At 46.3% G+C, this 57,671-nt stretch carries 53 protein-coding genes (1 of these 53 running past the window's edge); 30 read left to right on the top strand and 23 right to left on the bottom strand.

Going from position 1 to position 57,671, the window contains the following annotated elements:
* From QUA07_RS23310 to efp, 3 genes are all read right to left on the bottom strand, one after another.
* On the bottom strand, positions 1-255 hold the 5' portion of the coding sequence (locus QUA07_RS23310) for an ArsR/SmtB family transcription factor (protein ID WP_006631662.1). Its footprint begins 138 nt before the window's first position; only the first 255 of its 393 coding nucleotides appear in the window; the start codon lies at positions 253-255; its stop codon lies beyond the left edge, outside the window.
* 30 nt (positions 256-285) lie between these two features.
* Complete coding sequence (gene accB, locus QUA07_RS23305) at positions 286-843, bottom strand: acetyl-CoA carboxylase biotin carboxyl carrier protein (RefSeq protein WP_333329797.1); 558 nt, start codon at positions 841-843, stop codon at positions 286-288.
* Between the two features lie 199 nt (positions 844-1,042).
* On the bottom strand, positions 1,043-1,600 hold the full coding sequence (gene efp / locus QUA07_RS23300) for an elongation factor P (RefSeq protein ID WP_041622404.1): 558 nt from the start codon (positions 1,598-1,600) through the stop codon (positions 1,043-1,045).
* Between the two features lie 430 nt (positions 1,601-2,030).
* Between efp and QUA07_RS23295 the strand changes: the two genes are divergently transcribed.
* The 4 genes from QUA07_RS23295 (at position 2,031) to QUA07_RS23280 (ending at position 5,414) form a co-directional block, all read left to right on the top strand.
* A complete protein-coding gene (locus QUA07_RS23295) occupies positions 2,031-3,155 on the top strand; it encodes a peptidylprolyl isomerase (protein ID WP_333329794.1) in 1,125 nt (374 codons plus the stop codon).
* Positions 3,156-3,397: 242 nt separating this feature from the next.
* Complete coding sequence (locus tag QUA07_RS23290) at positions 3,398-3,712, top strand: hypothetical protein (protein ID WP_333207430.1); 315 nt, start codon at positions 3,398-3,400, stop codon at positions 3,710-3,712.
* Positions 3,713-3,744: 32 nt separating this feature from the next.
* Positions 3,745-4,740 carry a thiamine-phosphate kinase gene (gene thiL / locus QUA07_RS23285; protein ID WP_333329791.1) on the top strand — a complete coding sequence of 332 codons (996 nt, stop codon included), beginning with the start codon at positions 3,745-3,747 and terminating at the stop codon, positions 4,738-4,740.
* A gap of 350 nt (positions 4,741-5,090) precedes the next feature.
* The gene (locus QUA07_RS23280) at positions 5,091-5,414 is read left to right on the top strand and encodes a hypothetical protein (protein WP_333329788.1); all 324 of its coding nucleotides are present in this window, start codon (positions 5,091-5,093) and stop codon (positions 5,412-5,414) included.
* Between the two features lie 172 nt (positions 5,415-5,586).
* On the opposite strand, the gene QUA07_RS23275 is transcribed toward QUA07_RS23280, so the two are convergent.
* The 3 genes from QUA07_RS23275 to QUA07_RS23265 form a co-directional block, all read right to left on the bottom strand.
* Positions 5,587-6,243, bottom strand: a complete 657-nt coding sequence (locus QUA07_RS23275) for a hypothetical protein (RefSeq protein WP_333329785.1) — start codon at positions 6,241-6,243, stop codon at positions 5,587-5,589.
* Between the two features lie 244 nt (positions 6,244-6,487).
* Positions 6,488-7,678, bottom strand: a complete 1,191-nt coding sequence (locus tag QUA07_RS23270) for a cysteine desulfurase family protein (protein ID WP_333329782.1) — start codon at positions 7,676-7,678, stop codon at positions 6,488-6,490.
* 106 nt (positions 7,679-7,784) lie between these two features.
* Positions 7,785-8,186: a DUF7682 family zinc-binding protein gene (locus QUA07_RS23265; protein WP_333329779.1), complete on the bottom strand. Its 402-nt coding sequence runs from the start codon at positions 8,184-8,186 to the stop codon at positions 7,785-7,787.
* A gap of 191 nt (positions 8,187-8,377) precedes the next feature.
* Here QUA07_RS23265 and QUA07_RS23260 point away from each other — a divergent pair, with 191 nt between their 5' ends.
* Together QUA07_RS23260 and QUA07_RS23255 are read left to right on the top strand one after the other, a co-directional pair.
* The gene (locus QUA07_RS23260) at positions 8,378-10,042 is read left to right on the top strand and encodes a DUF655 domain-containing protein (protein ID WP_333329776.1); all 1,665 of its coding nucleotides are present in this window, start codon (positions 8,378-8,380) and stop codon (positions 10,040-10,042) included.
* A 202-nt stretch (positions 10,043-10,244) separates the two neighbouring features.
* Positions 10,245-10,889: a hypothetical protein gene (locus QUA07_RS23255; protein ID WP_333329774.1), complete on the top strand. Its 645-nt coding sequence runs from the start codon at positions 10,245-10,247 to the stop codon at positions 10,887-10,889.
* 253 nt (positions 10,890-11,142) lie between these two features.
* Here the strand turns inward: QUA07_RS23255 and cax are convergent, their stop codons facing one another.
* The gene (gene cax / locus QUA07_RS23250) at positions 11,143-12,243 is read right to left on the bottom strand and encodes a calcium/proton exchanger (protein ID WP_333083821.1); all 1,101 of its coding nucleotides are present in this window, start codon (positions 12,241-12,243) and stop codon (positions 11,143-11,145) included.
* 194 nt (positions 12,244-12,437) lie between these two features.
* Here cax and QUA07_RS23245 point away from each other — a divergent pair, with 194 nt between their 5' ends.
* Entirely contained in the window at positions 12,438-13,220 is a 783-nt protein-coding gene (locus tag QUA07_RS23245; RefSeq protein ID WP_333329771.1) for a Uma2 family endonuclease, read from the top strand.
* 213 nt (positions 13,221-13,433) lie between these two features.
* Here the strand turns inward: QUA07_RS23245 and QUA07_RS23240 are convergent, their stop codons facing one another.
* The 4 genes from QUA07_RS23240 to QUA07_RS23225 form a co-directional block, all read right to left on the bottom strand.
* Positions 13,434-14,054 carry a DUF6391 domain-containing protein gene (locus tag QUA07_RS23240; RefSeq protein WP_333329768.1) on the bottom strand — a complete coding sequence of 207 codons (621 nt, stop codon included), beginning with the start codon at positions 14,052-14,054 and terminating at the stop codon, positions 13,434-13,436.
* Between the two features lie 177 nt (positions 14,055-14,231).
* On the bottom strand, positions 14,232-14,945 hold the full coding sequence (locus QUA07_RS23235) for an MORN motif-containing protein (protein ID WP_333329766.1): 714 nt from the start codon (positions 14,943-14,945) through the stop codon (positions 14,232-14,234).
* A gap of 105 nt (positions 14,946-15,050) precedes the next feature.
* The gene (locus QUA07_RS23230; protein WP_333329763.1) at positions 15,051-15,803 is read right to left on the bottom strand and encodes an MORN motif-containing protein; all 753 of its coding nucleotides are present in this window, start codon (positions 15,801-15,803) and stop codon (positions 15,051-15,053) included.
* Between the two features lie 183 nt (positions 15,804-15,986).
* Positions 15,987-17,399 (bottom strand): hypothetical protein, encoded by a 1,413-nt coding sequence (locus tag QUA07_RS23225; protein ID WP_333329761.1) that lies wholly within the window; start codon positions 17,397-17,399, stop codon positions 15,987-15,989.
* A gap of 367 nt (positions 17,400-17,766) precedes the next feature.
* Between QUA07_RS23225 and QUA07_RS23220 the strand changes: the two genes are divergently transcribed.
* The 6 genes from QUA07_RS23220 (at position 17,767) to QUA07_RS23195 (ending at position 23,743) form a co-directional block, all read left to right on the top strand.
* Positions 17,767-18,957, top strand: coding sequence for a transposase (locus QUA07_RS23220; protein ID WP_333329758.1), 1,191 nt, complete (start codon positions 17,767-17,769; stop codon positions 18,955-18,957).
* Between the two features lie 171 nt (positions 18,958-19,128).
* A complete protein-coding gene (locus QUA07_RS23215) occupies positions 19,129-19,800 on the top strand; it encodes a retropepsin-like aspartic protease (protein WP_333329755.1) in 672 nt (223 codons plus the stop codon).
* A 429-nt stretch (positions 19,801-20,229) separates the two neighbouring features.
* A complete protein-coding gene (gene gpmI / locus QUA07_RS23210) occupies positions 20,230-21,828 on the top strand; it encodes a 2,3-bisphosphoglycerate-independent phosphoglycerate mutase (RefSeq protein ID WP_333329752.1) in 1,599 nt (532 codons plus the stop codon).
* A 337-nt stretch (positions 21,829-22,165) separates the two neighbouring features.
* Entirely contained in the window at positions 22,166-22,405 is a 240-nt protein-coding gene (gene secG / locus QUA07_RS23205) for a preprotein translocase subunit SecG (RefSeq protein ID WP_333057626.1), read from the top strand.
* Positions 22,406-22,496: 91 nt separating this feature from the next.
* Positions 22,497-23,243: a peptidase gene (locus QUA07_RS23200; protein WP_333329749.1), complete on the top strand. Its 747-nt coding sequence runs from the start codon at positions 22,497-22,499 to the stop codon at positions 23,241-23,243.
* 74 nt (positions 23,244-23,317) lie between these two features.
* Positions 23,318-23,743 carry an NUDIX domain-containing protein gene (locus tag QUA07_RS23195; protein ID WP_333329747.1) on the top strand — a complete coding sequence of 142 codons (426 nt, stop codon included), beginning with the start codon at positions 23,318-23,320 and terminating at the stop codon, positions 23,741-23,743.
* 508 nt (positions 23,744-24,251) lie between these two features.
* Here the strand turns inward: QUA07_RS23195 and QUA07_RS23190 are convergent.
* Complete coding sequence (locus QUA07_RS23190) at positions 24,252-24,764, bottom strand: rhodanese-like domain-containing protein (RefSeq protein ID WP_333329744.1); 513 nt, start codon at positions 24,762-24,764, stop codon at positions 24,252-24,254.
* Between the two features lie 379 nt (positions 24,765-25,143).
* On the opposite strand from QUA07_RS23190, the gene QUA07_RS23185 reads away from it, so the two are divergent.
* Genes QUA07_RS23185 through QUA07_RS23175 form a run of 3 tightly spaced genes read left to right on the top strand, consistent with a single transcriptional unit; the run spans position 25,144 to position 29,237 of the window.
* Positions 25,144-25,872 (top strand): hypothetical protein, encoded by a 729-nt coding sequence (locus QUA07_RS23185; RefSeq protein WP_333253493.1) that lies wholly within the window; start codon positions 25,144-25,146, stop codon positions 25,870-25,872.
* A gap of 48 nt (positions 25,873-25,920) precedes the next feature.
* Positions 25,921-27,780 (top strand): AAA family ATPase, encoded by a 1,860-nt coding sequence (locus tag QUA07_RS23180; RefSeq protein ID WP_333253491.1) that lies wholly within the window; start codon positions 25,921-25,923, stop codon positions 27,778-27,780.
* 8 nt (positions 27,781-27,788) lie between these two features.
* Positions 27,789-29,237 (top strand): DUF1802 family protein, encoded by a 1,449-nt coding sequence (locus tag QUA07_RS23175; protein ID WP_333253489.1) that lies wholly within the window; start codon positions 27,789-27,791, stop codon positions 29,235-29,237.
* Between the two features lie 59 nt (positions 29,238-29,296).
* Here QUA07_RS23175 and QUA07_RS23170 read toward each other — a convergent pair whose 3' ends face one another.
* The 3 genes from QUA07_RS23170 to QUA07_RS23160 form a co-directional block, all read right to left on the bottom strand.
* Positions 29,297-30,013 (bottom strand): Uma2 family endonuclease, encoded by a 717-nt coding sequence (locus QUA07_RS23170; RefSeq protein ID WP_333253486.1) that lies wholly within the window; start codon positions 30,011-30,013, stop codon positions 29,297-29,299.
* Between the two features lie 129 nt (positions 30,014-30,142).
* Positions 30,143-33,154, bottom strand: a complete 3,012-nt coding sequence (locus QUA07_RS23165) for an EAL domain-containing protein (protein ID WP_333329741.1) — start codon at positions 33,152-33,154, stop codon at positions 30,143-30,145.
* Positions 33,155-33,427: 273 nt separating this feature from the next.
* A complete protein-coding gene (locus QUA07_RS23160) occupies positions 33,428-34,261 on the bottom strand; it encodes a prohibitin family protein (protein ID WP_333083791.1) in 834 nt (277 codons plus the stop codon).
* 728 nt (positions 34,262-34,989) lie between these two features.
* Here QUA07_RS23160 and nfi point away from each other — a divergent pair.
* The 12 genes from nfi to QUA07_RS23100 all read left to right on the top strand — a co-directional run bounded on the left by nfi (position 34,990) and on the right by QUA07_RS23100 (position 48,626).
* The gene (gene nfi, locus QUA07_RS23155; RefSeq protein WP_333329737.1) at positions 34,990-35,637 is read left to right on the top strand and encodes a deoxyribonuclease V; all 648 of its coding nucleotides are present in this window, start codon (positions 34,990-34,992) and stop codon (positions 35,635-35,637) included.
* Between the two features lie 458 nt (positions 35,638-36,095).
* On the top strand, positions 36,096-36,326 hold the full coding sequence (locus tag QUA07_RS23150; protein ID WP_333083789.1) for a KGG domain-containing protein: 231 nt from the start codon (positions 36,096-36,098) through the stop codon (positions 36,324-36,326).
* 478 nt (positions 36,327-36,804) lie between these two features.
* On the top strand, positions 36,805-37,332 hold the full coding sequence (locus QUA07_RS23145; RefSeq protein WP_333329734.1) for an FHA domain-containing protein: 528 nt from the start codon (positions 36,805-36,807) through the stop codon (positions 37,330-37,332).
* A 236-nt stretch (positions 37,333-37,568) separates the two neighbouring features.
* Positions 37,569-39,572 carry an FHA domain-containing protein gene (locus QUA07_RS23140; protein ID WP_333329731.1) on the top strand — a complete coding sequence of 668 codons (2,004 nt, stop codon included), beginning with the start codon at positions 37,569-37,571 and terminating at the stop codon, positions 39,570-39,572.
* A 149-nt stretch (positions 39,573-39,721) separates the two neighbouring features.
* On the top strand, positions 39,722-40,150 hold the full coding sequence (locus QUA07_RS23135) for a hypothetical protein (RefSeq protein WP_333329728.1): 429 nt from the start codon (positions 39,722-39,724) through the stop codon (positions 40,148-40,150).
* Between the two features lie 119 nt (positions 40,151-40,269).
* On the top strand, positions 40,270-41,421 hold the full coding sequence (locus QUA07_RS23130; RefSeq protein WP_333329725.1) for a DNA cytosine methyltransferase: 1,152 nt from the start codon (positions 40,270-40,272) through the stop codon (positions 41,419-41,421).
* Between the two features lie 196 nt (positions 41,422-41,617).
* On the top strand, positions 41,618-42,958 hold the full coding sequence (gene miaB, locus QUA07_RS23125; protein WP_333329722.1) for a tRNA (N6-isopentenyl adenosine(37)-C2)-methylthiotransferase MiaB: 1,341 nt from the start codon (positions 41,618-41,620) through the stop codon (positions 42,956-42,958).
* A 197-nt stretch (positions 42,959-43,155) separates the two neighbouring features.
* Entirely contained in the window at positions 43,156-44,226 is a 1,071-nt protein-coding gene (locus QUA07_RS23120) for a D-alanine--D-alanine ligase family protein (protein ID WP_333329720.1), read from the top strand.
* A 257-nt stretch (positions 44,227-44,483) separates the two neighbouring features.
* Entirely contained in the window at positions 44,484-45,566 is a 1,083-nt protein-coding gene (locus tag QUA07_RS23115) for an AI-2E family transporter (RefSeq protein WP_333329717.1), read from the top strand.
* A gap of 271 nt (positions 45,567-45,837) precedes the next feature.
* Positions 45,838-46,038 carry a hypothetical protein gene (locus tag QUA07_RS23110; RefSeq protein ID WP_333329714.1) on the top strand — a complete coding sequence of 67 codons (201 nt, stop codon included), beginning with the start codon at positions 45,838-45,840 and terminating at the stop codon, positions 46,036-46,038.
* A 51-nt stretch (positions 46,039-46,089) separates the two neighbouring features.
* Positions 46,090-47,379 carry an HhoA/HhoB/HtrA family serine endopeptidase gene (locus QUA07_RS23105; RefSeq protein ID WP_333329711.1) on the top strand — a complete coding sequence of 430 codons (1,290 nt, stop codon included), beginning with the start codon at positions 46,090-46,092 and terminating at the stop codon, positions 47,377-47,379.
* Between the two features lie 374 nt (positions 47,380-47,753).
* On the top strand, positions 47,754-48,626 hold the full coding sequence (locus tag QUA07_RS23100; protein ID WP_333329708.1) for an MBL fold metallo-hydrolase: 873 nt from the start codon (positions 47,754-47,756) through the stop codon (positions 48,624-48,626).
* Positions 48,627-48,637: 11 nt separating this feature from the next.
* Here QUA07_RS23100 and QUA07_RS23095 read toward each other — a convergent pair whose 3' ends face one another.
* From QUA07_RS23095 to acsF, 8 genes are all read right to left on the bottom strand, one after another.
* Positions 48,638-49,273 (bottom strand): 4Fe-4S single cluster domain-containing protein, encoded by a 636-nt coding sequence (locus QUA07_RS23095; protein WP_333329705.1) that lies wholly within the window; start codon positions 49,271-49,273, stop codon positions 48,638-48,640.
* Complete coding sequence (locus QUA07_RS23090) at positions 49,270-50,124, bottom strand: radical SAM protein (RefSeq protein ID WP_333329702.1); 855 nt, start codon at positions 50,122-50,124, stop codon at positions 49,270-49,272. Before QUA07_RS23090 ends, QUA07_RS23095 begins: the two co-directional genes overlap by 4 nt.
* Complete coding sequence (locus QUA07_RS23085; protein ID WP_333329699.1) at positions 50,108-50,956, bottom strand: fatty acid desaturase; 849 nt, start codon at positions 50,954-50,956, stop codon at positions 50,108-50,110. Before QUA07_RS23085 ends, QUA07_RS23090 begins: the two co-directional genes overlap by 17 nt.
* 200 nt (positions 50,957-51,156) lie before the next feature.
* On the bottom strand, positions 51,157-51,258 hold the full coding sequence (locus tag QUA07_RS23080) for a helix-turn-helix domain-containing protein (RefSeq protein ID WP_333329696.1): 102 nt from the start codon (positions 51,256-51,258) through the stop codon (positions 51,157-51,159).
* Positions 51,259-51,648: 390 nt separating this feature from the next.
* A complete protein-coding gene (gene hcp / locus QUA07_RS23075) occupies positions 51,649-53,298 on the bottom strand; it encodes a hydroxylamine reductase (RefSeq protein ID WP_333329693.1) in 1,650 nt (549 codons plus the stop codon).
* Between the two features lie 110 nt (positions 53,299-53,408).
* Entirely contained in the window at positions 53,409-54,806 is a 1,398-nt protein-coding gene (gene hemN / locus QUA07_RS23070; RefSeq protein WP_333329690.1) for an oxygen-independent coproporphyrinogen III oxidase, read from the bottom strand.
* 85 nt (positions 54,807-54,891) lie between these two features.
* Positions 54,892-55,638 carry a heme oxygenase (biliverdin-producing) gene (locus QUA07_RS23065; protein ID WP_333329687.1) on the bottom strand — a complete coding sequence of 249 codons (747 nt, stop codon included), beginning with the start codon at positions 55,636-55,638 and terminating at the stop codon, positions 54,892-54,894.
* Positions 55,639-55,649: 11 nt separating this feature from the next.
* Positions 55,650-56,726: a magnesium-protoporphyrin IX monomethyl ester (oxidative) cyclase gene (gene acsF / locus QUA07_RS23060; protein ID WP_333200212.1), complete on the bottom strand. Its 1,077-nt coding sequence runs from the start codon at positions 56,724-56,726 to the stop codon at positions 55,650-55,652.
* Between the two features lie 11 nt (positions 56,727-56,737).
* On the opposite strand from acsF, the gene QUA07_RS23055 reads away from it, so the two are divergent.
* Both QUA07_RS23055 and QUA07_RS23050 read left to right on the top strand, forming a co-directional pair.
* A complete protein-coding gene (locus QUA07_RS23055; RefSeq protein WP_333143296.1) occupies positions 56,738-56,872 on the top strand; it encodes a hypothetical protein in 135 nt (44 codons plus the stop codon).
* 43 nt (positions 56,873-56,915) lie between these two features.
* The gene (locus QUA07_RS23050) at positions 56,916-57,317 is read left to right on the top strand and encodes a helix-turn-helix domain-containing protein (RefSeq protein ID WP_333329684.1); all 402 of its coding nucleotides are present in this window, start codon (positions 56,916-56,918) and stop codon (positions 57,315-57,317) included.
* Positions 57,318-57,671 lie beyond the last annotated feature (354 nt).

Below are 57,671 nucleotides of genomic sequence, written 5' to 3'. Positions count from 1 at the left end.
ACTCCGGCGAGTGAGGATACCAGCTTGGAGCATGAGTTTTAGGTGCTTAGAAACATTGGCTTGACTCGTTTGAGTAGCTTCCACCAATTCTTGCACGCATTTTTCGCCGTCGCGAAGCAAGTTCAAAATTCGTAAACGCATAGGTTCGCTCAAAATACTGAAATACTCAGCAACTTGTTGCACGACCTCTTGCGGGACAGGCTGGGATGACTTCATCAAACTCACCGGAGAGAAGTGATCGGGAAATATTAGCATTTATTCTGTCCATAACAATAAAGTAATCCTTCAATCCGGATTAATTCGCATCAACACTTGACCGTATTCGACAGGTTCGCCATTTTGAACTAAAATTTCCATCACTTGACCGGAGACTTCATCAGCATCGATCTCGTTCATCAGCTTCATCGCTTCGATAATACAGACTGTCTGGCCGACCTTGATGCGATCGCCCACATTGACAAAAGGTGGCTCATCAGGAGCAGCAGCGCGATAAAAGGTTCCTACCATCGGCGAGATAATTGGCACCCATTTCGTATCGACAGAAGCAGGTACGGCAGCAGGTACGGCGACAGGGGCGACGGGTACAGGTGCAGCCAGATCCGCTGCTAAATTTTGGTCAACAGCAGGAGGTGACGCTAAGGTGGGGCTAGCAACAGCGCCCAACAGGCTCGGAGCGACACTCGCCACAGCAGCAGGGAGCGCAGCAGAGGTGCCTGGTGAACTTGCCAGAATGCCTTTGCGTACTGTCAGTTCGATATCCCCACTTTTTAAGGTGAGTTCCGAAATGCCAGTTTTGTCTAATACAGTTAGCAGGTCACAAAGCTGGTTTAAGTCTAGTTGCACAGCAGATTCAAGGGTAATTGAGAATTGAAAATTGAGAATTGAAAATTGAAAATTCAGAATCAGGCGAAGCTAGGAGCATCAACGACTTTGGAGGAAAAAGGGATAGTTTTTAAGCTGTGAGCGATGAGTATTGAATTGGGAATTCTTTAACTCATAACTCAGAACTAAAAACTAAAAACTCCCTTTTATTCCCTCGTTTCTATTCTCGGCCGAGGTACTTGTCTTCACGAGTATCAATCCGAATCCGTTCTCCAATGGAAATAAATAGAGGCACCATAACCTGAGCTCCGGTGGAGACGATCGCGGGTTTGCTGCCACCGGTGGCAGTATCTCCTTTGACTCCGGGATCGGTTTGCAGCACTTCCAAGACAACAGAGTTGGGCAGTTCCACTTCCATGATTTGGTCGTTCCAGCGGAGGATGCTGACTTCCATCCCTTCACTGAGGTACTTGACTCGATCGCCTATTTGCTTAGCATTGAGGCGACTTTCCTCGTAAGTTTCCATATCCATAAAGACGAAATCGTCGCCCTCTTTATAGGTATGCTGCATCACACTCTTTTCCAGGTTGGCTTGAGGCATAGTCTCGCCCGCCCGGAAGGTTTGTTCTACTACGTTTCCGGTTTGGACGTTTTTTAATTTTGTCCGCACGAAAGCCGAGCCTTTTCCTGGCTTGACGTGGAGGAATTCGATAACCCGCCACACGCCGTTATTCCATTCAATTGAAACACCTGGTCGAAAGTCGTTACTGGAGATCATATAAATTTTTGCGGGCAATCCCGTCGCCTTGAGGCACGGGGGAACTAAAGTCAGTCGATTTTAGATTTTAGATTTTAGATTTTAGATTTACTCCACAGATGAATTTGGGAGATTGAACCTTGGTCTAAAATTTTGATCTCTCCACGACAGGAGTCTGGGGATTGTATCCGTTTTTGAGCGGCTCAGGTTAAAGCCGCAGTCTAGCTGACGGCATCAAAAAGCAATTGGCATTTTATTTTACCGTTCAAAGGGAGCAAGTGCTTTACTGAAATGTTAATGGCAGTGGGCAGTGGGCTGTTGTCAGTTGACTGTTGACTGTTGTTAGTGGGCAACTCCTCCCGGGCCAAACCAACAGGCACTTTAGATGGGTAGCAGCTTAGAGGGCGGGCAGCGCTGTGGGAAGATAAGAGAGGCAATAAAAGTTAAAGTTATGTTGCATTGGCCTAATTTCTCGATCGATACGTGCAAGCGCTGGGTCAAAACCGTCGCTTTAGCACTCTTGCTGTTCACTCTCTCCCTGAGTTTCAGTGCAGTCTCCCATGCGAAACGCCCCAGCAGCAGTATGCCTGCAGGGAATGCGATTACGGACGGGCGGGCGCTGCTGCGCTTCGCTTTACCTATTGACAATCAGACTGTACGAGAGTTGCAAATTAGTCTCGAAGACATTGGCAACCACATACGGTCTAAACGTTGGGGACCTATTAGCAGCGATGTCAGCAAGGCTTCCAGGATTCTCAACCTTCGGGAATCTGACCTTTTAGAGAGTATTCCCGACGCCAAAAAGCCGGAAGCGGAGGCGCTAGTTGCAGGAGTCAAGGAGAAAGTTGCTCAACTGGAAAAGGCTGTTGAGGCTAAAGACAGGGACAAAGTGATGGACTTGAAAGCCACAATCCTAGGTTCGGTAGGCGAAATCGAAGAGTTGATGGTGACAAAGTTTCCGTTTGAAGTGCCTGCCAAGTATGCTAATCTGCCTCAACTGAAAGGCCGCGCTACTGTGGCTGTACAAACTGAAAAAGGGGAAATTACTGTTGTGGTTGACGGCTACAGCGCCCCGGTTACGGCTGGTAACTTTGTGGATTTAGTCGATCGAGGTTTTTATGACGGTTTGCCGTTTATTCGATCGGAAGAATCCTACGTTTTGCAAACGGGAGACCCCGAAGGCAAGGAAGAGGGTTTTATTGACCCAGCTACTGGCAAATACCGGAATATACCGCTAGAAGTGCTCGTCAGGGAGGAAAAAGAACCTATCTACGGGATTACTCTAGAAGATGCGGGGCGTTATCGCGACGAACCTGTTTTGCCTTTTTCTGCTTTCGGTACTGTGGCTATGGCCCGTACAGAAACTGACCCAGATAGCGCTTCTTCTCAGTTTTTCTTTTTCTTGTTTGAACCTGAACTCACGCCCGCTGGCCTGAATCTGTTGGACGGCCGCTATGCTGTTTTTGGTTACATGATTGAAGGAAAAGAAGTTTTGGAGCAACTGAAGCAGGGAGACAAGATTGTTTCTGCTAAGGTAGTTAAAGGAATCGAAAATTTGGTGCGACCTCAAGTTTAATTAATGACGGCGATTGAAATCGCTTCTACACCAAAGTGACGGCGATTGAAATCGCTTTTACACAAACAAAGCCCGCCTGCGCGGGCTGAAAAAATCAATAGTGACAGGCATTGAAATTTTTTCTAAATAAAGGTAACGGCGATTGAAATCACTTTTATACAGACAAAGCCCGCCGCAATCAGGCTGGAAGAAGAGATAATTTTTATAGTTTCGTTATTGAAATTAGGAATTCAATCGAAAATATGGCTATTTTACAATTTTTATTGGTAATGGGTTTGGGCGGATTTGCAGGCTTGTTGATTGTAAAAAATGTGAATGAAAACAAGCAAAAGCAGCGGTTAGATGAGGCTTTTTATCAGTTGTTAGAAACTCAAAACAGTCAAATTTCGCTGATTCAACTGGCGGCTAGTGCTAGGGTTGAGGCTGAAGTTGCTCAGCAGTATTTAACTCGGCAAGTTAAGATTTTTTCGGCGATTTTAGAGGTAGATGATGAAGGAGATACTTTTTATAGGTTTCCTAGGTTGCGCTTGCCGCCAAGTTCGGGTAAGGAATGGTGAAGTGAGAAAGTGCGATCGACTAATTCAAAATTATGCAAGTTAAAGATATCGGTGAACAAGGTCTTTTAAGAATATTGCAAAAATTCTGCCCCGCAGAGATAGTGGGTGATGATTGCGCTGTCATGGCTACAAATCCCAACCAATCTCTTGCTATCACTACAGATATGTTGGTGGATGGAGTGCATTTTAGCGATCGCACTACGGGGCCTTATTACGCAGGATGGCGCGCAGCAGCGGCAAATTTGTCGGATCTGGCTGCGATGGGAGCAACGCCTCTGGCGGTGACTGTAGCCCTCGCTGTGGCGGCGGATACGGCTGTGGAGTGGGTTGAAGAGTTTTATCGGGGGATGACGGCTTGCTTGCAAGAATATGATACGCCGATCGTCGGTGGCGATGTTGTGCGATCGCCTGTTGTGACTGTGGCAATTACGGCTTTTGGACAAGTTGAGTGCGATCGTACCATTAGTCGGTCAAATGCGCGATCGGGCTGGGCGATTATCGCCACGGGTGTTCATGGAGCCTCCCGTGCGGGATTAGAATTGCTGTTAAATCCCGAATTCGGGCCAAATCTGGAAAAGGTCGATCAAGCTTCTTTAATTCTCGCTCACCAGTGCCCTAAACCAAGGCTGGATGTGTTGCAGATTATTAGGGAAATTTTAGATTCTGCGGGTGAGTTTTCCATCGCCGGAATGGATAGCAGCGACGGTTTAGCAGATGCGATTATTCAAATTTGTCGGGCTAGCGGTGTTGGCGCAAAAGTCGATCGCACAAAAATACCAATTCCCGATATTTTCAGCGACATCCTATCAACCGAAAAAGCTTTAGATTGGGCATTATACGGCGGCGAAGACTTCGAGTTAGTGCTGTTTTTGTCAATAACAAGCGCTCAGTTATTGGTAAAAAAAATAGGAAATGGAGCCGCGATTGTGGGAATCGCTACCGAGAACACCGATATCTGGTTGACTGATAGCAGCGGCATTTATCCTGATACTGTATTAAAGATCGATCGAGGATTTCAACACTTCTGAATCGTCTCTTAGTGCGCGGAGGCGGACGAGAGTATGTGTAAAGGCGGTTTCAACCGCTTGGTTTCTGCTGTTTGGTTTGTATCTTCTGGTTTTTCTCGGTTAATGTAGTCTAGTTTTGCCCGATAAGCCCAGCCCAAGTTATTCCAGGTTAGTACATTATTGAACGGGAACTCCTCAAGGGTACGAACTGTTAAAGCCACCTCAGTAAAGCCGAGCGAGTTTTTTGGGGGAATTGTCGGTTGACTCGGCGAGGTAGCCGACGATCACCCTGGTGCTAGTTAAGTAGGGTTGCTAAACTTGGAGGCTAGATACTATCCTATTGAATAGATAATGTTTGGTGGACATTCAAAATGACTATTTTTTTACCTTGGTTACAATTTAATAACTTGACAGGACTAGGTTTATTCGCGACACTATGCCACAGCCCTAATCAAAGTGAGTTTATGCTCATTGTTGCCGCAGTAATAGGAATGGTCGGAGCGCTGGTAGTTTTGGTTCCAGCTAGTGCAGTTACAATGATATTTATGGCAACCACAATCGTACAGATGATTATGGCTGGTGCAACACTTGAATCCATAGCCGCTGCAATAGCAGCACAGTTAGGGGCTGTTGGTATTTCCTTGGGATTGGTGTCACAGCTTGTAGAGCAGATTAAAGGGATTATGGGATGCTAGACAATTTTGTAAGGAGTGTAATATGCGCTCGCTATTTGGATATTCTTAGCTTTCTCTCGCCTGATTCTGTTACCATACGCAACTGCCAGATTATTTTGTGTCGTTGGCCATTGTTCGGAAAAGCATCGCGGGTGCGGACTTCTAATACCGCCGTGTAAAAGCCGATCGCCTGTTACAGATTTTCCGCCAGCGAACCGTTGACTCTGTTATTGTAGGCAGTAGCCAGATTATTTTGGGTTCGCGTCCATTTTTCACTACCGGGTTCGCGATTATTTAAAACTATTTGATAACCAGTAATGGCAATTTCAATATTATTCGCTCTATTGCCACTGGGAAAGTCACTAATATGAATACTCAAATTTTCAATAAGCCCGATAATTGAGCTAATTGTTTCTGAGTTTTCGCCAGCAATTAACTTCTGCGCCACTTGCTGTAAAGTCTCGGCAAAACTGGCATTAAGGAGGTGTTGGCGCCCTTCCAGCAGGGGGTAAATTACTGCTATATCCCCGTTGCTATCTTGTTCTGCTTGCAATAATTCTAGGAAAAAATTTGCATACTCTTGGAAATTTTCATTGACCGATTTATTGCTATCTAGGTCATCGTTCATATCGATGAGCGGCGCTAGGTAACTAGCTAGATGTCGGAGGAATTTAGCGCCATTTTCCCCTCCTTGTTCTGCTAAGGTTGATGCGACTAACTCGCAAGTTTCCAGAAATCCGCGATCGAGTAATTCTGAGTGATCCTGTAATATTTGCGCTTCGTCTCCGCTGGGGGCATTCAACAGGGTGTGAATTAATTGTAGATAGGCTTGGGCGCGGTTTTCTTCCATTTTGGGGAGTTGTGAATAACACCGGGATTTATTTTATCATAATTGGGGGTGGGTTTTTGGGCTTGTTTCTGATTTTTGATGATTTTGACCAAGAATTTATTGATGGTACAAGCCCCCGGATTTATCCGTGGAATCAACCCAAAATCTAAAATCTAAAATCTAAAATCGAATGACCGCAGATGTTGGCGGATGTACGCGGATGGACGCGGATAAATAGGGTTATCTGGGTTTGCAGCAGTTAATGTTAACGTCTAGATAATGCTACCTTGGGCATTAATCTATCCAAAATTTGCTCGATCGCAATTACTGTCCAATCAATATCAGCTTCTGTGGTTTCTCGCCCTAGAGTCAATCGAATTCCACCAACTGCACCGATTTCGTCATATCCCATTGCTAATAATATCGGACTGGGAGTTAGTTTGCCACTGCTACAAGCAGAACCGGAACTAATGCCAATTCCTGCTAAATTTAGCTGCCGCACCAAAGTTTTGCCTGTGATTCGCTGTGTATCTCTCTGTTGATAAGGGCGGGAGGAAGGGGAGACGATGCAAAAACTGACGTGGTGCGGGAGCCGACAATATCGATCGCCAGTTGGTACTAAACTGGGTACGTGGGATAATCGGTCAAAAAGCCGATCGCGCAATGCAATTAACCTCGGCGTTTCCACATCTATTTCCTGCAATGCTAACTCCGCCGCCACCCCAAAACCGACGATTGTCGGCAGCGCTTGTGTCCCGGAACGCATTTTCAATTCTTGGCCACCACCGCCTAACATTGGCACTAATTCTACTCCCGGACGCACGTAAAGCGCCCCTGCACCTTGTGGCCCGTAAAGTTTGTGACTGGAAACCGAAAGCAAGTCTACGGGCAGTTTCTGCACGTCAACTTGCAGCTTGCCGGCAACTTGAACTGCATCGGTATGAAACATGATATTGCGATCGCGCGCAATTTGTCCTAATGCCTCAATTGGTTGCAGCGTGCCAACTTCGCTTTGTCCGTAAATGATTGAAATTAACACTGTATTCGATCGCAGCGACTCTTGCAAATCCAAAGGGTGAATGCGCCCAAATTTATCCACTGGTAGGCGCGTCACTTCCCATCCCAACTGTTCGAGTTGTCGCGCCGGTTCTGCTACTGCGGAGTGCTCTACGCTGGAGATAATAATATGCTGCGGCTTTGTATAAAGACGGGCAATTCCCATAATTGCCAAATTGTCCGCTTCAGTGCCGCCACTGGTAAAAATTATCGATTCCGGTAGCGCGTTAATCAAGCTAGCAACCTGCATTCTTGCTAATTCTAAAGCTGTCGCCGCCCTTTGTCCCCACTCGTGCAAACTGGAAGGATTACCCCACTGCTGAGTCAGGGCTTTTTGCATGGCTTGAATCGCTTCTGGGCGTGCGGGTGTTGTGGCGCTATAGTCGAGGTAAATTTGCATGATAAATAACTAATTAATGACTGTTGACTGTTGACTGTTGACTGCTAACTGTTGACTGTTGACTGTTGTGAGTGGCTACCAATAACCAATAACCAATAACTGATGACTAACTTCCTGGTTTGCAGACGTTATAGTCTTCGTGCGACAAAACTTTTTGGGGAATTAAGAAAGTGCCGCAATCTTCACAAAGCATTCTGTAGTTGCGAGTTACAGGAATACTGATTATTAAACGGTTGTGACGCAGGCGTTTGCCGCCGAAATCTCTGTAATTCTTATTTTCGCCCAAAGCTGCTATAATTGACCGGGCTTTAGTGACTACGTGGTCGGGCAGACCTCTGAGATCGATGATATCTCTAGCAAATGATGCTTCCCTCTCTTGTTTTTTGGTTTGTTTTTGTGTCAGCACTTCAACGTAATGCTGCTGCGCCACCAACTCTTGCGTGCAGCGATGGCACGCTTTACCATATCCTTTGTGACCGCACGGAAAAATTCTTTTTCTTTTAGCCATAAAGCAGCGGTATAGGGTTTGACCCACGCCCCTGAATGCTGCTACCCTACGAGTGATGCTTCCGGCATCGAGGCAGTTCTACAAGACGTAAAATCTGTTCCCTTGCATAAATTTAATAGGTTGTAACTTTACTTGATCCAATAGCTTTGAACTGTGAGAAGGCTAATAACCTCTATATTTATTAAAATTTTGTGGCTGTATTTTATTATCATTTACTCGGTTTCTGTTGTGCTGGGCTGGTGGCGATCAATCTGGCGGGCTGCGGACAAACAAAGCAAGACGTGCAGAATTTACCTCTCAGTCTGGCTCCATTACCTCAAGACCCCTTGTTGCAAGTATACTTCAATCAGTCGATCGCTTCGAGTTATACAGAGCCTTACCGCCAGCAAACTAGACCTGGAGATGATTTAGAAAATTTGATCACTGTGGCGATCGCCAGTGCGGGATCGACGGTAGATGTAGCAGTTCAGGAGTTTCGATTGCCCGGTATTGCGAGGGTTTTGGCCGATCGACAGCGATCGGGAATTAAAGTGAGATTAATTGTCGAACATATCTATAGTCGCCCTTGGAGCGATTTTACAGCGCAGGAGTTAGCGAAATTACCCGAAAGAGAGCGCGATCGTTATACCGAGTTTGTGCAACTTGCCGATCGCAATAAAGACGGTAAATTAACGGCCGAGGAAATCAAGCAAAATGATGCTTTGGTAATTGTCAAGGATGCGGGAATTCCTGTAATTGACGATACTGCTGACGGCAGTAAAGGCAGCGGTTTGATGCACCACAAATTTGTGGTAATTGATGGCAAAACCGTAATCGTCACTTCTGCTAATTTTACCACAAGCGATATACATGGCGATTTCAAGACAGCCGCAAGTCGCGGCAATGCGAACAATTTACTGAAAATAGAAAATGCTCAATTAGCGCAACTGTTTACTCAAGAATTTAACATCATGTGGGGCGACGGGCCCGGAGGAAAACCGGACAGCAAGTTTGGCATCAAAAAGCCGTTTCGTCAAGTGCAAAAAGTAAGAGTAGGGAATTCGACAGTTGCGGTGCAATTTTCGCCGACTTCCCAGACTTTGCCTTGGGAAAAAAGCGTTAACAGTTTGATAAATCGAACTTTGGGTAGTGCGAAAAAGTCGGTCGATTTGGCATTGTTTGTATTTTCGGCTCAGCGGTTGTCAAATACTTTGGAAATTGAAGCTAGCCGGGGAGTTGCGGTGCGAGCTTTAATTGACTCTAATTTTATTTATCGCTCTTACAGTGAAGGGTTGGATATGATGGGGGCGACTTTGATGCAAGATTGCGGGTTAGAAACTAACAATCGCCCTTGGAGAAAGCCGCTGACTACGGTGGGAGTCCCGCTGTTACCAATGGGCGATCGCCTGCACCACAAATTCGGCGTTGTGGACGGCAAAACGGTGCTTACAGGTTCCCACAACTGGAGTGAGGCGGCAAATCACGGGAATGACGAGACGCTGCTGGCGATCGAGAGTCCCGTAGTTGCAGCCCATTTTGAGCGGGAGTTCGATCGGCTTTACAAAGGTGCAATTTTGGGAATTCCCGCCCGAATCAAACAGAGAATTGATGCTAAGAAAAAAGAATGCGATTCACTACAAGCAGCATCAAAATTGCCGAGTGCTAAACCTCAAATTGCTGCGGGAAAAAAGTTAGTTAATTTGAATGCCGCGACTCAGGAAGAATTAGAAACTTTGCCTGGGGTTGGCCCGAAGTTAGCCGAGAGAATTATTGCAGCGCGACAACAGCAACCTTTCACCTCTTTGGACGACGTGGCGCGGGTTCAGGGCATTGGGGACAAGCTTTTAGAGAGATGGCGCGATCGAGTAACTTGGTAGTTAAGTTCGTACTCAGGACTTCATTCCTGACTCCACAAAGTTCGCACGCACTCAGGAGTTCAGTTTTCCCTTTCGCAACTCAGGATCAAAGACTCAAGTCCTCACTAGAAACCTATTGGATCTACTTTGACAACACATCAGCTCTCAAGTTAAAATAACTTCTAAACAAAATGCTATCTATTCACCTGAGAGGTAGAGAGAGATGGAACACGCCAGATTTGTTACGGGGAGGCCACAAATCAAATTTCTAGCTATTTTTCTGGGGGCAATTTTTTTGACGCTAGCAGCTTTCACAGTTAGCGCCCAGCAGAGTAGCGAAGCACAATTTAGGGTCAAAAACGAAAACGCTTTTAATATTAATTTAATTCAATTTAAGCGCACTGAATATGTAGGCCCGTGTGCCGGTACTGTCTTCTCCCCTGATTCGCAAAGCGCTCGATTTGTCTCCAGCAAGACTCCTCCCGGCCCTAACAGAAGGGTAATGATTAAAAATGTGACTGATGGCATGGAAACTAACCCCTATCCTTACACAGACCGAGGTTACAATAAAGGTGAGTTCTCCGAGGATTTTGGATTTAAGTTGGGTAACAGTCACAAAACAAGAACTTTTTCGGTTTTAGAGGGAGAAAATAAGTTTCTCTATGAAATTAAAGAAAATGACCAAGTTATAGAACAGGGTGCGCTTACGGCTGAAGTTTCTATACAAAACTTAGGTACTTTTCCCCGTCAGCAAATTTGTCAAGATCAGGTAGAATGTCGGGATACTTCTGATTGTCGCGATCGTAAAGGCAGAAAAAGAAGTTGCAGACAAGAGTGTTTTCCTGTTCAACAATGTCGCTGTCCCTAACTACTTTCTGTCCAAAAAATTTTTTATTTAATTAAGGCCAGAAGACAAAGAGGAATAACAAACCAGAAACAAGATAAGTTATTACTCGTTACCAGGCAGAGCCTGGTAACGCAGATCCGGAGGCTCTGCCTCCAATTTTCATGGAAGCAAACGAGGCAGAGCCTCGCTTACATCGGTTCCCAGGCACAGCCTAGGAACCAGTTAAGAAAATTGAGTTTTTGTGGAACAGGCAAGATGCCTGTTCCACGAGAAATCAAGTAATGGGGTGAAAGTAAAATGCGGCTCCTAACACGATGTATGTTGCTAAAAGCAACACTCCTTCGAGCCAATTCGATCGCCCGTCAAGACTAATTAGATTAGCAATTGTCACGGCAATGGCAACTGCAACTACTTCAAACGGATTGAAGTTTAAATCCATCGGCTGATGAATTATTAATCCGATAATCACCAACACCGGCGCTACCAGCAAAGCAACTAGCAAACTCGAACCCATGGCGACAGAAACTGACAAATCCATATTGTTTTTCATCGCAACTCCCACCGCAGTTACATATTCGGCCGCGCCGCCAACAATCGGCAACAGAATTACCCCTGTAAACAGCGGCGTCAATCCCAATCCTTTGGTAGTTTCTTCGACAACACCCACGAAAATTTCTGATTCAAAAGCAACGGCAACAGTTGAGGCAACTAGCACTCCTATCCACAGCCACAAATTCGGTTTGTGCGTAGTAGATTCCTCTTTGGTATTTTGAGAATTTTCTGACTCTAGTTCTAGTAAGCTAACATCGTAAAGATAGCTGTGGGTTTTTAATGAAAATAGGAGAGTTAGAGCGTAAACTGCGATTAGGACGATCGCAGTTATTAAGGAAAGATTCTGAATGGCTGCGGGTTCTACTCCATTGGATGTATAAATTACCATTGTCGGCAGCAGGATTGCAATCACTGCTAGAGTCATTGTGGAACCGTTCACCCGCGCGATTATTGGCTTAAATTCCTGTTCTTTGTAGCGGATTCCTCCTAACAGCATGGAAAATCCCATGACTAAGAGCAAGTTGCTGATAATTGTACCGGTTATGCTGGCTTTCACAATGTCAATTAAGCCGGCTTTCAGGGCAACTATGGCAATAATTAATTCCGTAGCATTGCCGAAGACTGCATTTAATAAGCCGCCTATGGAGGGGCCTGTAACGATCGCCACTTCTTCTGTTGCTGTACTCAACCAAATCGCCAGAGGTATAATGCCTAAAGCGGATGTGATGAAAACTGCGAGGGAACCCCAGTGCAAATACTCAGCGGCGATGGAAATGGGGATGAAAATTAACAGCGCTATAGAAAGAATTTTTTTGATTGACATAGGAACTCGGATGGTGTACGGAAGGGTGAGGTCGAGTTGTCGGGGCGATCGCAAAGTGGATTTTACACTATTCAACTATTCTCTGACAATTCTGGTGGCGAGTGCGATCGATAATTGGGAATTTTTAACCGCCAATGCACCCAGAACGAGGCAGATTGAATATAATAGAATTATATCGACATCGGTGAAAAGATATGTCTCAATCTGTAGTGCCAGTTGTTGAATCAAAGCAAATTGATACTTCACCCACCTTGACCTTTGAAGAATACCGATTTTATCAAACTGCTTCCGATCTACAATATGAACTGTACAAAGGCAAATTAATTCCGATACCAACCGCCACAGTTTTACACATCAAAATTTGCGAATATTTAGTTTACAAATTGCAGCGTTACCTAGCTGAATACAATCTTGATTTAGTAGCAAAAACAGGTTTAGGAGTAAGAACAGAAGAAGATACCTCTCGGATTCCTGATGTAGTTGTTTGCACTCAAAGTCTTTTGGAACAAGCTGCTGCTAGACCAAGTTCTGGTATCCTCGATTTTGAGGAAAAGCCGCTGTTAGTCATAGAGGTAGTGAGTCAAAATCGGCGCGCCGATTATGTGATTAAACGAGCTGAGTACGAACTAGCTAACGTACCTGAATATGTCATTGTTGACCCTACACCTCACAAAGAATTGGTGCGAGTTTTAGCCTTTCCTGAAGGTGAAGACATCTATACCCAGACTGATTTTAGGGCGGGGCAACAAATGGTGTCTGTAGTATTTCCCAATCTAACATTATCAGTGAATGAAATACTGTCTCCGCCATTAGTTGAAGGGTTGATTAAAGCAGAACAAGCTCGGTTCCAGGAACTTGAGCAGCAAGCTGCGGTGGAGCGCCAACGGGCTGATGAGCAGGGCCAACGGGCTGAAAGATTGGCGGCGATGTTGCTAGAATTAGGAGTAGATCCCGATCGCATTTTGGAGCTTGGATGACCCAGAATTCATGAGTTAATTGTTATTAGTTATATCAAAGCAGCGCTGCATCATAATTATTCAGATATCTCTGCTCGACCTCTGCTTGCATTAGCTTCAATTTATTGTCATCTGCGGTTAATAAATTCTCTTTTTTTAACCGCAGATACAGGCAGATAAACACAGATTAACGCAGATGAGCTAGATCTATCGATCGGGCTTGATACTGTGCAACTATTCAACCCAACGCACCCGCACAAAATGAGCTTCGCGTCCCCAGAAGTCGTGACTTACAGTAATATCAACAACACTCAAATTAAACGGAATAGCAGTGGTGACGTATCGCTGAGCCAGAGCTCCCACATCAGGGGCTAACTGAGCCGCCGCCGCCGCCGCTGCACCCAAACCTAAAAGTTGCAGAATGGGCCCGCGAGGCAGGGCTAAATTGATGCCAACAGCAAGTCCTGCCGTTAGCAGCATTGCCACCGACAAATTCGTGCCACAGCGGGGATGTACAGCTAAATCCCACTCTCCGCTGGCAATCCGCTGCAAAGCCTCGCGCACTGCCTGACGCAACTGTGCAATGTTAACGTGGCCATAAAGATAAAACCCTTGGTCTGTGGACATCCCGCCCAATAACTCATTATCGGTTCTTGCTGTGGTCGCACCAAACGATTGGCCCAGTACCCAAACAGTAGCGTGTTCCAAAGCATGAACTTGGCGCAAAGTCAAGACTTCCTTCAAACCGGGCACAAAATTGAGTTGTCGCAACAAATCAGCATCTTGAGTGCGCTGCGGGGCAAAGTCGAAGGGAAACTGGCCGGTGCGGCCGGAAGCAGAAGCAGTAGTTGTCATATCAAAACGCCTCCATTAACTCCATTAAGTGGATATTTAACATTAGCAATTCGGTTGAGAAAAAGCCGGTCATAAATTATCAATAGTTTTGACTTTAAAACCTAGCAATGGCAGGTTTTGTGCAAAAATTATTAGCCCTCAACCTGCCCTTACTAATAGATCGCACTTATTCCCAGTTTATTGCTCTTGCCGCTGGCCGTCGCGGAATACTCCCGGAATTCGCCGGCCTCTGGTATCGATAATTGTGCCTTTACCGTGAGGCAATCCCTTGCGTAACTCTCCCTCATAGCGGATACCGTTGGAGAACGAACAGTTACCCCTGCCATCAAGTTCTTGAGTATAGAACTGTCCCGAACACCGACTGCCGTCAGCGCGGGTGAACGCTCCTGTACCTAAAGGCTTGCCTCCTAAAAATTGACCCACAAAGCGATCGCCATTAGCAAAAATGAATTGGCCTTGTCCCGTGGGCACGCCTACTTTTTGATCAAGAGAAAACGACCCCACATACCGATCGCCATTAGTAAAAATAGCTGTGCCGGAACTAACTTTGCCATCTCGGAATATGCCCTCGACGCGGGCGTCGTCCTTAAATATAAATTGTCCTCGACCATTTGGTTTGCCCAGACGGAACTGCCCCTCATAGCGATCGCCGTTGGAATATATGTATACCCCAGTGCCACTGGGCAAACCGTTAACGAACTGTCCGATGTAGCTATCACCGCTGTCATAATCGCACCTAACTCTACCTGTAGCGATAGCTGGCACGCACCGGCCGGTTCTAGCTTCTGTTCCTTGCGCCATTGAGGGCAAAGGATAAGTCGCGTAACTACCAATTCCCAACACTGATGCAACTAATAAAGCGATTCCACTGGTCCAAGAACGGGAAATCATCAATCAACTTGCTCCTATGCGCTGTTAGATATTATCTTCTTCTGTCCTTTGTCTTTTATCCCATTTGTTGTCAAAAGTTAGCTGAAAACCTCAATCATTTATCCTTTACGAAACTCCGGGCTTGCCATTGCGAAATACCCCCGGAAAGCGCCTACCGCTAGCATCGATCATCGTCCCGACACCGTGAGGCACTCCCTTTCGCAATTCTCCTTCATAGCGCGTCCCGTTGGGGAAAGTGCAGGTGACAGTAGCATCAAGTTCTTGATTAAAAAACCTGCCAGAACAGCGAGTGCCGTCTTTGCGTACTAATACCCCTGGGCCAAAGGGGGAACCTGCAAAGAATTGTCCTTCATAGCGATCGCCATTAGTATAAAAAAATTGACCCCGCCCTGCTGGTTGGCTGCTAATAACTTTAGTCTGAAGGTTCTGGACGACTCCGAAGTCTCCCACGTAGCGCTCACCGTTGGGGAAAACCACCGTCCCAGATCTCATCGTGCCGTCTTGGAACACGCCTATGTAGCGACCATCATCTTTAAAAATGAATGTCCCTCTACCATTGGGCACTCCCCTCCGAAATTGTCCTTCGTAGCGATCGCCATTAGCGTAGACGTAAACTCCGCTGCCGTCGGGGAGGCCGTTAACGAAGTTTCCCTCGTAGTTATCGCCTGTCTCGTAATTGCATTTCACTCTTCCCGTAGGAAGGCTGCCTTGGCAGAAGGGAGAGCGTTTTTCTTCTTCTGGTTTTGGATCAGGTGTTGCTTGAGCCATTGATGGCTGGGGATTGAAGAGATTAGTAGCGCTGCCGATAGAAGAAGCAACTAATATCACCATCCCTAATTTTTGAATTGAACCGAGCATGATCAATCTCCTTTAACTTCAATTACTAATAGGGATTTTCTAGAAGCTAATACTCGCTGAAAAGTCGTCTATTTTTTAATCCCTGTACTAATTTTACCTTCAGGTTTGAGATCTGCCCTAAATGCAAAAAGGCAAAAATTAGAGTTTTTGCCTTTAGCATTTTTCCTGCTTTACTGTCAATTTTCAGCGTCGCGTTGAGCTATTCGGATTTGGGAGACGGCTAATAACTGCATTGGCTGGTTGTGGTTGGCGACTGGCGGGTTTTTCGCCCACACCTTTGGCTACCTCAACGCCGTTTTCCTCCAGAATCACGATCGGATCTGCTCCTTGCTTGAGATCGACCCGCTTCACCAACACTTGCCCGTTAGACAGCCGCTGCCCGACTTTGACATATCGGCTGGTTGGTTCATTCGGTACTTTGACAATCACTTGCGTCTCGTTCCCGACTTTTACCACGCCACTGACTTCAGTGCCTGTAGCGAGGTCAGTAGAAGGCGGTGGCGGAACTACTGGGATGACGGGAGGAGGCGGGGGATTTGGGTCTACCCACTGGGGCGGGCGCTTGTCTACTGGCAGTTCCGGCAGATCCGGCACTCCTATGGGTCTCGCTGCTATTGGCTGGGGCGGGCGCGGGGGTGCTGGAGGGCGACGCTGCGGATTCCGCGCATCTTGGGGTCTACTTGCTATTGGCCCAGTAGTTCCAGGGGGACGGGTGCCAGGACCTCTTCTTACCCTGGCATTGGGGTCTCTCCATTGGGGGGGGCGCTTGTCTACTGGCAGTTCCGGCAGATCCGGCACTCCTATGGGTCTCGCTGCAATGGGTTCGAGTCCAGGGGGGGATGTACGATTACGACCTAACTGAGGAGCATCTAGCCCCGGAACTATGGGCGGCAAGCCAATTTGTCCCCCGGTGCTGCCTCCGGGTAAGGAACCATTTCTGCCACCGCCACCGCCACCTAACCGAGGAGCAGTTGGCCCTGGAACTATGGGACGCGAGTCAATTTGCGCCCCATCACCTTCGGGAAGTAAATTTCCCGATCCATCTCGTAGTTGCTGAGTGCGTCCTCGACGATCCGTGCGTGACATGGGGATAACCGTCTGATTAGGCCTGTTAAGTGGGGGGGGAGCCAATAACTCGGGAAGTTCGGGTAGCACGGCAACTTGTCGCTGTGGCAGTTTGGGGAGTTCTGAGGTAGTCCCACCCGCTCCGTTGGCTCCTGGAGGGATTTGTAATACGATCGGCGGCAGCGGCCCAAAGGGGTCTAACTGAGAAGGATTGGCTGTCACAGGGCCTTGGGGCACGGGCTGAAGCGGAAGCGTTGGATTCCTGTCCTTGTTGTCGCCGATATTTGTTTGAGCCTGTCTGGCCCGTTCGTCTGGGTTGGTTGATCGAATTAACCCTGGAGGCTGGGCGGCTACTACTGGGGACGGGAAAGCCTGAGCTGCTGGGGTGGGGCTGGCAGAGGCGGTCGGAGATGGAGAGGCTGCACTGGGGCTGGGGCTGGGGCTGGCTGTGTTGCTGGCCTCGTCGCCACCGCATCCTCCGATCGAGAAAGCTAGTAGTCCTATAGTCGCAAAATATAAAAGTTTGTGCATTGCCGATCGCCCCCAAATGCTTAATTTCAAGATATCCAACCAGGCTCTGCAATTACAGCCTGTTGCCGTTTATTAGTTTATCAAAAATTTGGGTTTTAAACCCCGTCCTAAAAGGACGGCTTTAATTGTAACCCACTTTCCGCACCCTCCACTTTCACAATCGGTTATTGCGGGATTTTGTGAACCCAAATGGTCATTTTTTATACACACAAGTGGGAAATTGGACTGGCGATCGCCAGTTCAATTTAGCCAAACTCCGAAAATTCGTAGTGTGGCAGTTCAGGGTGCCGAATGTGGGTTGTAACGTATTAATAACTTACCGAATATTTTATGCTGGAACCGATAGTATAAGATGGGAGGTAAAGTCATGTTAGTTTTTGAGTTTAAGGCATACGGAAAATCGAATCAGTTCAAAGCAGTAGACGAAGCAGTTCGTACCGCTAAGTTTGTCCGCAATAGCTGTTTGCGTTATTGGATGGACAACAAGAAAGTGGGCAAAAACGACTTAAATAAATACTGCGCCGTACTAGCTCGCGATTTTCCCTTTGCCGACGAACTCAACTCAATGGCAAGACAAGCTAGTGCAGAACGGGCATGGTCTTCTATCTCCCGATTTTACGATAACTGCAAGAAAAATATTCCTGGTAAAAAAGGGTATCCAGAATTTCAAAGAGATGGCCGTTCGGTGGAATACAAAACCACTGGATGGAAACTTGCTGACGATCGGAAATCAATCAACTTTACCGATAAAAAAGGAATTGGACGATTAAAACTAAAAGGCACACGCGATCTACATTTTTACCAAATTAGCCAAATAAAAAGGGTGAGATTGGTCAAACGTGCTGATGGCGTGTACGTTCAATTCTGTGTGGATGTGAATAGAAAAGAAAACACAGAACCATCTGGTACTACGATCGGATTAGACGTGGGATTGAAGGAATATTACACCGATTCAAACGGAACTACGGTTGAAAATCCGAGGTTTTTAAGAAAAGGTGAGAAAGTCCTCAAACGCTATAGGCGTCGCGTATCCAGGAAAGTGAAAGGTTCAATAAACAGGGGCAAAGCTCGGCAGATTCTAGGTAAGCGCCATCTCAAAATAAGTAGACAACGTAAAGACCATGCTGTGAAATTAGCAAGGTGCGTAATCTCATCAAACGATGTAGTCGTCTACGAAGATTTGAGAATCAAAAACATGGTGAAGAATCATTGTCTGGCTAAGTCCATTAATGACGCATCTTGGTATCAATTTCGTGTTTGGCTTGAATACTTTGGGAAAGTGTTTGAGAAAATCACGGTTGCGGTGAACCCCCAATACACCAGTCAAGAATGCTCTAGCTGCGGTCAAATCGTGAAAAAAACGCTATCTACAAGAACTCATGCTTGTCAATGTGGTTGTGTCTTGGATCGGGACGAAAACGCAGCTAGAAATATCCTTAGTCGAGGATTAGGTACGGTAGGGCATACCGGAACCTTTGGTCTTGAACCAAGCAACTCTTTGGGAGAATTAGTCTCTACTGTTGCTGGAGAAATCCTGCCTCAGCAAACTGGCTCGTAGATCAAAGAATCCCCACGCCTTCAGGCTGGGGAGTGTCAAGCGATCGCTTGAAAATTGCCAAATTTCCTGATGATTCTGATCTGGGGATCGGGCGATCGGTTTTCGGGAGCAAGTTAGGATATCAATGGCGGTCGTTGTGGGAAATATTGAATCAATCAAGGTATTTAGATCATGGCAAAAGTCATTCTCAAGCGGATTTGGCGATCGAGCTTGGTTTGTGCGAGCGTTTTGGTTGGTCTGGGATCGGTGGGGGGTGGCGAGGTGCATTCTGATTCACATCAGCCAGAAACTCAGGTGATGACATTGGTTTCCGATGTAAGTTCCCAGCAGCACGCGCGGCGGAGCTATCCCGAAGGGAATCGGACTATAACGGGATCGGGATTGACAACTGGCCCATTGTACTCTCAGTTTTGGAACCCATCCAATCCTGGTGCCAAACCGCGAGCAATTCAACCGGCGAAGCCACCGGGGAATCCACAGGTATTTCAAGCTAAAATCAAGCGTCGCGCTGGCGGGACGCCGGTGATTGATGTGGTATTTAACGGCAACAAGACTTTTGAGATGATTCTCGATACCGGGGCCAGCGGCACTTTGATTTCTCAGCGGATGGCTACTGCACTGGGAGTGAGGCCGGTGCGTACCATCAGAGCGGGGATCGCTGACGGTAGCGTTGTCGAGTTCCCGATCGGTCTAGTGCGATCGATCCGGGTTGGGGGTGCTGTGATCCAAAATGTCGAAGTGGCGATCGCCAAACAAATGCCAATAGGTCTGCTCGGTCACGATTTCTTTGGCAATTACGATGTCAAAATTAAAAAAGATGTTGTAGAATTTTATGTTCGCTGAAAGTGAGCGGAGTCGGAAACCGATTTTTGCTCAACTCGTGTCCTATAAAGTTATTCGCAGCCCGGTCAAGGCTTTTAAATTTATTTTTTGAAGCAGTAGCAAAATGCAACCAAGTGTGGTAAGGTTTCTAGTGTTTCAACAGCCACCGACGGTTAAACTATCCGTGAAATCCGGCCACAAAAGCACGGCTGCTGTTGGTGAGATCGGTAACAGTCTGCGACAACGATTCACAGTACAAGCCAAGGCAATCAATTAAACAATTCGCCAAGCCGGTCGAAATAAGTTCCCAAAATGCTGTGGCTGAGGGAATTTTGGTTGGCATTGTTCAGCCGGAGCTTAGAAAATATGTAAACTGATTAGCGGCAGATGTTCCGCAAAATCGGCAATCATGACGATCGAGAAATTAATTATTGTAAATAAGGTATTCACATGGCACAAGCGTCTGTATCTCCTGTAGTGCTGATTATTCTAGACGGCTGGGGTTATCGTGAAGAAAAAGACGGAAATGCGATCGCCGCTGCGAAAACACCCGTGATGGACAGTCTCTGGGCTGCTTATCCCAGAACTCTGATTAAAACATCGGGTCGGGCGGTAGGGCTGCCTGACGGGCAAATGGGTAACTCAGAGGTTGGTCACTTGAATCTGGGCGCAGGCCGCGTCGTTCCTCAAGAGTTGGTGCGGATCTCGGATGCCGTGGAAGATGGTTCTTTGCTCGACAACCGGGCGCTGGTTGAGCTTTGCGAGAAAGTCCGCGCCACGGGCGGCAAGTTGCACCTGACTGGTCTTTGTTCTGAAGGTGGGGTTCATTCCCATCTCAGTCATATTAAGGGTTTGCTGCAATTAGCAAAGGCACAGGGTATTTCTGATGTCTGCATTCACGCGATTACAGACGGTCGTGATACTACTCCGAAAGAGGGTGTCGAAGCTTTAGGCAAGATTGAAAGTTATATCGCAGAGGTCGGGGTCGGTCGGATTGCGACCATCAGCGGCCGCTACTACGCGATGGACAGGGACAAGCGCTGGGATCGGGTGCAGCGCGCTTACGAGGTGATGACGACTGAGGGTGCTCCTGACGGTCGATCGGCTGTTGATGTCTTGCAGGCCTTCTATGCTGAAGGAGTGACCGACGAGTTTGCAGTTCCGACTCGGATTTCGCGCGGGGCGGTGGCATCCGGGGATGGGGTAATTTTCTTTAATTTTCGCCCGGACAGGGCTAGAGAATTGACTCAGGCTTTTGTATCTCCCGATTTTAAGGGGTTTGAACGGCAGTTAATTGAGCCGCTGGCGTTTGCGACTTTTACTCAGTACGACCCGAAACTGTCGGTAATGGTGGCTTTTGAACCGCAGAATTTGAACAATATTCTGGGCGAGGTGATTTCTAAGCACGGTTTGCAGCAGTTGCGGACGGCGGAAACTGAAAAGTACGCTCATGTGACTTATTTTTTTAATGGGGGTCTGGAAGAGCCTTTTATCGGGGAACACCGGGAGTTGGTGCAGAGCCCGATGGTGGGGACTTACGATGAGGCGCCCCAGATGTCGGCGGACTTGGTGACGGATGGGGTGGTGACGGCTTTGGAAAGAGGCATCTATTCGTTTATGGTGATTAACTACGCTAACCCGGATATGGTTGGTCATACGGGGATGATGGATGCGACGATAGTTGCGATCGAAACTGTGGATAAATGTTTGGGGCGGCTGGTGAGCGCCATTAGTAAAGCTGGGGGAACGGCAATTATTATTGCTGACCACGGAAATGCTGAGCAGATGTTTGACGAGGACGGGAATCCCTGGACGGCTCACACTACTAACCCCGTGCCGTTTATTCTGGTAGAGGGTGAAGGTCGGAAGATTCCGGGTCACGGAACGGATGTTCCTCTGAGGGCGGACGGTTGTTTGGCGGATATTGCGCCGACGATTCTGGAGCTGTTGAGGTTGCCTCAGCCCCCGGAGATGACGGGACGCTCTATGATTCGATCGCCTGAGTTTGAAGTTCGTGCCAATCGCACTCCGGTGCGAGTCCGATTGTAGTAGGGCTGGGCGAAATCTCGCTAAAGGTGGGGACACGGCCTCGTGTCCATTGTTGTCTATTTAAGGTATAACCCATAGTCCGACAGGGGTTGAAACCCCTGCCTCATAGCGAAAGTCCTCTCAAGAGGACTGAGAAGAAAAATTTTTAAACTCATGAGTCCTCATAGCGAGGACTTTAGCTATTAGACAGGGAATTCATTCCCTGGCGGACTGGCGGACTAACAGCTTAATTTGACAACAATGGGTACTGCCGTGCCCCTAAGCGAGTTTGCGGGCGATCGACCAAATTTGATATCATAATAAATTACCGATTACTAATTACCAATTCCCCCCGATTATGAATATTGTTGCTGTGTTACAAGTTATCTGGTCTTTGTCTGCTTTAGGACTTGTGATTTTTGTGTTGCTGCACAGTCCTAAAGGCGATGGTATTGGCGGGATTGGCGGACAAGCTCAATTGTTTACCAGCGCCAAGAGTGCAGAAACAAGTCTGAACCGGATTACTTGGGGTCTGTCTATTGTTTTTATGGGTTTGACTGTGATTTTGAGTGCTGGTTGGTTGGCGCCTAAGTTATAAGATTTGGATTTTTAACCGCAGATGAACGCAGATAGACGCAGATAATATCAAGTTCATCTGCGTTTATTTTCGTCTATTTTCGGTTGCAAAAATGCGGTTGTGGAAAGTTACGGTAAAATCTCGATTGCTGGCTGGCTTGGGATTGGCTGTATGTTGTTTTAGCCTGATAATTTTTACTCAGGTTAATACTCCGGCTGCAAGTCTTTCTTCTCTCCCGAATAGTTTGCCGAATCCACAGGTTCACCCTTTGCCACCAACGCTAGCGAATTGGCAAGATTCCACGGATAGCGGGGATTATTTTGACCAGGTTAAGCCACCGAATTTCGGTCATTTGTTGTGGTCTAAGTTTCCGATTCAGGTTTATGTTGAGCGTCCAGTTGATGCTAATAAGTCTGAAGAATGGGTGGCGGCTGTGTTGGATGTGGTGCGGGAATGGGGGGTTTATTTGCCTTTGGAAGTGGTGGATAGTTCGGAGATGGCTGATATTAGGATTTTACGTCGGGCTCCGCCTTTGCGTCAAGGGGTTTTGCGATCGCGCTCTGGAGAGGCTACCTATGAATTATATCCCCGTCGGGATGGCGATAAAACTGTGTTATCTCATCGGTTTTCGGTTTATCTAAATCCGACTCAAGTGGGTAAGTATATTCCGGCGACGGCGCGGCACGAGTTGGGTCACGCTTTGGGAATTTGGGGCCACAGTTTAATGGAAACTGATGTGCTTTATTTTTCTCAGGTGAGAAATCCTCCGCCTATTTCAGCCAGGGATGTTAATACTTTGAAGCGGGTTTATGAACAGCAGACTCGGCTAGGGTGGGAATTTCAGAGACTCGGCGATTGAAATTGCATCTACCCAAATAAAGTTCGCTTACGCGGACTTAAAAAACATAATAGTTAATAGGAAATATCAGAAAAATGAAAGATGAATGTTTTGGGATTGTGCCGATTTTGGGAAAGGAAGCTGATGCTTTGTTTTTGTTGATTCAACATCAAGCGGGACATTGGGCGTTTCCGAAAGGTCACGCTAATCCGGGGGAATCTCCTGCGGAAACGGCAAAGCGGGAATTTCTGGAGGAAACTGGTATATCGGATTTTGAAATGCTGGATGAGCCGAGTTTTACGGAACACTATTCTTTTGTTAAGGATGGGGAGCCGATTGAAAAAACTGTTACTTATTTTTTAGGTTTTGTCAAGTCGATGGAAGTGGTTTTGCAAGAGGAGGAAGTTCAAAATTCTGCTTGGCTTTCTTTTGAGGAAGCTGTTAAACGGATTACTTTTGATGCAAACCGCTTAATGTTTGGGGAAGTTAAGGCATATTTGGATGGCAGGAAGTTATACTAATTCTCGCCTCGTCTTGCAACAATGATGAGTGTGGGTTTGTTTGCTGAAATATTGTGTAAGGTGCGTCGCTCAAAGATTGTGGATATTATTTAAGGTTTTTGAGGGCGACGCAGCCTACAGATACTGTTTGCTAAGAAAATTGAGGCAGGATTTAGTATAAGTTCATATCGATAAACCTCTTGCAAAAATAATTGGGACGGGCAAGATGCCCATCCCACAAGAGTTATTTTTTCTTGTGGGATGGGCATCTTGCCCGTCCCATTAATTGAGGAAAAGGATTTTTCAAGAGGTCTAATAAACCCGGTAACTTTTGCGATACCGGGTTTATTAAGTGTCAGATTTGGTGGGCGAATCCTCCCACAAATCTGAGATTATATCGTTTCCGGTTGCATCAGAATAATAAAATCGAGTTAACAGTCAACACTCAAAAATTATTCAGTTTTTCTACTGACAGTCAACCGTCAACAGTCAACAGTCAACTATCATTCAGGTGCAACCGGAATTGATATTATTTGTTGATTTTCTGAGCTTCGGCGTGGTGTTGCAAGCGAGAGAAAACGTTGTAGGCGTCGGGGCCGGGATTGTCATGTTCGACTGCACCGTCGATGGGGCCGTCGATGGCTTTCCAAGCAGGAATTCCGCCTTGTAGTTCGGCTACTTTTCTAAAGCCTGCTGCGCGGAGAAGATTGGCAGCTTCGACGGTTTGTTCGTCGTTTTCGCCGTAGATGTAGATGTCGCGGATGGGTTCTAAACTCGATTGTGCGCGATCGACTAATTCGTCTATTGGCATCGGTACGGCGCCGGTAATGTGGCTTTTGGTGAAGCTTTCAAAGTCACGGGCGTCGATGATTGTGAGTCCGGGTTCGCCCCAATCTAAACGGGCTTTGAGGTCGTGGCTAGATGCTTGAGCTTTTAAACCGGGAGGGGTGGGAGTAAAGTCGGGAAGTTTTTCTTTGATGTTGGAAATTTGGTCGGGAATAGTTTTCATGGGTAAAGTGTTGTTGAATGTTTTGATTGCCATTGCAATGTAACAAGATGCTTAACTTGAATTCGTCTTTCTAAAGGCAGAATCGAGCATTGAACTAAAGTCGCAGTTAGGCTGGTTTCCGGGTTATTAGCTGCGGTTGGGATCGCTACATTTGTTGAGGTTGCTAGAGCCTAGCGAGCTGTGCTTAAAATTGTTTCGATCGCATTTGGTGCAGAGATTTTGAACTGCGATCGCTCGTTTGATTCGCTATTTTATCAAACAATCACATTTTAGTCAATGCCTATTATTTTTAAATTAACTTTGCATAAGTTGTGCGTAGCCTCGCGCGGATTTTTGCGGAAAAGTTTAAATGTTTGCCAGCAAGGTTTCTGGTAAAATTTAAAAGTAAAAACAAGTATTTAAAGGTATGGATATGTCTGAGAAAAGTGAAATTGCGGTGCCTATAACTTTGACACCGGAAGAGCAAGCGGTGTGGGATGCGAAGGCGAAAGTTCGGGTACTGCTGAATTTGTGGGATTTGAGCGGCGGGAAGATGAAGGTGAAAAAGGGGGATTTGACTAAGCGGATTGTGCGGACTAATGAGACGAGTCAGAGATATGTGGAAGTGCTCGGCGAGTTGCAGGCGACTGGGGCGATCGAGTATTCGCTGGTAAATCGGGTGACGCTGGTGGAATTGACGGCGAAGGGGAAAGAAGTTTTAGCGCAGGGGCTCAAAAGTCGGGATTCTTTGTTTGAGTTTGATGGTTCTCAAATTGGTACTCGGCTGGGAAATTCTTTGTTGAAGTGGATTCGGCATCAGGATAGTGCGGCAAGTGTTGCGGTTGAAAAGGGGAAGGGGGATGTAGGGGCGATCGCATCCTATGAAGATTTTAAGGCTGTGGCGATCGATGTGTATGACAGCTTGAACCGGGATTATAACTTAGATGATTTAGTGCCGATTTATCGGATGCGTCGGGCGATCGGGGAAAGAGTCAGCCGTTCTCAGTTCAATGAGTGGCTGTTGGAAATGCAGGCTAAGGGCTTTTTTCTGCTTCAGGGGGGTGAAATGACAGATATTACGCCTGATAAAGCTGAAGACTCCATTAAGACTTCATTGGGTGAATTACGCTACTACGCAACGCGCTTAATTTCTCAAGCTTAAACGATTAAGCTTCATTCTGGTTCAGCTTTTTACCTCACACAAATCACTATGACTATTTCTCCGATTGAAGAACTCAATGCAGCTATCCAAAGTTATAACCCATTCCCAAGTGGTGCTGCCGTTGTCAGAGAACAAGACGTTTGGGAGCAGGGATTCCCTGATGTTACGACGCTGAATGCTCATGCTTCGGATGCAGTTTATCAGGCAATCAACCGAGTTCATCATGCTAGAACAGCCCGTGAAAAAGTAACTTCAATGGTCATAACAGCTAGTAAAGGAGTTGGTAAGAGCCATGTTATTAGTCGTATTCATCATCGTCTTAAAGCTGATGGCAGTGCCTTATTTATTTATGCTGGTGTGGAGACATACGACATAAACTTTGTTAATTATTACTTTCTACAAACTTTAGCAGATAGTCTCAATCATAACGGTAGTCAAGGGGTAACACAGTGGCAGGAACTAGCCGCAGCTATGGTTAACCAAGTGGAGAAAAATGTAAATTCCAATGCAGAGACTATTGCAGCTAAAGATGTAGTCGAAAAATATAGTCAAGCCGAAAATAATAACTGGGTAGATGAGTTAGTAACTAAATACAGGCGAATAAGACGCAGTGACCCTGACATTATTCGTGCCATTTTTTTGACACTCTCGGAAGACTATTCAGATTTTGCAGTTAAGTGGTTATCTGGAAAGAACTTAGCTGAAGTGAGAGCTAAGGCTATGGGATTACCAAATCCTAGCACAGAAGAGAAATATCAAAATGCTGAAGCCTTTAAGACGATTTCACAAATTTTGAGTTTGGTTAGCGAATATAAGCCTTTAGTTATTTGTTTTGATGAACTCGATTTGGATAACGGAGTTGATCCCGAAACTGGCTTAACAAGACCACTAGCGATAGCTGGTTTAATTAAGCCTTTGGTAGATGACATTAAACTGTCTGAACAAAGTAAAGGTTTTGTAATTCTAACCGTAATGATGCCTGATACATGGACACAGAAGATCAAGCTTATGCCTGGTGGAGTGGTAGATCGAGTTTCTAAAAGAGGAGAGCCAATCCGATTAACATTTATGGATGGTGACTCTATTATTCAGCTAGTTTCACTATGGATGCAAGAGTTTTATCAGTCAAGCAATTTAATCCCCCATAGCCCAATATATCCTTTTGAAGAAAACCAACTGCGAGACTTGGGCAGAAATTCTGATAGCTCTGCCAGAAGAGTGTTGATATGGTGTTCGGAAAACTTTAAGATTCTTGGTGCTGTCGATCCAAAACCATCAGAAGACCTTGTTGAAATTGAATATAATAAGGCCGTTATATCTGTTGAAAATTCCCTCACAACCTTGCTGGACGAGAAAATCACATTAGCTGATGCTCTTTGGCTGAGTTTCTCCACCATAATTGGACAGACTTTAGAAAATGTTAAAATCAATAGTCTTGAAAAGATTAAGTGCAGTCCGTCCGAAAAAAGCTACAGCATGGACTTCAAAATCATAGGTGAAGAAAATGGAAACACCGTCAAAATTGGAGTAATGGTTCTTCAAATACCGAGCGGGATGGGTGTACAAGCTGGATTGAAGCGTCTAATCGACTATAAAAAGTTTAAAATCACTCGTGGCTGCTTAGTTCGTTCTAAAGAGATTAATTCTGGTGCGACGAAAGCCCAAGGATATTTAAGCGATCTTCTGTCTCCTCAGTTAGGTGGGGAATGGGTAAAGTTGACAAAGGATAACGTCAAGACCCTTCTAGCTATCCGATCAGTTTATTGCAGTCGTGAAAATTATGATTTTACGGAGGCAGAAATTTTTGATTTTATTGCCACAAAGAAGCTAGTAGTTGATAATTATATCATCCGTGAAATTTTGAGCAATCCGTCTGGTCAGGTTCCTAGTAATTTGAGTAAGGAATGAATAAATAAGTGTTGATTGACATTGCTCTACGTCTACCAGCTCCAGATATTGAGGCTTTAATCGAAGGACGAATGATTGCAGCTATGCCTCGGATGTTTCTGAATCCGGGGCGGACATTTGCTTTGTATCCTGCCGATAATTCTAATATGCCCTTGATGAAACCTAAGCAAATGAGCTTGTTTCCAGATTCAGGTCAATTAGAACTCCCCCTGGTAATTTTAGATAAAGTTTCGATCAAAGCTTGGGCTAGGTGCGAATTGTGCCAAATGGTTAATGAGCCTGAATCATTAGAGGCTTTGTCGCGGTTAACAGTCTGGAAAACAGAGGCATTACAGCAAACTCTCCTAGAAAAACCTTATATTTTTGTAGCTTACCTGCGAGTTTATTTACTGCCTCAGCCACTGGAAATGCCAGTGCATCCCAGCGGCAATTTTGTACCTTTGCCAAAATCCCTAAATGTTACTGATTCAACGCCTGTGTTGAGCGAGTCTATCTTTGCCAAACGCCGTCAAAAGCTGGAAAAACTAGAGCCTCCTGAACATCCAGAATTGGAAGAGTTGCAAAGTGCATTAGTGCATTTATCCACCACCAACCCAAAAGCCAAACAACTAGACGCAGAAATCAAAATGTTTCTAGGTTGGAGTAGCGATAAGCCTGTAAAACCAATCAAACCGGATTTAGCTTGGATAAAGACTATAGCAGCTTTGGGAAATCGCACCAAAGAACTAGATACAGACAAAAGCAACTATCGAGCAGGAACAGACTTTGAAATTGTAGTGCGCGATAGCCTTAAGTTTTTGGGATTTACCATAGATTATGCTCACAAAGGTGGTGCTGGTGGCTTAGATTTATTATGCTCAAAACCTTACCCCTTAGTTGGCGAGTGCAAAGCCGGTAAAAAAATCCCTAATGATACAGCAGTTCAATTGCTGAATTTAGGAACGCTACGGCTCCAAGATAAAGAAACCCTCGCAAAAGCAACTAAGTTGATTATTGGCCCGGGCGTTCCAACTACTCAACTTATGGATGCAGCAAAAGTACACGGTATGGCAATTATGAACCCGGAGACGCTTGAAAAACTGGTTAAACTTCAAAGCAACTATCCTAACTCGGTAGACTTATTTAAACTGAAAGAATACTTAAAACCGGGACAATCAGATGATGAAGTTGCTAAATATATTGAGCAAGTTGAACAAGAAATTAAAGTGCGATCGCACTTAGTCCAACTCGTGAAAGATTACTTGGAAAAAACCCAATCTCAAAATGTGGGATTTGGCGAACTCTACGGCGTCTATGCCTACTCAAATACCCCTCAACCTTTGTTAAGTCGAAAACAATTGCATGAAGTGACAGTCGAACTTTCTTCACCGCTGACGGGTTACTTAGGGCGAGAAAAGGGAAGTGATGCGGAGGGCGATCGCTTTTATTTCCTGCGCGAATTGTCGCTAGATGATTGAGATACGTCAAGGGCGATTCCCTGCGGGATAGCTTCGCTTCACGTACTTCATTCAATTTCCTACACAGCATCAGGATCTACGCCCAATTCCCGCAACCTCGCCGCCAACCTTTCAGCTTTCTGCAATTGAGCTTGTTCTGCCTTAATTAACCCTTCCACCAATGGCGGATCTAAAATTTCAGTGACTGATAATCTCAGATTGGGAAATACTACCGATTCCATTTCCTCACCAGGCAAGAAATCTGTACACGTGTAACCATCTTCACCTTCAATCAATGCAAAAAGCCGAATTTTTTGCTTGCCCATTTTAGGGTCAACTATGCAATATTCCGGCACATTAGCTAATTCGTATTCTCCGCGTTTGATTACGTAATCTTCGCGGCGATTTTCGCTAACTACTTCTACCACTAACAGCGGCTTTTCATCAAATTCGAGGATACCTGCACCGGGTCTAGCAGCAGCTTGTTCCAAAAGACTTTGAGTGCAGACAACTACATCGGGAATCCGAGATTTATCTTCATCTGTTCTCACTCCAAGACCCGTTTTTACTACTAAGTCGAGATTGTGTTCAGCTAGGTAACGCTGCAATTGGTAAACTAAATATTCGCAAATTTTGATGTGTAAAATTGTTGCTGTTGGCATCGGGATTAATTTGCCTTTGTACAGTTCATATTTTACATCAGATTCTCCTTGATAAAATCGGTATTCTTCAAAAGTTAATGTCGGCGAAGTATCGAGCTGTTTTTCTTCGACTGCTGGCACAATAGATTGAGACATATATTTTTACCTATCTCGATAGTTTTCTATTATACTCAATTTTGATTTTAACACTCAAGGCATTGAGTACGAAAAGATCGCCCTTATTGACAATCAAGCAATTTGATCCGGTTAAATATTTAGTTCAGTTCACCATTTGGGCGATCGCCTCAACAAGGCTGTAGCTGCCTCACTGTCGAGAGGTTTAGAGAAAAAGTATCCCTGACCGTACTCGCAGCCGATCGCCCGCAGTTGAGCCAATTGGACGGCGGTTTCGACACCTTCTGCCACTACCTCCATCCCCAAACTGCGGGCCAGCATGACGATCGCCCGCACGATTTCCAAATTTTCGCCCGTTTCCCCGATGCGACTGACAAAAGAGCGATCGACCTTCAAAATATTAATCGGGAACTTGTGCAAATAACTCAGAGACGAATAACCAGTGCCAAAATCATCAATGCACAAATCAATCCCCAAATCTCTCAACTGCGAAAGCATCGCCGCCGCCGCTTCCCCATCTTCCATCACCACAGTCTCAGTAATCTCCAACTTCAAACAGCGAGCATCAACACCCGTTTCCTGCAAAACTTGCTTAATTTGCTCGATGGATTCCGGTTCCGAAAACTGCCTCCCCGAAAGATTTACTGCTACAGTCAGCCGCGAATTTCCCACAGGTAAATTCAAACTCTGCCACTGAATAATTTGGCGACAGCTTTCGTTCAAAACCCACAAACCCAAAGGCATAATTAACCCAGTTTCCTCCGCCATCGCAATAAATTCCATCGGGGAAACTAAACCCCGTTCCGGGTGCAGCCAGCGCACCAGCGCCTCAAATCCGATAACTGAACCAGTTTTCAAACTAACGATCGGCTGATAATAAACAGTAAAAGGACATTCCAATTTTAAAGCAGTCACTTGCGACTTCGGACGCTCCAATCTCCGATCAATTTCACTCATGGGCGAGTTTTCTGCCGCCGTCCCACAGGCGAAATCCACTATCGAATATTTCAAATTTAGTTCTTCAACCGACTCCCGCAAATCATGTTCCAAGTGCATCAAAGCCACAGCCTGAGTGTGCATCGCACGGGTAAAAACTTCGTAGCGAGCTTTACCGAGAGCTTTCGCGCGGTACATTGCAATATCAGCATCGCGCAAAATATCTCCCGGCCACTGATATTTGTCGGTACTCAAAGCAATGCCGATGCTAGCAGTAATTAAAACTTTATTACCTTCCAAATAAAGCGGTCGTTCGATCGTTTTGAGAATTGCCTTTGCTTGGGCGATCGCCTCATCAACACCTTTAATTTCCTCAAGCAAAATCACAAACTCATCTCCCCCTAGACGAGCCACCGTATCCCCTGGCCGCAAACAAGTCAAGAGACGGCGAGCCACAGCCACCAACAGTCGATCGCCCGTGCGGTGTCCCTGACTGTCATTAATCACCTTAAACCTGTCCAAATCCAGAAACAGCACCGCAAACTGCTCGCTCGGATGCCGTTGGGCGCGGGCAAAAGCTTGCCCCAACCTGTCAGTCAACAAAGCACGGTTCGGCAACTCCGTCAGCGCATCGTGCAAAGCATCGTGCAACAATTGTTCTTCAGCCATCTTGCGCTCAGTCACGTCGTGACAGTTGACCACAATTCCCCGCACCGAAGGTTCGTTGAGCAAATTCGTCGCCACCGCTTCCAACACGCACCAGGAACCGTCCTTGTGCTGCACTCGGTATTCCGCCATTCCCAGGCTAACTCTGGGCCTTTGCATGATACCTTTGAACACTTGATCCACTATCAGCAATTCGTCAGGGTGAATCAAGTCAAATATTGATCTGCCGAGCACTTCCGCCGTCGGGTAGCCCAAAATCCGCTCTAGGGAAGGAGAGACATAGCGGCAAAAGCCTTTCTCGTCGAGAATCACAATAATGTCTCTAGCATTTTCAATCAACGATCGAAAGCGCTTCTCGCTTTGTCGCAGCTCTTGTTCCGTGCGCTTCTGGTCGGTAATATCGGTATTCATGTAAATCAGACCGACAATTTTCCCTGTGCGGTCTTTAATAGCATCTGCCCGCAGCAAAACTTGCAAAGTTTGACCGCTTTTAGTGCAGTTGGTAATTTCACCAAACCAAGAATAACCTTGGGCGATCGTGTCGAGTACCTCCTGGGCGACTGCGGGGTCAGCAAAAACTGCCGATATACCTCCGGCTAGTTTAAATTCCTCTGCCGTGTCCCATTCAAATAGCTGAGAAAACGCTTGATTTTGATAGATGTGAGTGCCGTTCGCATCGCTGATGCCGATCGCGTCACTCGAACTTTCCACCGCCTTGCGAGTCAGCACCAGAGCTTCTTCTGCCCGCTTGCGCTCGGTAATGTCAATCCCTACCAGACAAGCTGCTTTGCCCTCATCGTACTTTTGAGCCACAATCAAATAGTATCCCTCGGACTGTCCCTCGTCGGTTTGTACCTTAACGCTGAGTTCTTTAACCGCTTCGGTAGCGTCACCGGCAAAAAACTCCACCACAAAAGAGTTAAAATCCGAGCTAGCGCCCAGAAAACCAATATCTTGACCAACAAAAGCCGAAGGCGGCAAACCATGCAGTTTGGCTAAGTGCTGGTTAACCCCCAAATAGCGAAAATCCGAGCTAATCCAAGATACTGTGCCCGGAACTGCTTCCAAAATCGTTTGCAGTTGGTCGTTAGCTTGCTGCAATGCTTCGTATACTTCACATATTGGTTCCGACAAGTCAGATTGAACTCCTACGAAGTGAGTCAAATTAGCGTTGTCGTCTCGCACGGGAGATAGCGATAATTTGCTCCAAAAAGGAGTGCCGTCTTTGCGGTAATTTTTAATTGTTGTCTGGATTTCTCGACCTTGGCGCAAGGCTTCGCGGATTTTAGCTACAGTAGTTCGATCGGTATCCGGGCCTTGCAAAAATCGGCAATTGCGCCCCAAGATTTCACTCGCACCGTAACCTGTCATCCGTTCAAAAGCCGGATTGCAATAAATTATGGGACAGTCGGGTGCATTGGCGTCAGCAATGACAATGCCGCTGCTAGTAGCGGCCAAAGCTCGATCGCGTAGCCACAGGGCTTCTGATGCAGTATGGCGATCGCCGACATCCCCCACTTCACCTAAATTAGAAATTGACTGGTTCTCCCGATCTCCCATCAGCCGAACTTTCAAGCAAACCTTTACAATTTCCGAGTTGTTTCTTACTCTAACGTTTTTCAGGACTCGCGCAACGCAAATTGTATCTCCACATTTAAGTAAGCGGGATTTCACCTTACTTAGTGGTTAGTTGTATTTTGTACCCTTGCTGTTCGGCATTTAAAAAAGCACATCTTCACTTCTGCTGTGACAAACCCTCCATTCTTCTCCCCCTCAGACTCTCTCCCCCTCTCCCCTTCTCCCCGCGCCCTGGCAATCATGATCTGCAGCAGCTTATTTAGCAGGAGTTGCAGCTTGAGAAGTCGGCGGCGCAATATTAATTAATGGCAAAGTTCCGCCTCCTCCCATTACTGTCGGAAACTGGCCGTTCCATTTTTCAATTGCTTGCTGCTGCAAAATTTCGGCTGTTAAAGTTTGCCGCTGCAAGCGTTGAGCTTCAGCTTTACCTTTAGCACGGTTAATTTCAGCTTGAGCATCTTGGGTTGCTTTTTGAACTGTAAATTCTGCTTGTTTAGCTTCTTGTTCGGCTATTTGTTTGGATTCAATGGCTTTGCTAAATTCTGGAGAAAAGCCAAAATTTATTAACGAAACATCTCTGACGATGACGCCGTAAGGTTCCAAACGTTTTTTGAGGCTGTTGTCGATTTCTGTTTTGAGTTCCGTGCGCTTAGTGATAATTTCTTCTGCGGTTTTTTTAGAAGTTGCTGCTTTGAGAACTTCCGAAATTGCCGGACTCAGAATGCTGGTAACAATTTGTTCTTCGTCTCCCACTTGTTGAAAAACTTGATTAACTTTGGCGGGGTCAACATTCCAGTTGACTGCCAAATCTGTAGTAATGCTTTGCAAATCTTTGGATGCTGCATCTGCTTTCAAATCTGTTTTTTGTACCCGCACGCTGAGAGTTTTTACAGAGGTGAAGATCGGTAAAATCGGGTGGATGCCTTCATCTAAAATCACGTCTTGAACTTTCCCGAAGCGCATCATGACGCCCCGTTCTCCTGCGCCGACGAGGGCAAAAGGTCTTAAAATTAAGGCAGCGATGATGAAGACGATGCCACCGACTAAGTAGAGAGCTAGGTTGTACTGAACACTTTGCACGGTTTTCATATGTTGATTCACCTATGTTGTGTTACTTGATGTTAGTTTTATATTCGATATTATCTAAAATTATAACTTCATGTTAATGGTGCAACACCTCATAAATTATTTTATTTTTTTTTCATAAAAGTCATATAGTTGTGAGGGTGTGGGAACCTCTTAGCTCGATGAACGGGGATGAACAATGGCACTTGTATAGCAATCCTTGCAGGAGTCGTAAATTTTGACCCTACCCCAACCCTCCCCGCGGGTTCGGGGAGGGAGTAAGAAATTCACAAATGATTTAGGATTGCTATAGCTGGGTGAGATTATTGATGAATAAATGTTTCAATTATCTTGACAAAGTGGATTTTTTTAGATAAAGCAGAAGTAGATAGATAGCTCGATCGCTCTTTGACAAGCGATCAAATGGCGATCGGAAAGAGAAAGCTTTCTAGAAAGCGAAAAAATCAGAATTGAACAGCTAATTTTTGGGTAAATTTTAATGGTAAATGGCAGGTGCGTGCCACAAAAACCTTTGCGGGTTGCTGCAAGCCACGAAAGATAGAATTTCACTCTCCGACCTACAGACTCTATTTGTAGAATTGGCATCTGCCCGACTTGCTCAACCCTCCTGAGTAGAAAAAAAGACTCCTTGGGCAAGTTGGGAATTTGTAGCGAAAAACGATAAAAATCTGAGTTTAAAAATGCCCGAAAATAAGTTAAGCTTAGATGAGAACGGTTGAAGAGAAATCAAGATGTTGCAGCGACACCCTTGGCCGCAGACAGTTGAAGAGGCGATCGCCATTCAAGAACAGCTTCGGTCAGAGGTAATTACCGAAAATCAACTGGACACAGTTCGGTACGTCGCCGGTGTAGATGTCGGCTACGACAGTGCAAACGACGTATCGCGGGCCGCTGTAACAGTTCTGAGCTTTCCAGACTTGCAATTGCAGCAGCAAGCTGTGGTTCGCAGTCCTACAACTTTTCCTTATATTCCGGGTTTCCTGTCTTTTCGAGAAGTGCCTGCAGTTCTCGAAGCTTTAGAAAATATCAGTTTGAGGCCAGACTTGATATTGTGCGACGGTCAAGGACTAGCCCATCCCCGCAGATTCGGTCTTGCGTGCCATTTGGGGGTGTTGACCGGGATTCCCACGATCGGAGTTGCCAAAAATCGATTTATTGGAGAACATTCAGAAGTCGGACTCGACCGGGGCAGTTGGCAACCCTTGCAGCTAGAGGGATCAACGGTAGGCGCAGCGCTAAGGACGCAAACAGGGGTAAAACCGATGTATGTTTCGATAGGTCATAAGGTAAACTTGATAAGTGCGATCGAGTACGTGCTGCGCTGCGCCCCAAAATATCGCTTACCAGAAACAACTCGATCGGCAGACCAACTAACATAGGGATCAGTGGCAAGCGCGGAATGCCTCAAAAAAAAAGTAAAAAGACCAAAAAAGCATCCGTCTTTGGACTTTTAATTTTTGAGGGGGCGCGGTTAAGTCGAAAAATCCTATGAGTCTACTGCCAATCAGCTTTCGGTTCCATCCTTCCAGCGAACTAAAGAATGACTATACCTGAGAAAGAGGTATAAAAGTTGGGGGGTTTATAGAATGATTGAAAGACAGTAACCAGCTTAAAAAATTGGCGGCTCTAACTATAGTGCCCGGGCGTGAACTATTTTTAGTTCACATTTGTAAGTTATGAAATATTCATTCTGCGAGTTAAACCAAAAGCTTAGATTCGTCTGATGAGGTTTCATAATTTACCGTCGGATATCTCACCACTGACTGGGAGTAACCACGACAGTGGGAGGCGAAGGCGCGATCGAGCTAAAAAATCAGAAAAAAACAAGGAGACAGTCATGGCTGAGAAAAGCAAACGCGGATTCGCTTCTATGGATGCAGAAAAACAGCGCGCAATTGCTAGCAAAGGCGGAAAAGCTGCACACGAGAAAGGAACTGCACACGAATTCACCTCTGAAGAAGCCAGACAAGCTGGTCAAAAAGGTGGCGAAGCTGTCAGCAGAAATCGTGAACATATGGCTCAAATTGGTCGCGAAGGCGGTCGGAAAAGCCGCAAGAGCGAAGCTTAAGTCTCTCAAGGCTGGCCCTGTAATGAAAGATTGCATAGTTGCAGCGTGAGAGATACCACTAGGACAGTAAACGTTTGAGGAGGGGGGCGATCGAAGTTACCGAGGTAGTTCGATCGCCCAACCTCCAAAATTCGTCACTAGCGCACAACAGCCTCGCCAAGGTGAAAACCCCCCAGGAATTAGTTGTTAGCAATCGCTGGCAAATCTTGAACAGCAATTTTTTAACGAAGCTGCACTGCGGTCAATATTTTTGCGGGAAACAAAAGCTGACAAGCGCCATTAAGTCTCTCAAAAAAAGCCAATAGGAGCACTAAAAGCCCCGAAGTCAGGGCTTTTTTGTATAGGTGCACATAATATTTTTAGAAGTGCGATCGAGTCGGCGTCAATAATTCTAATTAAGTTTTTTGGTGAGGAACTCCTTCCTCAAAATAAATCAGCTAATATTTTTTTATTATATTTTTGAGCAAACTATACAATCATGACAAACCAGCTAACTTTAGCATGGACAGAAGCTGGGGTGCGTCAAACTCGAACAATTCAAAACGGACAGCCGAGCAAAAATCCGGGAACCGTGAGGCTAGGGCGCGATCCGGCGAAGTGCGATCTAGTATTTTCGCATCCCAGCGTATCGGGGCTGCACGTTGAAATATTGTTTAATCAGGAATTGCAGGAGTATGCAGTGCGGAATTTGCGCGAAAGCAATCCGCCCCTGGTAGATGGGAAAATTCTCGCCCAAGGCGAAGCAAAATTGAAATTGGGAAGCCACATCCATTTAGGGCAAGTGCAAATCGAGGTGGTAAATGTCACGGAGGTGCAGGTAGCCGCGCCCCAGACAGTTTTGCTGGGGCCTCCCGCACCTGGTAACTTTCAGCCGACGGGGTCTTCAAAATATGGTTTGCAGTGTCCCAAATGCAGCCGAATTGCGCCTTACGCACAGTTGAATGCGGGGTGTCCGTGGTGCGGTACTTCTTTGGCGGCGGCGGCGAGTGTGATGATCTCTCCGTGAAAGTTTGAAAAACTCACATCTTGCACCATTCTCGCTTAACAGGCTTTTCGGCCTGTTCCACAAAGAGTGAATTTTCTTGTGGAACAGGCCGAAAAGCCTGTTCATAAAAGGCTAATTGACAATGGTGCCACATATGAGAAAAAGGGAAAATGGGGCTATCCGCTAAACACTCTCAACTTCAAAAATCTTTTTTTGCAGAAAGCTCAAAGCCGATGGCTGATGTTTAAAAAATAATCATGAATTCTCAACCCTTGCGCCTGCGACTGACTTGGACAGATACACCTACGGGGGATTGTCGATCCCCCATACTCGACTTACCCATCGCTTTGGGACGAATTTTTGAAGCTATGCCCGCCACTATCAACGGGAAACGAGTTTCTCGAATTGCCCTCAGCAGCAGTCAAGTTTCTCGCTTTCATGCAGTGATTGGCAGCGAAGGTAACAGTATTTTACTTACTGACACGGGTAGCCGCAACGGTACTTTTGTTAACGGCATTCGCCAAACCCGTTGCGTGCTGGCAAACGGGGATATGCTGCAAGTTGGGCCCTACGCGATCGGCATTTCTTTTGCTGTTAATTCCCTAGAAACGCCGTCGGTCAATTCTCACATTTTCTTTAACCCGCAGACCAATGGGCCAGACCCCGCGTTGGGGCCGCAAATAATGTCGCAGGTTTCTCAAACAAGTAGTAGGGGAGAATTTCCGCCGATCGCATTTTTGCACGCTTCTCAAGTGTCAATGCGATCGCTCCAATCTATGGGACTCCCTGTGGCAGAAGTAGATTGGGCTGCCGTTGGTGGCGGTTTGGGCAGCTTTATTTGGGTGGATTTGCTGAGAATTTGCGGTGTGAAAACCGATCGAATTGCGGTTTTGGGCATGGAAAACCAGCCTTACGCCCGCTATCTGCGTCTGTGCCTAAATTCTCAAATTCCGCTGCGGGAACGCCTACGCTCGAATTCTGACTCTTGTCCAGACAACATTTGGGGGTGGCCTCCCTATGCTTTGCGGGAAGCTTGGCAGGAATTGCTCAAAGGGCGTTTGGGGATGTCGTTGAAGTTGATGTGGCAGGTGTTTGCTGAACCGACTTTTGCCGAAACTTATACGCCTCGCGCGGGGAATGTGTTTGATTCTATTGACAGGGAAGTCGATCGAATTGGGTGGAATCAGATGTTTCGCTACGGTAGAGTGCGGGGAATTCGCAAAACAGATGACGGCAGGTACGCGATCGCTTATTCTCGATCGAATGCGGATCACCGCGACCACGCTTTTTTAATCGCCAAATACGTACACTTAGCCACCGGCTATCCCGCCATTCAATTTTTGCCAGATTTGCAAGCTTACCGCGAAAAAACCCAGGATTTTGAGTTGGTTGTCAACGCTTACGAAAGCCACGACGGCGTTTACGAAAAATTGGAGGCTAGGGGCGGCAGCGTGTTAATTAGAGGCCGGGGAATTGTGGCTTCGCGGGTGGTGCAGCGAATTTACGAAGCGCGACAGCGGAACGGCAACATTCAAGTATTGCATTTGATGCGATCGCCCAAACCTCAAGGTAACAAATTTAAACTCGCTGAGCGAAGAGTCGAAAATCACTACGAATTTCAACCTTTCAACTGGCCGAAAGCTTGCTGGGGCGGGGAACTCCGCGTACTTTTGGAACAAGCCGCCCCGGAATTGCGGCCGCAGTTGCTCACCGACTGGGGCGGCACTACCACAGCCCAGCGCAGCGACTGGCGGCGGATTGTCAAAGAAGGCTTAAGTCAAGGATGGTATCAAATTACCTTCGGGGAAGTCGAGCGAGTCGAGCGCGACAGTCAAAACCGCACGGTGACGTACATTCAGGAGAAGGAACTTAAAGGGCAAATTAAGTTAGAAGCTGATTTTATTATTGATGCTACGGGTTTGGACGCTAAGGTAAAAACCAGTCCCTTGTTAAACGATTTGGTAGCTCAATATAATCTTCCCCTCAACGGTTTGGGCCGGCTGAGTGTTAACAAGGATTTTGAAGTGCCCGAATTGCGAAATTCTTCTGCTAGCAACACAGAAGGCCGGGTATACGCAGCAGGCGCGATTACTTTGGGGGGGCCTTACGCGCCGGTAGACAGTTTTTTGGGCTTGCAATACGCCGCCTTGCGAGCGGTTGAAAGTCTGGCCGCCAACCGAGTTGCTGGTGTGCGGAAATTGAGCGTTTGGCGATCGTTTGTGCAGTGGTTGAAATGGATTTTTAATAAATCTCCCGACTAACTTGAAGGAGGAAGTTCGGCAACAAGCAATGTAGGGGATTTAATAGATTTAAACAAGCTTTGCTTTCAAACTAAAATCTAAAATCTCAATTCAAAATCGAACAATTTTGCCATGTAATCTAAAATCTAAAATCTAAAATCTAAAATCGCATGACTCCCACATTATTTGGTCGATGGCAAACTCGAATATTATTATTTGCAACTGTAGGCGTTTTAGCAACATTGCCATTTTTTCTAGGTTTAATTACCTCCCAATCAGGCTCAGTCTTTTTCTGGATTTTAGGGTATGTAGCGATTTTTGGCATCGGCTGGGATGCTTTATATATTTACATCCAACAGTTCCGCTGGGATCGAGATTGGCCCGGCGCGTTTCAATTACTCGCTGGGATTTGGGAAGCACTTTTTGTGTTATTTTTAATCAAAATTATCGGTTTGCCGGGGATACCTGCACAAGATTTTGACTTGGGAGCTTTTGCTTTGCATTATAGTTTAGTGTGGCTGGCTATTTATCTGGCATCCCAAACACTGATGCGGATTTTGTTTCCCCACTGGCGTTTCCGAGGTGGTCAATGGTTGTAATAATATTGTGTGATTTTTGTGATGCCTGTAGGGGCGGGTTTTACAAATAATAATCGCCTCAAATTAATAATTTCATAAACCCGCCCCGGTCAATTACCAATTACCCATTCCCAATTCCCATGCCCAATTCCCAATTCCCCATCCCCTGTATATTCTCATTTTTTTCGGGTTCTGGCTTGCTCGATTTGGGCTTTGAGTCGATCGGCTTTAATGTAGCGTATGTCAATGAAATTTTCCCACCTTTCATGCAAGCATACCGCTATTCTCGGCAGTGCATGAATTTGCCGCTACCAGAATACGGATATGGCGAAGAAGAGGAAGCAGATGTAACTCGACTTGTAGGGGGAGAACCAGCTTTTCGCCTGCGGGAATTGATGCAGGATGCCCGCAAGCATCACGATATTGTGGGATTTATCGCGGGGCCGCCTTGTCCTGACTTTTCTATTGGTGGCAAAAACCGAGGTGGGGAAGGAGATAAAGGTCAACTTTCAGCTTCATACATTGAATTGATTTGTCAGCAGCAGCCAGATTTCTTTTTATTTGAAAATGTCAAAGGTTTGTGGAGAACAAAAAAACATAAAGCTTTTTACGACGCGCTCAAAAATCAGTTGGCTGATTCGGGATACGTTTTTGCCGAACGTTTAATTAATGCGATAGAATATGGTGTCCCGCAAGATAGGGATAGAATTATTTTGATTGGGTTTAGAAAAACCCTTGTCAAAAATCTGGGTATTTCCCTAGAGAAAAAAAGCCAAATGTTATCCGAAAGTTTATTTCCTTGGGAAAGTCAGATATTATATCCCAAATCAGAAATTTTTTCTCATCTTTGGCTTGATAGAACAGCCTTTGTAGAGGATGGTTTCCTGCCTTGTCCTGATGGCATTCCCCAAGATTTAACGGTAGAATTTTGGTTCCAAAAAAATGACGTTCTCAACCATCCCAATGCCAAACACTATTTTCAACCCAAAGCAGGCATTAAGCGGTTTGCTTCCGTTGATGAAGGAGATGATTCAAAAAAATCTTTCAAGCGATTGCACCGGTGGCGTTATTCCCCGACAGCTTGTTACGGCAATAACGAAGTTCACTTGCACCCTTACAAACTTCGCCGGCTTTCTGTTGCAGAAACCCTGGCTATTCAGTCACTGCCAAAAGATTTTGCACTGCCGGAAAAGATGACGTTGACTAATATGTTTAAAACTGTTGGCAATGGGGTTCCTTATTTGGCTGCACAAGGTATTGCCAAAACAATCTTACAGTTTTTATCTAACTAAAAAAACCGAATACCCAGATACCAGACTTCGCCGAATTTGTCGGGTATCTAAAAGTCTTTGTAGTGCTAAGGGGCGCATTGCGTACCCTACAATTACTAAAATTCCCAATAACCCGACGTATCTCGTTTAACATAGAAGTGTTATAATAAATTGTTAAGGTTAAAAACCTATATTTTTTATTTGCCTGCAATTCGCCATGACCGTTAAACCCCGCCGCTATCACATCACTACTTTCGGATGCCAGATGAATAAAGCCGACTCGGAACGGATGGCCGGCATTCTGGAAAATATGGGCTTTGAGTTCTCGGAAGACCCGAACGAAGCTAGCTTGATTCTCTACAATACTTGCACAATTCGCGATAATGCCGAACAAAGAGTTTATTCTAACCTCGGAAGGCAAGCTCATCGCAAGCGCCAAGAACCGGGTTTAACTTTAATTGTAGCTGGATGCGTGGCGCAGCAGGAAGGTGAAGCGCTGCTGCGGAGAGTGCCGGAATTAGACTTAGTAATGGGGCCACAACACGCTAACCGACTTGAAGATTTGCTGGAACAAGTTTTTGAGGGCAATCAAGTTGTGGCCACTGAAGCTGTTGAGATTATGGAAGATATTACTAAGCCGCGCCGCGACAGCAAGGTGACTGCTTGGGTGAATGTAATTTACGGCTGTAATGAACGCTGCACTTATTGTGTTGTCCCGAATGTTCGCGGGGTTGAACAGTCGCGAATGCCGGAGGCAATTCGCGCTGAGATGGAAGATTTGGGCCGTCAAGGTTACAAGGAAGTAACTTTGTTGGGGCAAAATATTGATGCTTACGGACGCGATTTGCCGGGGACAAAACCGGACGGCAGCAACCAGCATACTTTGACGGATTTGCTTTATTTTGTGCAGGATGTGCCTGGTGTCGATCGCCTCAGATTTGCTACTAGCCACCCGCGCTATTTTACGGAAAGATTGATTAAGGCTTGTGCTGAATTACCGCAGGTTTGCGAACATTTTCACATTCCTTTTCAGTCGGGAGATAATGATATTTTGAAGGCAATGTCGCGGGGTTATACTCAGGAAAAATACCACCGAATTATTGATACCATTCGCCGTTATATGCCCGATGCTTCGATTACTGCGGATGCGATTGTCGGTTTTCCTGGGGAGACGGAAGCCCAGTTTGAGAAGACTTTGAAGTTAATCGAAGACGTTGGTTTCGATTTGGTGAATACTGCGGCTTATTCGCCTCGCCCTGGGACGCCTGCGGCTTTGTGGGAAAATCAGTTGAGTGAGGAGGTGAAAGCCGATCGCCTGCAACGAATCAATCATGTAGTCACAACAACAGCGATGGAACGATCGCAGCGCTATTTCGGACGCACTGAAGAGGTTTTGGTGGAAGTCCAGAATCTCAAAGATCCAACTCAGGTGATGGGACGCACTCGCGGCAATCGTCTCACATTTTTTAAGGGCGATATTGCAGAATTGGCGGGTAAAATTGTGCGGGTTAAAATTACAGATATTCGCGCTTTTAGTTTGACAGGGGAAATGCTTTAAATAGCACCGGAATGAGATAGGGGACGGCTTACTGGTGAACTCTTCTAAGAAGATGTAATTTTTTTTACCGCAGAGAGCGCAGAGGACACAGAGGAAGAGTGGAAGGGAGGAGATAAGTAGTCTTAAAGCGGTTCGTATGTGCCTTAGTTGCGCTCTCTGCGTGTATATTTGTCGAAAAGTCCTAGGAGTAGTGAAAAATGACAATGATGCGGATCGGGCTATTGTTCGGGGGGCGATCGGGCGAACACGAAGTCTCAATTAGTTCGGCGCGGGCGATCGCCCGTGCCCTCGCTGCTGACGAAAATGCCTCTAAATACGAAGTTCTGCCCTTTTACATCCAAAAAAACGGCCGCTGGCTGTCGGGAACATTACCTCAAGAAGTCTTAGCCACCGGAAAACCTCTGGAAATAGAACAACAAACAGCACAAAACGACTCTCCTGCTGGACAGTTTCCTAATTTTAATGCTGTAGATGTTTGGTTCCCTGTTTTGCACGGGCCAAACGGTGAAGATGGTACGGTGCAAGGATTGCTGAAATTAATGCAAGTTCCTTTTGTCGGTTCCGGGGTTTTAGGTTCGGCGCTGGGAATGGATAAAATTGCGATGAAAATGGCTTTTGCTCAGGCTGGTTTGCCGCAGGTAAAATACATCGCTGTCAACCGTTCCGAAATCTGGTCTAATCCTTGCGTTTTCCCCAAACTCTGTGATAAAATTGAAGCAGATTTGGGCTATCCTTGCTTTGTCAAACCAGCCAATTTGGGCTCGTCTGTGGGAATTTCTAAAGCTCGATCGCGCGCTGAATTAGAAGCAGCTCTCGATAGCGCCGCCAGCTACGATAGGCGGATAATTGTCGAAGCGGGTGTGGTTGCTAGAGAATTAGAATGTGCAGTTTTAGGCAACGATAATCCCAAAGCTTCAACGGTGGGAGAAATTAGTTTTCAAAGCGATTTCTACGACTACGAAACTAAATATACCCAGGGGCAAGCCGACTGCTCAATCCCGGCAAAAGTCAGCAATGCGATCGTCTCGCAAATCCAAGAAATGGCAGTACAAGCATTTTTGGCTATAGACGCGGCAGGTTTAGCGCGAGTAGACTTTTTCTACATTGAATCAACCGGAGAAGTTTTTATTAACGAAATCAACACTTTTCCCGGCTTTACAGCTACCAGTATGTATCCGCAAATGTGGGCAGCGGACGGCATTTCTTTCCCGGAATTAGTAGACCGTTTAATTCAATTAGCTCTCGAACGGCACGGGGAAAAAGGTTGAACCCCGCGCTGCAAACCGCTGCAGTGCCAACCGAAAATAAATTATTTTCGCGGGTAATATATCCATACCAGCGGAAACGATATAACATAGTTGTGGCAGGCACTGCCTGCCAGCAACCCAATTTACCCTGGCAGAGCAACTGAGGATTTTCAGCAGTCGGGTATAAATAAATGCACTATAAAATGGTTAACGGAGAAGGGCAAATAGCAGTGTCAATCTCACATCTTGCATCTCAAATTTTAACTCGGTTAACTTAGATGAGACGTTTCACTCAACTGCCGCAGTGGTGGACTTACGGACTGGTATTTCCCCTAGCGGTACTCAACTGCTGGTTAGCCCTCCTAGTCTTTGAATATTTTCGCGCCCTGATTACAGTTTTGGTAGTGGCTACAGTGCTGTCTTTTTTGCTAGATTATCCAGTGCGCTTTCTGCACAGATACGGCTTGAAGCGCGATCGAGCAGTTTTGTCGGTATTGTTTTTGACTTTACTGGTATTGGTAGTTTTAGGTGTAACTCTGGCCCCGATTCTGCTAAACCAAATCACTGAACTCGCCACCAGACTGCCGACTTGGATAGTTTCTGGCACAGAACAGATTGAAGCATTCCACAATTGGGCAGAAAATCGCAATCTCCGCATTGATGTCAGCGGTTTGACTACCCAATTGAGCGATCGACTTTCATCTCAATTGCAGTCTCTCACTGGCGAAATTCTCAAATTTGGCTTGGGTGCTGCAGACAGCCTGTTGAATTTCCTCCTCACAATAGTCGTGACATTTTACTTGCTCTTGCACGGCGATCGCGTATGGGAAGGATTGTTTAAATGGTTTCCCTCCAAGCAGAGCCTTCAATTGCGAGAGTTGCTAGCGCGAAGCTTCCACAACTACTTCGTCGGCCAAGCAACTTTGGCGGGATTGATGGGATTGTCTATTACTGTTGCTTTTTTAATTTTGCGAGTTCCCTTCGGACTTCTGTTCGGTTTGGGAGTGGGTGCAATGACTATGATTCCCTTCGGGGCACCTTTCAGTATTTGCATTGTCAGTTTGCTGATCACCTTAAACAATTTTTGGCTCGGCATCACAGTTTTAGCTGTCGCTACAGTAATTGAGCAAATAATTGAAAGCGGGGTTGCTCCTCGGTTATTAGGCGGTTTTATCGGCCTCAATCCTGTGTGGATTTTAGTGGCGCTGCTGGTGGGGGTTAAGGTGGCAGGAGTAGCAGGTTTGTTAGTGGCTGTGCCGATGGCTGGTTTTATTAAGAATACTGTTGATGTTTTGGAAATTTCGAGGAACAAGTCGAGGGAAATCGATTCGGTTAGTTCCATTGAACCTATGGAGCAATAATATTGCAAACTCCGTTTTTATCTCAAATTTTAACAGAGTTTTGGTCGGCTATTTTAAGTTGGTTTAGTTGATATTTTAGCTTGAGGGTTTACAGTTTTTTTACTTCCTGCTTTAGGTTTAGGCTTTCCGCCTGCTTTAGCTAATGGCATGGACGCAGGCGGTATTAAAAACCCGGTTTCTACCTTAACGTTGATCGCTCACAACGAATATTTGGCGTAGAAACCTGGGTTTTTGGAGTCCAGGGTTGTTGTTGACTTCGGATATCAATCCTGTGAAATTTTCACGGGAAATGCGGAATATGCGAGCTGGCTACCGTAGTTTATATTATCGCACTCACACAGCAATTCACCAGTGCCGACTCAGCTCGATCGCACTCAAAAGCTGGAATCAACACTTTGCTTACGACTGTCCGGTTTCTACCCCACCTGGTAGGGTAAACCCCACCAGTCAAACAAACATCACAAATGCTTGAATTAAAATTAAAGCTCCTTTACTTCTAACTTAATTACAGTAGGTGCTAAAAATGCAAAACCATAATTATAACTCTCGCTCTAACTGCCATCAAATCAATACTATGTCAACCAAAAATATGCCTGCTACCACTGTGACTTCTCGCCGTTTTGCTTTACCGAAAAAACTGGCTTTTTTATCCCTTATTTTACTCGGCTCCACCGCAACTGTTGGCTGCAACGCCCTAACTTCTAAAGTTCCTGGAAGTTCTAACGCCATTCAAGCTGAACCTTCAAGTACAGCGCCAATCTCAGCATTGCCTGCAAATATACTGCCCTCTCAAGACTCTAATTTTGTTACTAAAGTTGTGCAGGAAGTCGGCCCGGCGGTAGTGCGGATTAATTCTTCTCGCACCGTGACGAACCAAGTTCCAGATGAGATACCTGAGCAATTCCGCCGCTTCTTCGGTTCCGAATCTCCGATTGCACCGGGAAATCGAGTAGAACGGGGTTCTGGTTCGGGTTTTATTTTTGGTTCCGACGGTCGCATTTTGACTAACGCTCACGTCGTTGACCGCGCGGATACGGTGACGGTAAAACTGAAGGATGGCCGCGAATTTGTCGGCAAAGTTTTAGGCGTCGATACAGTTACTGATGTGGCTGTTGTTAAAATTGAAGCTAACAATTTGCCTGTGGTGAGTTTGGGCAAATCTGAAGAATTAGAGCCGGGAGAATGGGCGATCGCGATCGGCAATCCCCTCGGTTTGGACAATACTGTGACTGTGGGAATTATTAGCGCTACAGGCCGTTCTAGCGCCGATGTCGGTGTTCCCGACAAGCGCGTCAGCTTTATTCAAACCGACGCTGCGATCAATCCCGGCAATTCTGGTGGGCCGCTGCTGAACCAGCGCGGTCAAGTTATCGGCATGAATACGGCGATTATTCAAGGCGCTCAAGGATTGGGTTTTGCTATTCCGATCGATCGAGCACAACAAATTGCCGACCAATTAGTAACAGTAGGAAAAGCCGAACATCCTTATCTCGGCGTTCGGATGTTGAGCATTACTCCCGCAATCAAGAGAGAATTTAATCAAAATCCCAACACCAAATTGAGGCTGACTGAAGATAAAGGCGTGTTAGTTTTGGGAGTTGCGAGAAATTCTCCGGCGGCACAAGCTGGAGTTCGCGTTGCCGATGTGATCAAGAGAATCAATGGTGCAGAAGTCAGCGATGCTGGCAGCGTACAGCAAATTGTCGAGAAAAGTACAGTGGGCAGCGATCTGCAGCTTGAATTAAGCCGCGGCGGACAACCTGTTACTGTGGCGGTGAAAGCGGGTGCTTTTCCAGCGGATCAGCAGCGGTAGAATTGTTGATTGAAACTCATATGTTGCACCATTGTCAATAATCCTTTTAGGAACAGGCTGGACGGCCTGTTCCACAAGAAAATTAATCTCTTGTGGAACGGGCATCTTGCCCGTTTTTGAGAATGCTGCAAGATGTGAGTTTTAACTCGTTGCACCATTCTCAATTAGCCTTTTCTGAACAGGCAAGATGCCCGTTCCACAAGAAAATTTACTCTTTGTGGAACAGGCATCTTGCCTGTTCTTGAGAATGCTGCAAGATGTGAGTTTTAACCGAATTGTGCTGTGAGACGGGGGTTTAAACCTGCGGCGGGATGTCGGGGGTAGTCATTATAGTAAGTTACCATAATTTATATGGGTTATTAAGAGGTAGAAAAATGGCTAACATTAATCGGAGGCGTACTGAAAATATTAACGGTAACTTTTATGTAGACAATACCTGCATTGACTGCGATACTTGTCGGTGGATGGCACCTGAAGTATTTACTCAAGCGGGAGAACAGTCTGCGGTTTACCGCCAGCCAACTAATGAAACTGAAGAAATGCGATCGCTCGCGGCTCTTTTGTCTTGTCCCACAAGTTCGATCGGCACTGTAGAAAAACCCAAAAGGATCAAAGAAGCCCAGCAACTGTTGCCCGCACTCGTAGCAGAAAATGTCTATCACTACAGCTACCACTCAGAGAAATCCTACGCCGCAGCCAGCTATTTAATTGTCCGCCCCGAAGGAAACATTTTAGTTGATTCTCCTCGTTTTGTGCCGCCGCTAGTCAAAAACATAGAAGCAATGGGCGGCATTCGCTATATGTACTTGACTCACCGCGACGATGTGGCCGATCATCAACAATACCACGATCATTTTGGGTGCGATCGCATTCTCCATGCGGACGAAATTAACGCTGATACTCGCAGTGTAGAAATTCAATTGTCGGGCAGCGAACCGCATCAAATAGCCGATGATTTGTTGATTATTTCTGTACCTGGTCACACGAAAGGTCACACAGTTTTACTTTACAATAACAAGTTTTTGTTCACCGGCGATCATCTTGCTTGGTCGGAAAGTTTGCAGCAGCTAGTTGCCTTTCGCGAAGTCTGTTGGTATTCTTGGCCAGAACAAATCAAATCTATGCAGAATTTGGCTAATTATGACTTTGAATGGGTGTTGCCGGGACACGGCCGCAGGTATAATGCCGATCGACAAACCATGAGCGAGCAAATGCAAAAGTGTGTTGCTTGGATGCTTGATGCTTAATGCGATCGGCTTCATAACTCCGACTCAGCCAGATTCATTTGACCCCGGTAGCCTGTGAAAATCCGACTGCCATCTTTGAGAATATGAATCTCCATCTGATCGCTCGCCCAAGTGAGTTGATCCTGAAGCGCAGGATTGAAAAGATGTACGCGCTGGTTGCTGGAAGAAACGAGAGAATCGGGTGAGTGGACTGCCAAAGACTGCACATAGGCACCATCGATTAAAATATCGAGTTGTTCCAGCAAGTCCTCAACACCAGCCGGCCTCTGTTCCGATCGCAATTGTTCTAACGTGAAGCCAGTAAACGACATGACATTTAATCCCGCTGCTTTCACTTGGCGTGCCAAATCTGCCAAGGCTGGAGCTTGCCAGAAGGGTTCTCCGCCCGAAAACGTGACACCTCGATTGCGAGGATTGCTGAGAATCTGCTGAGCAAGAACATCAACCGCAATTAATTGATTAATCTCAAAGGACCAGGAAGCCGGATTAAAGCAGCCTGGACACTCCCGCAGACATCCTTGCACCCAGATCACGGCTCGACAACCGGGCCCATTCACTTCCGACTCGTCTACATATCCCATGATGTTGAGATAGCCTGGGGGAATTTCTAAAAGCTGAAAATATGGGTTTGTTTTCTGAGGTTTCATAGCTTCTCTGCCTCTGGTTTTAATGATGGGTAACGCACTGGAATTCCTATGACACGTTCAATGCGATCGCCAAAAACCTGTAGCACTTCAGGATGGACTTGCTTCAGTTGCCTTGTCGGATATAAACAGGCATTGGGCGGATCATTCCCTCGTGCTTCTAGCTGATGCGTTAGGGGGCAAAGTCGCGTCGGCGTGTTGAGTTGGATTTCGTCCGGCAGTAATGCTTGCATCCGGCGGATGTACTCTGCCCGATCCTGTTCGTTCCACTCGGTAAGTAGCATCGTCTGAATTGCCAGGTGTCCTGAATAGAGTTGGCGAAATTGGAGGAGACCGGCCCAAATGTCCTGGAGGTGGATGGTTGGCATGGGGCGATTGATGCGACAGAATGATTCAGCAGCAATGGCATCAACTTTGACAGCTACCCAATCGGCGATCGCCAGTTCCTCACACACCGCGCGATCGCCCAGCAAACTGCCGTTGGTCAATACCCCAACCGGCTTCCCGGTCATCTCCTTCGCCATAACCAGAATTTCGCCTAAATTCAGCGCCAGAGTAGGCTCACCGCTACCGCTGAGGGTGATGGTGTTCACATCGCCGACAGGGAAGGATTGCAGATCCTGTTGAATTTTCTGAGTCGGGACAAAAATTTGGCGGTTGCAACTCTGGTGCTCAATCTCACCTAACTGGCAATACACACAGTTAAATGAGCAAGTAGAATCTGGGCCGATCGGATCAATTCCTAGCGATCGCCCAAAGCGCCAGGATTGCACGGGGCCGTAAACAGAAGTGAAGGGTTTAGTGACAGTAGACATGGCTTCATGTCGCTCTCCAATTTTATGAAGGTGTACCATTTTGAGCAGGTGGCATCACCACTTTTCGGGCGACACCCAATTTCTTTAACAGCCAAATTGCCCACCAGGTCGGATCGTACTCCCACCAGCGCCAGCCTGCTTTGGCAACGTTAGGATGGGCGTGGTGGTTATTGTGCCAACCTTCGCCATAGGTGAGAATAGCCGCCCACCAAAGATTGCGGGAGTTGTCGTTTGTGTCAAAGGTACGGTATCCCCACAGGTGAGTGACCGAGTTAATAAACCAAGTGCTATGCCAGAGTAAAACAGCTCGGACAAACATACCCCAGATGACAAATGACCATCCCCCCAGTGCATACAGCAGTAGCCCCAAGGGGATTTGCAGCAGCAAAAAGTTTCGATTCAGCCAGCAATAAAATCGATCGCGTGTCAGATCGGGGGCAAACCGCTGGTACTGTTCATAATCAAAGAATTCTGAATGGGGGTAGAAAATCCACAGCATATGGCTCCACCAGAACCCCCGACGGGCTGAGTAAGGATCTTTATCGACATCCTCGGTATAGGCGTGGTGTAGCCGATGACCCGCCACCCAGAAAATTGGCCCTCCTTGCAAAGCAAAAGCACCGATCAGGGCGATCGCATATTCCAGCCCTTTAGGAACCTGAAAACTGCGATGGCTCAATAGGCGGTGATAGCCCAAACAAATGCCAATACTGCCAAATAACCAGTGCAAAAAGAGAGTCATACCCAAGGCAGACCAGGAGAAGCACCAGGGGGCTAAGAGGGCGAGGGCATGAATAGTAGTGAAAAAGAAGACAGCAGTCCAATCCAGCGGAACTCGAGTCGGAGTTGTTGGCAACAGTTTAGCGGTCATTAATTACCTCACAAAACAAAAAGTTTGGGAATAAACATGAGAAAAAGCAATCGCTGTTATAGCAATCCTTGCAGGAGTGGTAAACTTTTTACCCCACCCCAACCCTCCCCGAACCCAAGGGGAGGGAGTAAGAAATTCACAAATGATGCGACGATTGCTATACCAGTCAAATAAATGCGCCCATTTGGTTAAACTGTAAATCAATCCCAATTCCAAGCGTGACGTGCTACTCCACAGTGTTTAGCTAACATTACGTGCTGAGAGTTATTTAGTTTCAATTCGGTTTTGAAGCCGAGTAGCATGGCAATTCTTTAATCCATTCTCTAAATGCTTGTGACCTATTCCCACCTTGGTGGTCGGGGTAGGCTTGAAGTTTGTCTAACTCGGACGCTGGGCGAGCAAAGCTTTAAACCATCAATCTCTCTGGCGTGACATACACTTTTGTCAGATGTGGTCTTCTTGTAGCCGATATTAGACCACATTTAATTACTAAAAACCCTACAGAAGCAGAACTTGCTTTAAAAAGCCTACCCACAATTGAGAAATAATGGGTAGGTTTGTCAAAGAATCAAGTTACAGTTTCTAGCCCTCTGTATAGACGTGGCGAATCACTTCAGCTATTTCCTCAATGGGTGCTTTCTTGCGACAATAACCTTCCGCTTGTACAGTCCACGCATCCAAGAGTATTCCACTCAGCTCAAGCAAGCTGCTAGATCGGCATCAGGGGTGGTAATGGCCTGCAAGTTATATTTTTCCGACAGAAGCTTGAATACATTGGGAGAAATAAACGCCGGCAATGTCGGCCCTAGACGAATGTTTTTAATCCCCAAATGCAAGAGAGTTAGCAAGACGGCTACTGCCTTTTGTTCATACCAGGACAGAATCATGGAAAGGGGTATATCGTTGACACCTACCTCAAAGGCATTGGCTAGGGCTACAGCAATCTGAATCGCGGAGTAGGCATCGTTGCACTGACCAACATCCATCAGGCGGGGTAGTCCGTCAATGTCGCCCATTTGTCGATCGAAGAAGCGAAACTTACCGCAAGCTAGGGTGAGCACGACACAATCATCAGGTACTTTTTCTACGAACTCGGTGTAGTAGTTGCGATCGGGTTTGGCTCCATCACAGCCCCCTACCAGGAAGAAATGGCGGATTTTACGCTGTTTCACAGCCTCAATGATTTTATCTGCCACACCTAGGACTGTATTGTGGGCAAAACCAACTGTGACTTCCCTGGGGGGTGCATCTTCAGTAAAGCCGGGAAGTGCCAGTGCTTTCTCAATAACTGGAGTAAAATCGGGTGTGTCATTGTCGATCGCATTCAAGTTAATCAGACCCGGATAGCCGACGGGGCCAACGCTAAAGAGTTTATCTTCATAATAGGAATGGGTTGGCATTAAGCAGTTGGTCGTAATCACGATCGCACCGGGGAACTTGCCAAAATCCTTGGTTTGGTTCTGCCAAGCAGTGCCGTAGTGACCGTAGAGATGGGGGTACTGCTGTTTTAGTTTGGGATAGCCGTGGGCTGGTAGAAGTTCGCCGTGGGTGTAAACAGTAATTCCCGTGTCTGCTGTTTGCTTCAGCAAGCCTTCGAGTTGTTTGATGTCATGTCCTGAAACCAGAATCGCCTTCCCTTGCCGTGGATTGAGGGGAACAGGCGTGGGAATTGGGTGCCCATAGGTACCGGTATGTCCGGCATCCAATAGTTCCATAGAGCGCAGATTAATGGCTCCCACCTCAAGAGCAAGATTCACCCACTCCTGCAAGCTCAAGGTCTGGTTATCGAGGGCGACCAGTGCCTCATAAATGAAACGATACACCCGCTCGTCTTCCTGGCCCACTTCGTAGGCGTGGAAGGTGTAGGAGGCAAGACCCTTAACCCCATATAGCACCGTGAGTTTGAGCGAGAAAATATCCACATTCGAGGCAGACTGACTCATGAACTGGATGGAAATCAGCTCACCCTGCTCAACCAGGCTATCCTCAAAGTTGGGTTCAAAGTCGGAAATTGCAGCCCAGGTAGGTGGACTGTCTGTTGCTTGCTGCACTTGAGCCTTGAGGTTGGCGCGATGGGCGATCGCTTCCTGGAGATACTCAACAAACCGCTTTTCGGAAAAGTTGACATTCGTCATCGTGGCAAAGATCGCTTCGCAGGTGAAGACATCCACTGCATGAGTATCAAGGCCTAACTCTTTTGCTTTGAGGGCAATCGGAGCCAACCCGCGCAGATAATAAATCAGCAGATCTTGGATAGCATTCACCTGGGGACTTTTCCCACAAGCACCAAACTGATGGCATCCTTGTCCGCTTGCTGTTTGTTCGCATTGTTCACAGAACATTGATTTTTCCTTGTTGAATTGGTTATAATTTACGCAACAACTCGGTTATGAAAGTATTTATCCGTCCCTAACTATGTTAACTAATCTGAGTTAACAAATATGACGACGATTCATAGGGACTTGGAAAACCGTTTGCTTGAGTGGGGGATGAGATAGCTATCAAACACCGATGCAATATTGCGAATTAGCAAGCGGCCGATCGCCGTTACTTCAATGCCATCGCCCCAACGTTTGATTAACCCATCGGCTTCTAAGGCATCAAGTTGTGGCAAAACCTGAGCGAAATAGTCATTAAAATCGAGATCGAAGCCGAGATGGTATTTTTCTTCCAAATCTTGCACGGACAGTTGGAATTGACACATCAATTCCATGATTACTGTGCGCCTAATCAGATCGTCCTGATTAAGTATAACACCTTTTTCGATAGGTAATTCACCCGCATCGATAGCCTGATAAAAGTCTTTCAATCCCTTGTGGTTTTGGGTATACACATCCTGCAACATACTGATGGAAGTCATGCCAAAGCCCAACAGATCCGATTCGGGCTTAGTGGTATAACCCTGAAAATTACGATGTAGTTGCCCAGCTTGTTGCGCGATAGCTAGTTCATCATTGGGCTTAGCAAAGTGATCCATACCAATAAACACATAGCCATTTTGCGTCAGTTGGGCGATCGTACTTTGCAGAATTTTCAGCTTTTCGCCCGCAGTCGGCAAAGCAGATTCCGGCATTCGTTTCTGAACCGGTTTGAGCCAGGGAACATAGGCAAAATTAAAGACGGCAATGCGATCGGGATTTAATTGCAAGGTCTTCTTTACTGTTTCCTGGAATGTTGCTTGTGTCTGGAAAGGTAAGCCGTAAATCAAATCCACATTGACACTTTCAAACCCTGCTTCCCGCATCCAATCCATCACATCAAACAACATCGCTTCGGGCTGCACCCGATTGATCGCTTGCTGCACGATGGGATTAAAGTCTTGAATGCCAAAACTAATCCGATTGAAGCCTAATTGTCGCAAAAATAGAATATATTCGCGATCGATATAGCTAGGATTGACTTCGATCGATATTTCTGCCGCGTCATCGAACCGAAAATATCGATTTAACTGGTTCCAGAGACACTCTACCTGACTTCGATCGAGATAATTGGGAGTGCCGCCGCCCCAGTGCAACTGATGCACCAGCCGATCGGCATCCACCAAACTGGCAACTTGGCGAATTTGGCGATCGAGATAGCCTAAATAGGGTTCTACCACCTCCTTGCGCTGGGTAATGATGGTATTGCAGCCGCAGAAATAACAGGGCGTTTCACAAAAGGGGATATGGCAGTAAAGCGATAAGGGGGTTTGTTTGTAATTGCCGACGGCGATCGCGGTTTTAAATGCGTGGCGATCGAAGTCAGTGCTTAATTCTGTGGCGGGTGGATAGCTGGTGTAGCGAGGTAAAGGCTGGTTGTATTTATTCAACAATGCAGCATCAAATTCAACCGTTTGTGATAACTGTTTCATTAACTAATGTATCCTTCTGTTGTTGTGTAAATTCAGAACCCCGGCATATTTTAGAGATACGATCGATCTTGTTTTCGTGGGGGAGTTATTTCGCGACAGATTCTCGCTTGGCATGAGGGCTGCGGCCTTCTGTGCTACCGGGGCGATCTTGCCGAGTCAGCAAATCAAAGGTATGGTCTCCAATCGCCGCTTTCACATCGGCTTCGAGTTCGTGCATTACATCCTGGTTGAGGGTAAATGCCGTATTTGCTTCGGCGACAATTCGCTCGATCGTGTCAGCATCCACCGGAAATTCATCAAAAGTTTGGCGATAGCGTTCCTTAAATACTCGCCTTGCTTCTGGTGTCGAGATTTGGGAAAATTCATAGAAATTTGTTCCTTGATCCGGCGGCAGAGACAACGCCGATCGAATCACGTTTTTCAAGCTTTGTCCGCCGGATAAATCACCCATGTAGCGGGTGTAGGCATGGGCAATCAGCAGGACTGGATCGGTTGTTGAGAGGGTTTGAATGCGATCGCGATACACACAACCCGCTGGAGAAGCCGTAATTTCCTCCAGCCAATTTTCACCGTAATAATAAGCTAGATCGCAAGCCAGATTCTCAACGCGATTTAACTCAGGGAAATAGAGAGTCCCGATAATCGGGTGGTTGACATGGTTCTGCAAAGCCGTTTCTAGGGCGCTGTAAACAAAGTATAAATCGGCAAATAGTTTACGCAAAGGTTCCCGTTCCACAATGCCTTTCATAAAGCATTTCATAAATGCCGTATTTTCGGCTGTGGTGTGGGATTTCATCGTGCCTTCTCGGAGGCGTGTGGATAGATTAGTCATGGTAATATCTCCTAATTAATAGCGGTTCTGGACGATTCAGCATTAATCGAGGGCAGTAAATAAAGGCGCAACAACTGCCAGACAATCACAGCAATCCAGGGTAATTTTTGGCAAAATTGGATGGCGGCAGGGCGCTGGTTACTTGAGATTTCGGCTAGCTTCTGATTGGCGATCGCACATCGATCCAAACGGGGAAAGAATTCTGGATGGTGGGTATCTAAAATACTGGGAAACGCCCGTTTTGCCGTTTCATTGGTGTGATGAATCACCTGCTTGTTATATTCATCGGGGTCGATGCCGATCGAGTCATAAAATGTGGAGCGTTCCAACACCGTCATTGTGTGGGTGGCAAACACCGTCAGTAGGAAAAAGCGCGCCCAGAGTCTTGCCTTCCAGTTATTCCAAAGCTTAGGCTGCGATCGCAACAATGCCTTAAAGAAATCCCCATGCCGATTTTCGTCTTGGCACCAATTCTCGAAGTAGCGAAACAGGGGATAAATTTGATGTTCGGGATGTTGTTCGAGATGGCGATACACCAAAATATAGCGCCAGTAGCCAATTTTTTCCGACAGATAAACAGTATAAATTACCCATTCTGGAGGGAAGAATGTGTAGGTACGATTTTTTGTTAAATAGCCCAGATCGAGAGACAACCCAAAATCTGCCATCGCCTTATTCAAGAAACCGGCATGACGCGCTTCATCCCGTGCCAGTAAGCTAAAGGCTTCCGATAACAACGGTTGGCGATTCTTAAGTTTGCGGGAGAGTTCTTTGAACAACAGAAAACCAGAAAATTCTGAGGTACAGGAACGCTCTAGAAAGTCAATAAATGCCTTTCGCGTTTCGCCATCAATCTTGTCCCAGCATTGCTCAAACTCTTGATTGCGGACAAAATGGTGGCGGTTATAGTCCGCGCGCAATTCTGCTACAACTGCTTCTAATTCCGCTTGTTGCCCGGACAGATCCATTTCGGCAACGGCATCAAAATTGGTGGTGTAAAAGCGGGGTGTTAACAGGGTTTCTTGAACAGGTGCTTTAATGCTGGATGGGAGACCAGCAGACTCCGATTTACTAATTGAACTGACCATAGGAGTGGAGAGTGGATTGTTCGGAATTGATGACTGTGCACCACATTGCCTTAATCCGCGATCGCCCACAAGTCAGTTACCAGTGGTATCCTATAGTTACTTTAGGTAAAGCATTGAAGCCAATAGGACGCTTGAGCCATTTCTAAAGAAATATGGAAATTATCGTGAAGGCAACTGTGCAGGGAGTTTATGGTGGAAGCGAGTCAGTGCGTAGAGGTTAAATGTCCGATTCAATTTGTGCTAGACTTGTTGGACAATAAATGGTCAATTTTGGTTCTACGCGAACTGTTTGGAGGCGATCGCCGTCCCCACGAATTACTCGCGGCACTTCCTGGCATCAGCACCAAAACCCTCACCCAACGCCTCCGAGAGTTGGAATCTCAAGGGTTAGTCGATCGGCGTGTTTATGCCGAGATTCCGCCCCGTGTCGAATATTCACTCACGCCCAAGGGTCGCCAAATTCAACCGGTGATGGCAGCCCTGCATCAAGTAGGATCGCAGTGGCTGGGACAGGAGAGTTGTATTTGTCCACTAACACACTCGGATGCTGAGGACGATCGCATGGACGCTTCAGGTCTAGTTTCAGATTAAAAATGGTCAGAATTATTAATCTCTCTCTTCTCTTCCTCAGTGTCCTCTGCGCCCTCTGCGGTTTAACCATTCCGGTTATGGCGGGTGAATGCCGTGGGTTAAATTAAGTTCCGCTAAGAATTAGCCTTGGGAATAGCCACCAAAGTCATAGAATTAGCTGGGTAAGTTGCCCTAAAACCATATTTATATACTCTAAAGCCGCCGTTCCCAGTGCTAATTTTATTTACACCGTAGATGTCGGGGCTGATGGGATGTCGATCGGCTGTAAGATCAACAGATATAGTAATTTCAAATAAATGTGAGACAAATGCAAGATGATGTAAAATTAAGAAAAATTGTTAACTCGGAGCCGAA

The sequence above is a fragment of the Microcoleus sp. T3_A4 genome, from assembly GCF_036700465.1.
In the GTDB taxonomy this organism is placed as follows: Bacteria; Cyanobacteriota; Cyanobacteriia; order Cyanobacteriales; family Microcoleaceae; genus Microcoleus.
The sequence above is the reverse complement of the archived record's forward strand: the minus strand, read 5'-3'. Positions and strand labels throughout refer to the sequence as shown.

Coding starts and splice junctions, on each gene's coding strand:
- efp (WP_041622404.1), bottom strand. CDS start 1,600: ATGATCTCCAGTAACGACTTTCGACCAGGTGTTTCAATTGAATGGAAT.
- QUA07_RS23295 (WP_333329794.1), top strand. CDS start 2,031: ATGTTGCATTGGCCTAATTTCTCGATCGATACGTGCAAGCGCTGGGTC.
- QUA07_RS23290 (WP_333207430.1), top strand. CDS start 3,398: ATGGCTATTTTACAATTTTTATTGGTAATGGGTTTGGGCGGATTTGCA.
- thiL (WP_333329791.1), top strand. CDS start 3,745: ATGCAAGTTAAAGATATCGGTGAACAAGGTCTTTTAAGAATATTGCAA.
- QUA07_RS23280 (WP_333329788.1), top strand. CDS start 5,091: ATGACTATTTTTTTACCTTGGTTACAATTTAATAACTTGACAGGACTA.
- QUA07_RS23275 (WP_333329785.1), bottom strand. CDS start 6,243: ATGGAAGAAAACCGCGCCCAAGCCTATCTACAATTAATTCACACCCTG.
- QUA07_RS23270 (WP_333329782.1), bottom strand. CDS start 7,678: ATGCAAATTTACCTCGACTATAGCGCCACAACACCCGCACGCCCAGAA.
- QUA07_RS23265 (WP_333329779.1), bottom strand. CDS start 8,186: ATGGCTAAAAGAAAAAGAATTTTTCCGTGCGGTCACAAAGGATATGGT.
- QUA07_RS23255 (WP_333329774.1), top strand. CDS start 10,245: ATGGAACACGCCAGATTTGTTACGGGGAGGCCACAAATCAAATTTCTA.
- cax (WP_333083821.1), bottom strand. CDS start 12,243: ATGTCAATCAAAAAAATTCTTTCTATAGCGCTGTTAATTTTCATCCCC.
- QUA07_RS23245 (WP_333329771.1), top strand. CDS start 12,438: ATGTCTCAATCTGTAGTGCCAGTTGTTGAATCAAAGCAAATTGATACT.
- QUA07_RS23240 (WP_333329768.1), bottom strand. CDS start 14,054: ATGACAACTACTGCTTCTGCTTCCGGCCGCACCGGCCAGTTTCCCTTC.
- QUA07_RS23235 (WP_333329766.1), bottom strand. CDS start 14,945: ATGATTTCCCGTTCTTGGACCAGTGGAATCGCTTTATTAGTTGCATCA.
- QUA07_RS23230 (WP_333329763.1), bottom strand. CDS start 15,803: ATGCTCGGTTCAATTCAAAAATTAGGGATGGTGATATTAGTTGCTTCT.
- QUA07_RS23225 (WP_333329761.1), bottom strand. CDS start 17,399: ATGCACAAACTTTTATATTTTGCGACTATAGGACTACTAGCTTTCTCG.
- QUA07_RS23220 (WP_333329758.1), top strand. CDS start 17,767: ATGTTAGTTTTTGAGTTTAAGGCATACGGAAAATCGAATCAGTTCAAA.
- QUA07_RS23215 (WP_333329755.1), top strand. CDS start 19,129: ATGGCAAAAGTCATTCTCAAGCGGATTTGGCGATCGAGCTTGGTTTGT.
- gpmI (WP_333329752.1), top strand. CDS start 20,230: ATGGCACAAGCGTCTGTATCTCCTGTAGTGCTGATTATTCTAGACGGC.
- secG (WP_333057626.1), top strand. CDS start 22,166: ATGAATATTGTTGCTGTGTTACAAGTTATCTGGTCTTTGTCTGCTTTA.
- QUA07_RS23200 (WP_333329749.1), top strand. CDS start 22,497: ATGCGGTTGTGGAAAGTTACGGTAAAATCTCGATTGCTGGCTGGCTTG.
- QUA07_RS23195 (WP_333329747.1), top strand. CDS start 23,318: ATGAAAGATGAATGTTTTGGGATTGTGCCGATTTTGGGAAAGGAAGCT.
- QUA07_RS23190 (WP_333329744.1), bottom strand. CDS start 24,764: ATGGCAATCAAAACATTCAACAACACTTTACCCATGAAAACTATTCCC.
- QUA07_RS23185 (WP_333253493.1), top strand. CDS start 25,144: ATGTCTGAGAAAAGTGAAATTGCGGTGCCTATAACTTTGACACCGGAA.
- QUA07_RS23180 (WP_333253491.1), top strand. CDS start 25,921: ATGACTATTTCTCCGATTGAAGAACTCAATGCAGCTATCCAAAGTTAT.
- QUA07_RS23170 (WP_333253486.1), bottom strand. CDS start 30,013: ATGTCTCAATCTATTGTGCCAGCAGTCGAAGAAAAACAGCTCGATACT.
- QUA07_RS23165 (WP_333329741.1), bottom strand. CDS start 33,154: ATGGGAGATCGGGAGAACCAGTCAATTTCTAATTTAGGTGAAGTGGGG.
- QUA07_RS23160 (WP_333083791.1), bottom strand. CDS start 34,261: ATGAAAACCGTGCAAAGTGTTCAGTACAACCTAGCTCTCTACTTAGTC.
- nfi (WP_333329737.1), top strand. CDS start 34,990: ATGTTGCAGCGACACCCTTGGCCGCAGACAGTTGAAGAGGCGATCGCC.
- QUA07_RS23150 (WP_333083789.1), top strand. CDS start 36,096: ATGGCTGAGAAAAGCAAACGCGGATTCGCTTCTATGGATGCAGAAAAA.
- QUA07_RS23145 (WP_333329734.1), top strand. CDS start 36,805: ATGACAAACCAGCTAACTTTAGCATGGACAGAAGCTGGGGTGCGTCAA.
- QUA07_RS23140 (WP_333329731.1), top strand. CDS start 37,569: ATGAATTCTCAACCCTTGCGCCTGCGACTGACTTGGACAGATACACCT.
- QUA07_RS23135 (WP_333329728.1), top strand. CDS start 39,722: ATGACTCCCACATTATTTGGTCGATGGCAAACTCGAATATTATTATTT.
- QUA07_RS23130 (WP_333329725.1), top strand. CDS start 40,270: ATGCCCAATTCCCAATTCCCCATCCCCTGTATATTCTCATTTTTTTCG.
- miaB (WP_333329722.1), top strand. CDS start 41,618: ATGACCGTTAAACCCCGCCGCTATCACATCACTACTTTCGGATGCCAG.
- QUA07_RS23120 (WP_333329720.1), top strand. CDS start 43,156: ATGACAATGATGCGGATCGGGCTATTGTTCGGGGGGCGATCGGGCGAA.
- QUA07_RS23115 (WP_333329717.1), top strand. CDS start 44,484: ATGAGACGTTTCACTCAACTGCCGCAGTGGTGGACTTACGGACTGGTA.
- QUA07_RS23105 (WP_333329711.1), top strand. CDS start 46,090: ATGCAAAACCATAATTATAACTCTCGCTCTAACTGCCATCAAATCAAT.
- QUA07_RS23100 (WP_333329708.1), top strand. CDS start 47,754: ATGGCTAACATTAATCGGAGGCGTACTGAAAATATTAACGGTAACTTT.
- QUA07_RS23095 (WP_333329705.1), bottom strand. CDS start 49,273: ATGAAACCTCAGAAAACAAACCCATATTTTCAGCTTTTAGAAATTCCC.
- QUA07_RS23090 (WP_333329702.1), bottom strand. CDS start 50,124: ATGGTACACCTTCATAAAATTGGAGAGCGACATGAAGCCATGTCTACT.
- QUA07_RS23085 (WP_333329699.1), bottom strand. CDS start 50,956: ATGACCGCTAAACTGTTGCCAACAACTCCGACTCGAGTTCCGCTGGAT.
- QUA07_RS23080 (WP_333329696.1), bottom strand. CDS start 51,258: ATGCTACTCGGCTTCAAAACCGAATTGAAACTAAATAACTCTCAGCAC.
- hcp (WP_333329693.1), bottom strand. CDS start 53,298: ATGTTCTGTGAACAATGCGAACAAACAGCAAGCGGACAAGGATGCCAT.
- hemN (WP_333329690.1), bottom strand. CDS start 54,806: ATGAAACAGTTATCACAAACGGTTGAATTTGATGCTGCATTGTTGAAT.
- QUA07_RS23065 (WP_333329687.1), bottom strand. CDS start 55,638: ATGACTAATCTATCCACACGCCTCCGAGAAGGCACGATGAAATCCCAC.
- acsF (WP_333200212.1), bottom strand. CDS start 56,726: ATGGTCAGTTCAATTAGTAAATCGGAGTCTGCTGGTCTCCCATCCAGC.
- QUA07_RS23050 (WP_333329684.1), top strand. CDS start 56,916: ATGGTGGAAGCGAGTCAGTGCGTAGAGGTTAAATGTCCGATTCAATTT.